At 37.6% G+C, this 57,671-nt stretch carries 45 protein-coding genes (2 of these 45 cut by a window edge); 25 read left to right on the top strand and 20 right to left on the bottom strand.

The annotated features are described in order from the left end of the window. A protein-coding gene (scpA, locus tag JKA74_RS07605) for a methylmalonyl-CoA mutase (RefSeq protein ID WP_201430562.1) crosses the window boundary here: on the top strand, nucleotides 1–1,454 show its 3' portion. Its footprint begins 685 nt before the window's first position; only the last 1,454 of its 2,139 coding nucleotides appear in the window; the start codon falls outside the window, past its left edge; the stop codon is at nucleotides 1,452–1,454. Between the two features lie 32 nt (nucleotides 1,455–1,486). Next, a complete protein-coding gene (locus tag JKA74_RS07600) occupies nucleotides 1,487–2,686 on the top strand; it encodes a PQQ-dependent sugar dehydrogenase (RefSeq protein WP_236587590.1) in 1,200 nt (399 codons plus the stop codon). Between the two features lie 187 nt (nucleotides 2,687–2,873). Here the strand turns inward: JKA74_RS07600 and JKA74_RS07595 are convergent, their stop codons facing one another. Continuing rightward, on the bottom strand, nucleotides 2,874–3,377 hold the full coding sequence (locus JKA74_RS07595) for a hypothetical protein (RefSeq protein WP_201430561.1): 504 nt from the start codon (nucleotides 3,375–3,377) through the stop codon (nucleotides 2,874–2,876). 341 nt (nucleotides 3,378–3,718) lie between these two features. Here JKA74_RS07595 and JKA74_RS07590 point away from each other — a divergent pair, with 341 nt between their 5' ends. Continuing rightward, nucleotides 3,719–4,432: an alpha/beta fold hydrolase gene (locus tag JKA74_RS07590; RefSeq protein ID WP_201430560.1), complete on the top strand. Its 714-nt coding sequence runs from the start codon at nucleotides 3,719–3,721 to the stop codon at nucleotides 4,430–4,432. A gap of 42 nt (nucleotides 4,433–4,474) precedes the next feature. Here JKA74_RS07590 and JKA74_RS07585 read toward each other — a convergent pair whose 3' ends face one another. Then, nucleotides 4,475–5,269 (bottom strand): hypothetical protein, encoded by a 795-nt coding sequence (locus JKA74_RS07585; RefSeq protein WP_201430559.1) that lies wholly within the window; start codon nucleotides 5,267–5,269, stop codon nucleotides 4,475–4,477. Nucleotides 5,270–5,612: 343 nt separating this feature from the next. Here JKA74_RS07585 and JKA74_RS07580 point away from each other — a divergent pair, with 343 nt between their 5' ends. Then, on the top strand, nucleotides 5,613–7,400 hold the full coding sequence (locus tag JKA74_RS07580; protein ID WP_201430558.1) for a DEAD/DEAH box helicase: 1,788 nt from the start codon (nucleotides 5,613–5,615) through the stop codon (nucleotides 7,398–7,400). Nucleotides 7,401–7,460: 60 nt separating this feature from the next. Here JKA74_RS07580 and JKA74_RS07575 read toward each other — a convergent pair whose 3' ends face one another. The 3 genes from JKA74_RS07575 to JKA74_RS07565 form a co-directional block, all read right to left on the bottom strand. Then, entirely contained in the window at nucleotides 7,461–7,787 is a 327-nt protein-coding gene (locus JKA74_RS07575; protein ID WP_201430557.1) for a DUF962 domain-containing protein, read from the bottom strand. Between the two features lie 133 nt (nucleotides 7,788–7,920). Beyond that, on the bottom strand, nucleotides 7,921–8,361 hold the full coding sequence (gene mscL / locus JKA74_RS07570) for a large-conductance mechanosensitive channel protein MscL (RefSeq protein WP_201430556.1): 441 nt from the start codon (nucleotides 8,359–8,361) through the stop codon (nucleotides 7,921–7,923). A gap of 195 nt (nucleotides 8,362–8,556) precedes the next feature. Continuing rightward, complete coding sequence (locus JKA74_RS07565; protein WP_201430555.1) at nucleotides 8,557–9,102, bottom strand: DUF2911 domain-containing protein; 546 nt, start codon at nucleotides 9,100–9,102, stop codon at nucleotides 8,557–8,559. 80 nt (nucleotides 9,103–9,182) lie between these two features. Between JKA74_RS07565 and JKA74_RS07560 the strand changes: the two genes are divergently transcribed. The 3 genes from JKA74_RS07560 to JKA74_RS07550 all read left to right on the top strand — a co-directional run bounded on the left by JKA74_RS07560 (nucleotide 9,183) and on the right by JKA74_RS07550 (nucleotide 10,930). Continuing rightward, nucleotides 9,183–9,665 (top strand): deoxycytidylate deaminase, encoded by a 483-nt coding sequence (locus JKA74_RS07560; protein ID WP_201430554.1) that lies wholly within the window; start codon nucleotides 9,183–9,185, stop codon nucleotides 9,663–9,665. 32 nt (nucleotides 9,666–9,697) lie between these two features. Then, nucleotides 9,698–10,225, top strand: a complete 528-nt coding sequence (locus JKA74_RS07555; RefSeq protein WP_201430553.1) for a lipocalin family protein — start codon at nucleotides 9,698–9,700, stop codon at nucleotides 10,223–10,225. A gap of 192 nt (nucleotides 10,226–10,417) precedes the next feature. Continuing rightward, nucleotides 10,418–10,930, top strand: coding sequence for a lipocalin family protein (locus JKA74_RS07550; protein WP_201430552.1), 513 nt, complete (start codon nucleotides 10,418–10,420; stop codon nucleotides 10,928–10,930). Here the strand turns inward: JKA74_RS07550 and murB are convergent. From murB to dnaG, 6 genes are all read right to left on the bottom strand, one after another. Next, nucleotides 10,923–11,948, bottom strand: coding sequence for a UDP-N-acetylmuramate dehydrogenase (gene murB / locus JKA74_RS07545; RefSeq protein ID WP_201430551.1), 1,026 nt, complete (start codon nucleotides 11,946–11,948; stop codon nucleotides 10,923–10,925). The genes JKA74_RS07550 and murB overlap by 8 nt on opposite strands. 82 nt (nucleotides 11,949–12,030) lie before the next feature. Beyond that, on the bottom strand, nucleotides 12,031–12,234 hold the full coding sequence (gene xseB / locus JKA74_RS07540; RefSeq protein ID WP_201430550.1) for an exodeoxyribonuclease VII small subunit: 204 nt from the start codon (nucleotides 12,232–12,234) through the stop codon (nucleotides 12,031–12,033). Between the two features lie 29 nt (nucleotides 12,235–12,263). Next, the gene (surE, locus tag JKA74_RS07535; RefSeq protein ID WP_201430549.1) at nucleotides 12,264–13,046 is read right to left on the bottom strand and encodes a 5'/3'-nucleotidase SurE; all 783 of its coding nucleotides are present in this window, start codon (nucleotides 13,044–13,046) and stop codon (nucleotides 12,264–12,266) included. Further along, a complete protein-coding gene (locus JKA74_RS07530; RefSeq protein WP_201430548.1) occupies nucleotides 13,046–13,672 on the bottom strand; it encodes a hypothetical protein in 627 nt (208 codons plus the stop codon). Before JKA74_RS07530 ends, surE begins: the two co-directional genes overlap by 1 nt. Nucleotide 13,673: 1 nt before the next feature. Further along, nucleotides 13,674–14,897, bottom strand: a complete 1,224-nt coding sequence (locus tag JKA74_RS07525; RefSeq protein ID WP_201430547.1) for a bifunctional 3,4-dihydroxy-2-butanone-4-phosphate synthase/GTP cyclohydrolase II — start codon at nucleotides 14,895–14,897, stop codon at nucleotides 13,674–13,676. A gap of 305 nt (nucleotides 14,898–15,202) precedes the next feature. Continuing rightward, a complete protein-coding gene (dnaG, locus tag JKA74_RS07520; RefSeq protein WP_201430546.1) occupies nucleotides 15,203–17,125 on the bottom strand; it encodes a DNA primase in 1,923 nt (640 codons plus the stop codon). A gap of 132 nt (nucleotides 17,126–17,257) precedes the next feature. Here dnaG and JKA74_RS07515 point away from each other — a divergent pair, with 132 nt between their 5' ends. The 6 genes from JKA74_RS07515 to JKA74_RS07490 all read left to right on the top strand — a co-directional run bounded on the left by JKA74_RS07515 (nucleotide 17,258) and on the right by JKA74_RS07490 (nucleotide 27,328). Beyond that, complete coding sequence (locus JKA74_RS07515) at nucleotides 17,258–18,352, top strand: Mrp/NBP35 family ATP-binding protein (protein WP_201430545.1); 1,095 nt, start codon at nucleotides 17,258–17,260, stop codon at nucleotides 18,350–18,352. Nucleotides 18,353–18,356: 4 nt separating this feature from the next. Beyond that, nucleotides 18,357–18,635, top strand: coding sequence for a NifU family protein (locus JKA74_RS07510; RefSeq protein WP_201430544.1), 279 nt, complete (start codon nucleotides 18,357–18,359; stop codon nucleotides 18,633–18,635). Between the two features lie 157 nt (nucleotides 18,636–18,792). Further along, nucleotides 18,793–21,750 (top strand): M43 family zinc metalloprotease, encoded by a 2,958-nt coding sequence (locus JKA74_RS07505; protein WP_201430543.1) that lies wholly within the window; start codon nucleotides 18,793–18,795, stop codon nucleotides 21,748–21,750. Between the two features lie 181 nt (nucleotides 21,751–21,931). Then, nucleotides 21,932–24,625, top strand: a complete 2,694-nt coding sequence (locus JKA74_RS07500) for a D-alanine--D-alanine ligase family protein (protein WP_201430542.1) — start codon at nucleotides 21,932–21,934, stop codon at nucleotides 24,623–24,625. Then, nucleotides 24,615–25,403, top strand: a complete 789-nt coding sequence (locus JKA74_RS07495) for a PASTA domain-containing protein (RefSeq protein WP_201430541.1) — start codon at nucleotides 24,615–24,617, stop codon at nucleotides 25,401–25,403. Before JKA74_RS07500 ends, JKA74_RS07495 begins: the two co-directional genes overlap by 11 nt. An 11-nt stretch (nucleotides 25,404–25,414) precedes the next feature. Beyond that, on the top strand, nucleotides 25,415–27,328 hold the full coding sequence (locus JKA74_RS07490; protein ID WP_201430540.1) for a T9SS type A sorting domain-containing protein: 1,914 nt from the start codon (nucleotides 25,415–25,417) through the stop codon (nucleotides 27,326–27,328). 194 nt (nucleotides 27,329–27,522) lie between these two features. Here JKA74_RS07490 and prfB read toward each other — a convergent pair. From prfB to JKA74_RS07465, 5 genes are all read right to left on the bottom strand, one after another. Further along, nucleotides 27,523–28,621, bottom strand: a protein-coding gene (prfB, locus tag JKA74_RS07485) for a peptide chain release factor 2 (RefSeq protein WP_201430539.1) whose coding sequence is annotated in 2 segments (ribosomal slippage) — nucleotides 27,523–28,560 and nucleotides 28,562–28,621 — 1,098 coding nt in all. Because the reading frame shifts where the segments join, the coding sequence is not laid out codon by codon here. 205 nt (nucleotides 28,622–28,826) lie between these two features. Continuing rightward, nucleotides 28,827–29,891: a branched-chain amino acid aminotransferase gene (locus tag JKA74_RS07480; protein ID WP_201430538.1), complete on the bottom strand. Its 1,065-nt coding sequence runs from the start codon at nucleotides 29,889–29,891 to the stop codon at nucleotides 28,827–28,829. Nucleotides 29,892–29,948: 57 nt separating this feature from the next. Next, nucleotides 29,949–30,497, bottom strand: a complete 549-nt coding sequence (locus tag JKA74_RS07475) for a cob(I)yrinic acid a,c-diamide adenosyltransferase (protein WP_201430537.1) — start codon at nucleotides 30,495–30,497, stop codon at nucleotides 29,949–29,951. A gap of 1,010 nt (nucleotides 30,498–31,507) precedes the next feature. Then, complete coding sequence (locus JKA74_RS07470) at nucleotides 31,508–39,091, bottom strand: DUF5689 domain-containing protein (RefSeq protein WP_201430536.1); 7,584 nt, start codon at nucleotides 39,089–39,091, stop codon at nucleotides 31,508–31,510. A 403-nt stretch (nucleotides 39,092–39,494) separates the two neighbouring features. Further along, entirely contained in the window at nucleotides 39,495–39,902 is a 408-nt protein-coding gene (locus tag JKA74_RS07465) for a hypothetical protein (protein WP_201430535.1), read from the bottom strand. A gap of 172 nt (nucleotides 39,903–40,074) precedes the next feature. On the opposite strand from JKA74_RS07465, the gene hppD reads away from it, so the two are divergent. The 4 genes from hppD (at nucleotide 40,075) to JKA74_RS07445 (ending at nucleotide 44,755) form a co-directional block, all read left to right on the top strand. Then, nucleotides 40,075–41,169 (top strand): 4-hydroxyphenylpyruvate dioxygenase, encoded by a 1,095-nt coding sequence (hppD, locus tag JKA74_RS07460; RefSeq protein WP_201430534.1) that lies wholly within the window; start codon nucleotides 40,075–40,077, stop codon nucleotides 41,167–41,169. Between the two features lie 299 nt (nucleotides 41,170–41,468). Next, nucleotides 41,469–43,190: a phospho-sugar mutase gene (locus JKA74_RS07455; RefSeq protein ID WP_201430533.1), complete on the top strand. Its 1,722-nt coding sequence runs from the start codon at nucleotides 41,469–41,471 to the stop codon at nucleotides 43,188–43,190. Nucleotides 43,191–43,398: 208 nt separating this feature from the next. Beyond that, a complete protein-coding gene (locus tag JKA74_RS07450) occupies nucleotides 43,399–43,905 on the top strand; it encodes a metallophosphoesterase family protein (RefSeq protein ID WP_201430532.1) in 507 nt (168 codons plus the stop codon). A 304-nt stretch (nucleotides 43,906–44,209) separates the two neighbouring features. After that, entirely contained in the window at nucleotides 44,210–44,755 is a 546-nt protein-coding gene (locus tag JKA74_RS07445; RefSeq protein WP_201430531.1) for an REP-associated tyrosine transposase, read from the top strand. Between the two features lie 173 nt (nucleotides 44,756–44,928). Here JKA74_RS07445 and JKA74_RS07440 read toward each other — a convergent pair whose 3' ends face one another. Beyond that, nucleotides 44,929–45,954, bottom strand: a complete 1,026-nt coding sequence (locus JKA74_RS07440) for an ABC transporter ATP-binding protein (RefSeq protein ID WP_201430530.1) — start codon at nucleotides 45,952–45,954, stop codon at nucleotides 44,929–44,931. 124 nt (nucleotides 45,955–46,078) lie between these two features. Continuing rightward, nucleotides 46,079–46,399 carry a hypothetical protein gene (locus tag JKA74_RS07435; RefSeq protein ID WP_201430666.1) on the bottom strand — a complete coding sequence of 107 codons (321 nt, stop codon included), beginning with the start codon at nucleotides 46,397–46,399 and terminating at the stop codon, nucleotides 46,079–46,081. Between the two features lie 144 nt (nucleotides 46,400–46,543). Here JKA74_RS07435 and hisS point away from each other — a divergent pair, with 144 nt between their 5' ends. The 6 genes from hisS to JKA74_RS07405 all read left to right on the top strand — a co-directional run bounded on the left by hisS (nucleotide 46,544) and on the right by JKA74_RS07405 (nucleotide 53,337). Next, nucleotides 46,544–47,923: a histidine--tRNA ligase gene (gene hisS / locus JKA74_RS07430; RefSeq protein WP_201430529.1), complete on the top strand. Its 1,380-nt coding sequence runs from the start codon at nucleotides 46,544–46,546 to the stop codon at nucleotides 47,921–47,923. 82 nt (nucleotides 47,924–48,005) lie between these two features. Further along, nucleotides 48,006–49,496 carry a histidine ammonia-lyase gene (hutH, locus tag JKA74_RS07425; RefSeq protein ID WP_201430528.1) on the top strand — a complete coding sequence of 497 codons (1,491 nt, stop codon included), beginning with the start codon at nucleotides 48,006–48,008 and terminating at the stop codon, nucleotides 49,494–49,496. Next, nucleotides 49,493–51,424: a T9SS type B sorting domain-containing protein gene (locus JKA74_RS07420; RefSeq protein ID WP_201430527.1), complete on the top strand. Its 1,932-nt coding sequence runs from the start codon at nucleotides 49,493–49,495 to the stop codon at nucleotides 51,422–51,424. Before hutH ends, JKA74_RS07420 begins: the two co-directional genes overlap by 4 nt. A 4-nt stretch (nucleotides 51,425–51,428) precedes the next feature. Further along, on the top strand, nucleotides 51,429–51,767 hold the full coding sequence (locus JKA74_RS07415) for a YbaB/EbfC family nucleoid-associated protein (protein ID WP_201430526.1): 339 nt from the start codon (nucleotides 51,429–51,431) through the stop codon (nucleotides 51,765–51,767). Continuing rightward, nucleotides 51,760–52,761 (top strand): glycosyltransferase family 2 protein, encoded by a 1,002-nt coding sequence (locus tag JKA74_RS07410; RefSeq protein ID WP_201430525.1) that lies wholly within the window; start codon nucleotides 51,760–51,762, stop codon nucleotides 52,759–52,761. The genes JKA74_RS07415 and JKA74_RS07410 overlap by 8 nt, the downstream gene beginning before the upstream one ends. A gap of 150 nt (nucleotides 52,762–52,911) precedes the next feature. Continuing rightward, nucleotides 52,912–53,337, top strand: coding sequence for a hypothetical protein (locus tag JKA74_RS07405; RefSeq protein ID WP_201430524.1), 426 nt, complete (start codon nucleotides 52,912–52,914; stop codon nucleotides 53,335–53,337). A gap of 7 nt (nucleotides 53,338–53,344) precedes the next feature. Here JKA74_RS07405 and JKA74_RS07400 read toward each other — a convergent pair whose 3' ends face one another. Both JKA74_RS07400 and JKA74_RS07395 read right to left on the bottom strand, forming a co-directional pair. Next, nucleotides 53,345–54,028, bottom strand: a complete 684-nt coding sequence (locus JKA74_RS07400) for a hypothetical protein (RefSeq protein WP_201430523.1) — start codon at nucleotides 54,026–54,028, stop codon at nucleotides 53,345–53,347. Nucleotides 54,029–54,081: 53 nt separating this feature from the next. Beyond that, nucleotides 54,082–55,437 carry an alkaline phosphatase PhoX gene (locus tag JKA74_RS07395; RefSeq protein WP_201430522.1) on the bottom strand — a complete coding sequence of 452 codons (1,356 nt, stop codon included), beginning with the start codon at nucleotides 55,435–55,437 and terminating at the stop codon, nucleotides 54,082–54,084. 281 nt (nucleotides 55,438–55,718) lie between these two features. Here JKA74_RS07395 and JKA74_RS07390 point away from each other — a divergent pair, with 281 nt between their 5' ends. Beyond that, complete coding sequence (locus JKA74_RS07390; RefSeq protein ID WP_201430521.1) at nucleotides 55,719–56,678, top strand: GDP-mannose 4,6-dehydratase; 960 nt, start codon at nucleotides 55,719–55,721, stop codon at nucleotides 56,676–56,678. A gap of 208 nt (nucleotides 56,679–56,886) precedes the next feature. Continuing rightward, a protein-coding gene (gene htpG, locus JKA74_RS07385; RefSeq protein WP_201430520.1) for a molecular chaperone HtpG crosses the window boundary here: on the top strand, nucleotides 56,887–57,671 show its beginning. 1,102 nt of this gene lie beyond the right edge of the window; the window shows 785 of its 1,887 coding nt (coding positions 1–785); its start codon is at nucleotides 56,887–56,889; its stop codon lies beyond the right edge, outside the window.

Raw genomic sequence — 57,671 nt, 5'->3', positions numbered from 1 at the left:
GTGGCTATCATATGCATGAAGCAGGTGCCACTGCTGATTTGGAATTGGCTTATACTTTAGCTGATGGATTGGAATACATCAGGGCAGGATTAAATGCAGGATTGAAAATTGATGAATTTGCACCCCGTCTCTCATTCTTTTGGGCCATCGGTATGAACCATTTTATGGAGATAGCCAAAATGAGAGCTGGAAGGCTATTATGGGCCAAAATTGTGAAGCAGTTTAATCCTGAAAACCCGAAATCGCTGGCCTTAAGAACCCATTGCCAGACATCCGGTTACAGCTTAACAGAGCAGGATCCGTATAATAATGTGACCCGTACCTGTGTGGAAGCCATGGCTGCTGCATTAGGTCATACGCAATCATTGCACACTAACGCACTGGATGAAGCCATTGCATTGCCCACAGATTTTTCTGCTAGAATTGCCAGAAACACACAGCTGTTCCTGCAGGAAGAAACAAAAATCACTAAAACAGTAGATCCCTGGGGAGGCTCCTATTATGTGGAATACCTCACCAATCAATTAGTGGAGATGGCTTCTAAGTTAATAGATGAAGTAGAAAAATTGGGTGGTATGGCGAAAGCCATAGAAACCGGTTTACCTAAAATGCGTATTGAAGAAGCTTCAGCCAGGAAACAAGCACGTATAGATGCGGGAAGGGATGTAATTGTTGGAGTTAACCGCTATCAAACCGATGAAGAAAGTGATATTGAATTGCTAGAAGTAGATAATACAGCTGTTTTAAAGTCACAGATCGCGCGTATCAAAAAGCTGAAAGCCGAAAGGAATGATGAAAAAACAATAGCTTCACTGGAGAAATTGGGCGAATCTGCTGCATCTGGAGAAGGAAATATATTGGAATTAGCCATTGAAGCAGCCCGAAACAGAGCTACATTAGGAGAAATATCAGATGCCATGGAAAAATCATTTGGAAGACATAAAGCTACTATCCGTTCTATTTCTGGAGTATATTCGGGTGAAGCAGGCAATAGTGATGAATTTAAGAAAGCCCAAAAATTGGCCAATGATTTTGCAAAATGGGATGGTCGAAGGCCTCGTATTTTAATTGCCAAAATGGGCCAGGACGGACATGACAGAGGAGCCAAAGTAATCGCTACCAGTTTTGCCGATTTAGGTTTTGATGTGGATATCGGGCCACTTTTCCAGACACCTGAAGAAGTAGCCATGCAGGCAGCTGAAAATGATGTACACATGATTGGTGCATCAAGTTTGGCTGCAGGTCATAAAACACTGGTTCCTAAGTTAATCAATGAATTGAAAAAACTTGGTCGTGAGGATATAATGGTAATAGCCGGTGGTGTAATTCCCCCAAAAGATTATCAGTTCCTTTATGATGCAGGAGTAGCGGCTATTTTTGGGCCTGGAACAGTAATCGCCAGGGCTGCAGCCGAGATATTAACAAAGCTGATGGACGAAACAGAAGAGGCTTAAATTTGTTATCTCTCAAAGTCCATTTAAAATAAATGAAACTAACTATGTACTACACCAACAGAATTCTCACAATTGCTCTAGTCATTATTTTATGGTCGTGCGGTGGTGAAAAGAAACAAGGCACAGAAAATGAAGCCCCTAAAGAAAGAATTACAGATCGGCTAAAAAACAAAGTAAAACAATACAGCGGAGATGAAAGATTGGCCAGTATCAATCTGCCTGAAAATTTCCATATCTCTGTCTTTGCTGAGGTGCCTAATGCCCGTTCTATGGCTTTATCTGAAAATGGAACTTTATTTGTAGGCAACAGAGGTGAAGATAAAGTGTATGCTGTAAAAGACACAGACAATGATGGAATTGCTGATGAAAAGTACGTGATTGCAGAAGGCTTGAGTTCTCCAAATGGGGTGGCCTTCAAAGATGGGGATTTATATGTGGCTGAAATCAGTAGAATTATCAAGTTTTCCGATATTGAAAATAATTTAGCCAATCCACCTGCTCATGAAGTTATTTATGATGAATTTCCTACAGATAAAAGTCATGGTTGGAAATACATCGCTTTTGGCCCTGATGGTAAATTATATGTTCCGGTGGGTGCTCCTTGTAACATTTGCAATCCTGAAAAGGATATTTATGCAAGCATTACCCGTATGAATGCTGACGGCACAGAAATGGAAATTTATGCGGAAGGCATTAGAAATACCGTGGGCTTTACATGGCATCCCGAAACCAGGGAATTGTATTTTACAGATAACGGACGTGATATGATGGGTGATAGCATTCCTCCTTGCGAATTAAATATAGCCACTCAAAAAGGCCAGCATTTTGGTTATCCATTCTGCCATGGAGGGAATATAGCCGATCCGGAGTTCGGCTCCTTGAGAGATTGTAATGAATTTAAAAAGCCCTACAGAAACTTAGGCCCTCATGTAGCCCCACTAGGATTAAAATTTTATACAGCTGATATGTTCCCAGCGGAATACAAAAACCAGATTTTTATTGCCGAACACGGCAGCTGGAACCGCTCTGAAAAAATCGGGTACAGAATCCAAATGGTTTCAGATACAAAGAAGGGGAAACCAAGCTATGAAACCTTTATTGATGGTTGGTTAAATGAATCGGAACAGGAAGCCTGGGGCAGACCTGTAGATGTTATTATTGATAAAGAGGGTGCTATGTTAATTAGTGATGATAAGGCTGGTCTGATTTATCGGGTTGTTTATAAAGGTTAAAAAATAGCTTTTCCTCTTTTATAGTCGCAGTCTTTAGTAATGATTGCTAAAATTTGGGATAGAATATTAAAATAGATTCAAATTTCAATGAGGATGGTAAAAATCTCTATTGAAACAAAAAATCCACATAATACGGCCGATCGTAGCCTTAGTATTATGTGGATAAAACTAAAAAAAACTATTTAACTTATCTTTTAACTAATACAGCCATTTGATTACTTCCTTTCTCGAAAGTAAAGCCACTGTACAATTGTCTTATATGACCGTTATAATCTAACATTTGCTTGCTACTGGCAACCGTTGCTTCTATTATCATATCTTCTGTTGATGGTGCCCCCATGTGAAGGTTCAATTCAATTTCAGCAAGCATTTCCCTTACTTGATACTTTGTCCACTTATTATTGGCAAAGATATAGAATCCAGGGTTCTCATCTGTTACATATACCATTTGGTTATAGCTGGCATCTGTCAAATCAGAAAGCTCACTTGCCTGAACTTTAGGAATTAACACATCAAAACCCTGCTTGTTCATTTGGATTTTCATGCTGTTGTTGATTTTATCAAAGTCATTCCCTAATACAGGGCTTTGTGCATGAAGTGAATTATTCATTCCAAAGAAAATAATTACTGCAAACAAAACAGTTAAGAAACTTTGAGTTGCAGTTTGGAAGTATTTTGAATAAGTTTTCATGACTTGATGATTTAATGTTATTCAAATATCACACAAATCTGATAAGTAACTATGAGGGCAATGCCGAAATTGCTTTTAGGTGATTTACCTATGAACCTAATTTGGATCCTTTTTTAAACCTTAAACTTTAAAGATTTGATGTTGGCTTATTGATGATGAAATTATCCCGATACTGGAGAAGAAAAACAGCCTAAATCAGATTGATTAATATTATAATATCCAATGTTAAGTTGAAAAAATGAAATGGCGGATTTTATAGATAATTTTGTAAAGATTTTATTTTTGATTAATAATTGTAGATGGTTGGAAGTATTACTTTACTTCTCAATAGTTCCCATTTTATGAAACAGTATGAGGATATGAAAAAAAATGGTGTATTACTTATTCATGGTGCAGGTCTGGGTAGTTTTATTTGGGATGAATTAATACCTCTCTTAAACTTACCTGCTCTGGCAGTAGATTTTCCAAACCGAAAAAAAGGAGATAAGGTCAATCTACAATTAAGTTTTAAACACTATTCAGATGCAGTCATTCAGCAGGTTGAACAATGGAATATTGAAAGTTTCGTTATAGTAGCACATTCCGTTGGCGGATGTGTAGGCTTAAAAGTAGCCGAACATTTTGGTAAAAGAGTAATAGGTTTTGTAGGGATCAGTTCTGTTATTCCCTCCGATGGAAATTCTTTTATCTCTTGCCTACCTTTTCCTCAAAAAGTGATTATGCCAGTCATACTAAAAATTGCTGGAACCAAACCGCCCAAAAAGGCCATTGAAATTGGTCTATGCCATGACCTCACTGATATGCAATGTCAGTCCATTATGGAAAATTTCACTCCGGAATCAAAGGCATTATTTAAAGAAAAATGTAAGGCTGAAATACCTAACGTAAAAAAATTATATATTAAACTACTGAACGACCAGGAATTCCCCACTTCAATGCAAGAAAAAATGGCTGAAAATATGAATACTCAAAATATCGCAACCATTGAGAGTGGTCATTTACCTATGCTCAGTCATACAAATGAGCTAGCTAAAATCTTAAATGATTTTTGTTGAGGAATATGCTGATTTTAGAAAAACTCATAATGGACAATACCATTAAAACTCGCCTCGCTTTAATTTCATTAGAGGGGCAGTAGTCCTGTTTTTATACCCATGGTATAGTGTTGCCACCAATAAAACTACTGTGGCCACAATAGCAGTAACAGCTATTCCTGTATTCACCGGGTACTGTTTTACTGCAATGGCTATGAGTGCCCATATGCCTACCACTGCAGATTCTCGCAAATTTCTGCTAAAGATCATGAACAGATAAATCCCCATTGCTACCAACACCATGAAAATAGTCCATATTTGAGAGGTTAAAGGAAAACCTTCCCAGCCTATAGACACTAAAAAAACTGCCACATTGGTAACCGAAGCAATAATTATCCAGCCGATATAAATGGCCAATGGCCACCATACAAAGAATATAATTCTTACGGGTTCATCTTTTTTCTCCAGATCGAGCCTAAATACTAATGTCAGTAAGCTGGCTAGAAGTATAAACATTACTATGACTGATAAACCAATATATTCATTGAGCCATAAAAATAACCAACCGATATTGACAAGATTGGCAATGGTGAAATATAAACCTGTTTTATCTATTATCCATTGATTGTTCTTCCTGAAATAAGTGACCCATTGATAAATAACAAAAGCTGTTAGCATCAAATAAATCAATCCCCAAATGGAAAAGGCATAAGCTGAAGGCGTAATTAATGTATCATAAGCCCGACTTACTTCACCCACAGATTTATTACCTATCTGTCCGGAACCCGCCAATCCATTGACAATAATAACCGCAATTAAGGTGATTGTATTTAAGAAAAGTAATAATAGACGTGACATATAGTAGATTTTAAAAAGGCATGAATTCAACAGTGTAATTAACACACATCGTTTCCATACCCTATTTCCTTACGATAATAACGGGAATATATTTAATAAGGATTCTATAGACAAAAATCATTTCCCGTCAACTCTGAACTTTATCTACGGCAAAAGCATTGTACACTCTGTAAAGGAAAATAAACCAGTCATTTATAAAATCTGAAAAATATTTTAGATATTTTTCAGATAAATTATAGATATTCTAAAAAATATTATTACCTTTGCATCATTATTGAAATCCGGGGCTAGTCGAAAGGTTCGAATATATGGCTTTGGGTTTAAATTTTCTTTAAACACACAAATGCTAACATTCGAAGAATTAGGCCTAAAGCCTGAAATTCTTAAAGCTATTTTAGAAATAGGCTTTGAGAACCCTACTCCTATACAGGAAAAAACAATACCACATTTATTAACTACCCAACAAGATTTAATTGCTTTGGCTCAAACAGGTTCAGGTAAAACTGCAGCTTTTGGTCTTCCGGTAATTAATCAAATTGACGCTGACTCTAAAAGAACACAAGCGATAATCTTGTGTCCTACTCGTGAATTGGCTATCCAAATTGCCAAAGATTTTGATGCTTTCACTAAATACACCAAAAAACTGGACGTATTGCCAGTATATGGTGGATCAAGTATCGAGGCACAAATCAAATCCTTGAATAAAGGAGCTCAGATTGTAGTGGGTACTCCCGGTAGAGTTGTGGATTTAATCAATCGTAAGAAATTAAAATTAGAAGATATCCAGTGGGTGGTATTGGATGAGGCTGATGAAATGCTTAATATGGGCTTTAAGGATGATTTGGATTTTATCTTATCCCATACACCTGAAAGCAGACAGACTTTACTTTTCTCGGCTACTATGTCCAGGGAAGTATTGCGAATCTCTAATGACTATATGAATTCGCCTGAAGAAATATCTTCCGGTAAAAGAAATCAGGGTGCAGAGAAAGTACAACATTTCTATTATGTTGTGAATGGTAGGGATAAATACCTGGCATTGAAGCGTATTGCTGACATGAACCCTAATATTTATGCTATCATTTTCTGTAGAACCAGAAGGGAAACACAGGAAATATCTGATGCTTTGGCTTCTGATGGTTACAATGCAGATTGTTTGCATGGTGATTTATCACAAGCGCAAAGAGATGCCGTAATGGGTCGTTACAGAAAAAGACATTTACAAATGTTGGTAGCTACTGATGTTGCCGCCAGAGGTTTGGATGTAACTGATATCACGCACGTAATCAACTATAACATTCCTGATGAATTGGAAACTTACGTTCACAGAAGCGGAAGAACTGGTAGAGCAGGAAAAGAAGGTATTTCAATTGCCATAGTTGGACCTAAAGATTCTGGTAAAATCCGTCAGTTAGAAAAAATTATCGGTAAGCCTTTTACTAAAAGTGAGGTTCCTGCTGGTGAAGCTGTTGTAGAAAAGCAATTGTTTTCTTTCATAGAAAACGTTAAAGCTACTGAAGTGGATGAAAAACAAATTCAGCCACTGATGGATAATATTCTGGTTCAATTTGAAGACTTAAGCAGAGAAGAATTAATTAAAAAATTCGTTTCTATGGAATTCAACAAATTCCTGGCTTACTATAAAAACTCCAATGATTTGAATACCAACGAACGTGGTGGTAGAGATAATGATAGAGGAGAAAGAGGCGAACGTGGTGGAAGAAAAAGCGGCAACTATGCTACTTTATTCTTAAACATAGGTGAAAAAGATAATTTAAATTCAGGTACCCTTTTAGGGTTCATGAACGGATTATCCTCTATCCCTAACGGAATTGAATTCGGTAAGATTGATATCCAAAGAAACTTTAGTTTCTTAGAAGTAGAGGCTAAACACGAAAAAACTGTAATGGATGCCTTAAATGGCAGTGAGTTTGACGGTCGTAAAGTATCAGCTGAGCAAAAATCAGGTGGCGGAGAAAGAAAAAGTGACAGAAGCGATAGAAGAAGAAGCGATAGCCCGAGATCTAAAAGCGGTAGCGGAAGTGGTTTCAAAGGAAGATTTGGTGACAACAAAAAACCTTCAGGAAGTCGACCTCGCGTAAAAGCAAGTTCAGGCGGAAGAAGGAAGTAAGAATATATTAATCAATTGAAAGCCGGTCAGCAGTGTCCGGCTTTTTTTTATGCCTAACTGCTAACTTCTCCCGGAGGGATTTAAAGACTGCTTTCCAAGAATAATATCGAAAAACAGCTTAAAATCAGAGGCCAGGCTCCACAATGGATATTGGAAGGTTGCGGGTTTATTCTTTTCAAAGAAAAAATGCCCTACCCATGCAAATCCATATCCCACTACAGGTATCAGCCATAATCCCAAGTAAGTTTGAGTAATTAATGCCCAAATTAGAATAAGTAACAATAAAGCTGTGCCAATAAAATGAAGCTTCCTTGAAGTCGGGTGCTGATGCTCTGTTAAATAGTAAGGATAAAATTCTTTAAAACTTTTATATTTTCTTTCTGCCATTTTACCTGATTTTAGATAATAGATTGAAGATAACAGATTTTTAATGTCTCAAAAAGTCCATTTGAATTATTTAATATCTTTTTCATTCAAGAATGGACAGATTCTTTTAAGGATGTATGTAAACACCTATCTATTATTTTTTGGGGCAACCACTTGAATTCTCTTTCAGCAAGTCCCTGATCTCTGCCAATAGTTCAATGTTTTTCGGTGTAGGTACAGTAGTATCCTCTTCATTGTTTGCTTTCCTTCTCAGGTGATTGAACAAACGAACAACAGCAAAGATAGCAATGGCAATTACCAGAAAGTCAATTCCAGCCTGGATAAAACTGCCGTATTTCAATGAAATCATCTCTTGAACTACATTTCCCTGGCCATCTTTCACTTCCTCGCGAATGATATAAGCCAAATTCTGAAAGTTGATTTTACCAACAAAAAGGCTTAACAAAGGCATTACAAGATCATTGACCAGAGAAGTAACAACTTTGCTAAATGCCGTGCCAATGATAATGCCTATGGCCATGTCAAAGACGTTCCCTTTAATGGCAAACTCCTTAAATTCTTTAAGTATGTTCATAAATATCCAATTAAAAATTAGACGCTTAAAAACCAGAAAAGCCTCAATGAGAGGCTTTCATGTTTTAGTAACATATTATATACATAGAGCCTATGAGGCAATTACACGAGAAGCAGCTGTGGTTTGTTGATTTTCAGCAACAAACAGCATTTTTCGTGAAATCCATTTTCAGACTTTATTCAAATGGCAGACAAACTAAAATTCAATTGGAATACTTACCAAAGTCTTGTCCCAAACCATCTGCATGCTTACATCTCCACTGGTTTGATCAAACATGATAGTAAATGGCTCATAAGTCTCTTTAGCTTCAGTAACAGGCACTTCGAAACGTATCAAATCCTTTTCCACATCATATTTATATGCTCCCCATTGTCCTAAATCTTTATTCAAAATGATAGTCCAGGTCTCTTTATTGGGAATAGTAAAGATTGAATAAGTTCCTGCCGGCACTTCATTGCCTGCCAATTTCACATCTTTTGTCAAAGTGATTTCAGTCGCTTCATTGGCACCTGTTCTCCAAATTTCTCCAAGTGGGGCCAAATCAGCATCTTCGCTAAAAGCTTCCCTGCCTCTTAAATGTGGACGGCTATAAGTTACTTTTATATAAGCATCTTCATACTTATAAGTAACTAATCCCAGAGGACTGGGTTTTTGCTTCAAAGCATCTTGCGCAACAGCTTCAAGGCCAGAAAGAGCACCTAACAAGCATATAAGAAGTGTAGTTCTTAATATTTTTTTCATGGTTAATATGATTTATTTAAATTTTAAAAGCAATTTACAATTTTTCATTTCTTCCTACTAAGTAAGCTTTATATTTGTTTATGCAAAAACCACAATTTGAAGATATTTTCATGGAATTGGCAGTAAATTTAGCCAAACGCTCACATTGTATAAAACGTCATGTTGGGGCTGTTCTTACAAAAGATACGAGAATCATTTCTATCGGTTATAATGGCCCTCCTGCCGGCACTCATAATTGTGACGAGGAATTTCCCGGTACCGGATGTGGAAGTGATTCCAAAGGCAGTTGTATGCTTGCCATTCATGCCGAGCAAAATGCCATTATGTATGCAGTAAAAAATAAAGCTTCGGTTGAAAATTCTACCTTATACGTAACTTTGTCTCCTTGTCTGTCCTGTGCACGTATTATCTTTAGTATGGGAATAAAAAAAGTAATCTACTTAAATTCTTATGCTGAATATAAGGGGTTGGATGCAGATGAAGGCTTGGATTTTCTTCAAAAATTTGGGGTTGAAGTTGAAAAATATGAAGGCAATTTAGAAAATGTAACACATATGATATGATTAAATTCTTTACTTTTACAAAAATCAATTTTATGAAAAACCTACAATCCATTCTTTTCCTGGCCCTAATGGCAACCGTACTGTTTTCATGTAACAAGGATAAAGACAGTGTGGAAGAAGTCTCGATTATTGGCGCCTGGACAGTCGAGGAAATGGACTATACTGCTACCCTTAATGGAATCGATATTATTGACTTGTATGTTATTAGTGGAGGATCGGAACAGGAAGCTTTTATTTTTGAGGCCACATTTGAGGCATTTCTTGAAGCCTTAGTGGTTAATTCAGTAGTGGAATTCAATGAAAATAATTCCTTTGAAGTTACCCAGCCAAACGGCACTCCTGAACCAGGTAACTGGGCCATTAATTCAGATGCATCAATGCTTACACTGATTTTTGAAGATGATACTGAAGTAGCTTTAGAAATTGCTTCCTTGGCTACCAATCAATTGGTTCTAAATGGCATATATACTTTACCTATAGAATCCTTGCCTATTGATATTGAATTGACAGGATCGAATGACAGAATAATAATTGATTTCGATTTAAAGCTCATTAGATAAAATTCACCTCAAAAGACAGACCTCCCTTTTCATTTAAATTCTTTAATACTCATATAGACCGTATAGACAAATTGAATTCATCGGGAAAGCAAGGCGTATTATCGAAATAAAGAAAAATACCTTTTAATGAGACTAATTGTAAAAAAAGAAACCCCTATTTTTATTAATTATATAAAATAACAAATCAAATACATGAAGAAATTTAGACTAATAACGATTTTAATGATTGGTACAGTACTATTCCAGTCTTGCAAGGATGATGAAACCACCAATCAAACTGATATTGTTGGCGTTTGGACATACAATGATCTTGAACTGGAAATACTTGTAAACAATCAGGATTTAGCTACTTATTATAGTAGTATTGGAATCCCTTCAGCTCAAGCAGATATTTATTATGAAATTTTTGAAGCTCTATATAAGCCTGATTTAGAAGGGTATAAAATTGAATTTAAAGCTGATAATACCTACCAAACTACAACTCCTGCGGGAGATAGTGATGAATCCGGGACTTATGAAGTAAATGCAGATCTAACAGAGTTAACTACTATAGATCAGGATCAAGTTGAATATATTTACGAAATCAAATCAATCAGTAATTCCTCATTGACTATAGTTTCTTCCGATTCCCAAGAAACAGATATTAATTTTGATGGCACAGATGAAACTTTTATGGCCAACGTTACCCTATTCTTAACTAAATAAAATTCACTTCAGGGTTCAGTGCCACTCCAAATTGATCAAGCACTGAATCCTGAATTTTTTTTGCCAGTATTTCAATAGCCTTTCCACTCCCCTCTCCATGATTAACCAATACAAGAGCCTGTTTTTCATGAACCCCAACACCATTCTCTTTATACCCTTTCCACCCAGCCTTTTCAATTAGCCAGCCTGCTGCTAATTTCACCGTATCAGCATCAAGTACATATCCCGGTATTTCAGGATATTCAGCTTTCAATTGCTCATATTTTTCTTTCGACACAGTAGGGTTCTTAAAGAAACTACCCGAGTTCCCTATTTTCCCGGGATCCGGTAATTTAGATTGGCGGATACTGATTACGGCATCGCTTACATCCTTAATCCGGGGAGAAATAATATTTTTCTCTTCCAGCACTTGTCTTATCACTCCATATTCCAGCGACAACCTGTGTTTCTCAGCTGGTACCAATTTGAATGTTACAGAAGTAATCAGATATTGATCCTTTAATTCAGCCTTGAATACGCTATCTCTATAGCCAAACTGACATGCATGTGTATCAAAAATCTCCAGCTCACCAGTATTTAAATTAACGGCCTCCAATGAATGAAAAGTCTCTTTTATCTCTACGCCATACGCTCCAATATTTTGCATGGGGGCAGCTCCTACCGTGCCCGGTATCAACGAAAGATTCTCAAGACCTCCCAGATTTTGTTCAATGCTGAACAACACAAATTCATGCCAGTTCATCCCTGCCCCAGCTTTTACAAGAACAAAGTCCTCCTGTTTTTCAATTATTTCAAGCCCCTGCATACGATTTATCACAACCAGGCCCTCGAAATGATGACGAAGTAAGATATTACTCCCCCCCCCTATGATTAAATGAGGCTGGTCTTTCCATTGCCAGGTAGAACGCAATTCCAGAAAGTCTGCTACAGAACGAAGCTCTACCAGATATTTGGCAGATAAATCAAATCCAAATGTGTTGAAAGGTTTTAATGACTGTGCTTTTTTTATGTCCACCATAAATAGTTGTTGAAATTACAGACAAATTTTTCAATTTCCTGTAAAGTAAAAGGTGAGTATTGCTTTAAAGCAAGCTGAACTATTATTTATCCAGTTCCTGAAAGGCATGCTCAATTTTCCCTTCTGCTCCTCGAAGTTTAGCTTTGCATATCTTCAGTAGCTCCATTGACTCATCTACCATTTTAGATAATTCATCAATAGGGATATCCTTGTTTTCTATATCGTCCAGCAATGACTCAAGTGACTTCAATGCCTCTTCATAACCAATTTCTTTCTTTTTAGCCATACTGATTAGGTTATTTATTAATAAAAAATCTATTCTATTTCGATTTCCCACTCATCATTCAGGATACTGATAGTGTGGTGAGCCGTTAAATCAAATTGGCATGGTACTACAGAAACATAATTATTAGCTATAGCCCACTCATCATTGTCCTCCCCTTTGTCGAAATTCACAAAATTCCCAGCCAACCAAAAATACCTTCTGCCATTGGGGTCGAAGCGCTGATCAAATTCTTCCTGCCATCTGGCATGAGCCTGCCTACAAATTTTTACACCTTTCAGTGGTTCATTTCTCTTTGGCGGGAAGTTTACGTTAAGTGTGGTGTGTTTGGGTAAACCTGTTTTCAATACCTGTGCAGCAATTGCTTTCACATAATGTAAAGTATGTGAAAAATCTGCATCATGGCCATAATCACACAAAGAAAAACCAATAGAGGGAGTGCCTTCAATAGCCCCCTCAATGGCCGCTGACATAGTACCAGAATATAATACACTGATAGATGTATTACTTCCATGATTAATGCCACTCACAATCAAATCCGGCTTATTGTCCTTTAGTATGTGGTGTTTGGCCAATTTGACACAATCTGCCGGGGTACCGGAACATTTATAAGCTTTTACCTCCGGCCCGTATATATCTGTTTGATCCAATCGTAAGGTGTTTCCGATGGTAATAGCATGCCCCATACCAGATTGTGGACTATCAGGAGCCACTACTATCACTTCTCCAAGCTGTTTCATGGTTTCTACCAAATGACGAATCCCTAAACTGGTTATTCCGTCATCATTACTGACAAGTATTAGTGGTTTTTTCATTAATTGGATTGTACTAAATCGTTGTAATAATTTATAATCTTCACCAGATCCTGTTGTCTGTCAACTTTAAGTCTCTGCTTTTTGATATACCTTACCATCGCATCCTCGTATCTACCAAAATAAGGTAGTAAATCTTTCTTCTTCTCAAGATATAAATTGAGGTCTCCGCTATCGGTCAGAAAATAGTAATCATAAGTCAAAATCTCTCTGGAACCTACTGACCCCATTGGCCGGTACATTGGATTGCCGTACCGGTTCATGTTTTCAATCACCACATATTCACGTGCCATCAAAGTAAGCCTTCCCTCTGCCAGAATTTCAAAAAAGACAGGCACATTCATAGATCCCTTTAACCTGTATGGAATGGAATAGAAATATCTAAACCGTTTAAAAAATTGACAATGGAAGCTGAGAAAAAGCACTTGTTGTGACGAAAAAGTCTTGATTTTGTTATCAACTGCCAGCTGAACCAAATTTGTTTTGAAATCATATTGGATTTGTCCACTCAAAGTATCGCCTTCATCAAGCACAATTTTCCCTGGATGCCACAATTCATTGGGCAAGTTCTGGGCATTTATTACCAGGGCAACATTCATTAACAATATGCAGAAAACAATCTTTATCAAATTAGCTTTTCTTAAGTATGGTATGACCCATTTTATCCCGCTTGGTACGTAAGTAATTTTCATTGTGTTTGTTAGGGGGTATCTCCAATGCCACATTTCCTACAATTTCCAAGCCATATCCTAATAATCCAGCTCTTTTGGTCGGATTATTAGAAATTAATTTTATTTTCCTGACACCCAACTTTCTTAATATTTGAGCACCTACACCATAATCGCGCTCGTCCATTTTAAAGCCAAGGTGTATATTGGCCTCCACAGTATCCATTCCCTGCTCCTGAAGTTTATAGGCTTTCAGTTTGTTCATCAAGCCAATTCCCCTGCCTTCCTGATTCATATAGACAACCACTCCTTTGCCTTCTTTTTCTATCATCTCCATAGCCTGGTGCAATTGAGGACCACAATCACATCTACATGAACCAAATATATCTCCTGTAATACAAGATGAATGAACACGTACCATCACAGGCTCATCTTCTTCCCATTCTCCCTTTACCAGGGCCAAATGATTTTCATGCGTGGTAGTTTGCTCAAATGCCACCAATTTAAAATCTCCAAAATCAGTAGGCATGTTCACATCAATTTTTTCTTCTACCAAAGATTCATTCTCCATACGGTAGGTAATCAAATCCTTGATAGTCACCAACTTCAATTGATGTTGATCTGCCACTTTTCTTAAATCAGGTAAGCGTGCCATGGTACCATCTTCATTCATGATTTCTACCAAAACACCACCAGGAGCCAGTCCTGCCAATCTGGAAAAATCAACAGCAGCTTCAGTATGCCCTGTTCTGCGAAGCACCCCGCCCTGTTTAGCTTTTAAGGGAAATATGTGTCCCGGTTTACCCAACTCCTCAGGTTTGGTGTTAGGATTTACCAAAGCTTGAATAGTTTTGGAGCGATCACTGGCAGAAATGCCGGTAGTAGTTCCATGACCAATTAAATCAACTGAAACTGTAAATGGAGTCTCAAATTGTGCAGTGTTTTTTCCTACCATCAATTCCAGGCCCAACTCTTCACAACGACTTTCTGTAATAGAAGCACATATAAGTCCACGTCCGTATTTAGACATAAAATTGATGATTTCAGGAGTTACTTTCTCAGCAGCGCATATAAAATCACCTTCGTTTTCACGATCTTCATCATCAACTACAATAATTATCTCGCCATTTTTTATTGCCTCAATGGCTTCTTCAATACTATCTAATTTTGTTTTTTCTGATATCATATAATTCAAAAAACTAATAAAAAACAAAGGTACTATAAATTTTTAGCACCTGACTTATTTCCGGGAAAATGCTTGGAATGCAAGCTTAAGAATTTAAAGATAGATTCCATACAAATAATGGTTTTTTGGTGTATTAATTTACAGTAAGAGATCGTAATCCTTGCTAACTTAAAGCATGTCACTGACCGCACACTTACAAGGACAGGTTATTAATTAAAAAGGATTTTATACCATCCAAATGACACTTCTGCTTGCCATAAAGTTCCATTATAAAAACACCAACCATCTGGCAATCAAGGAAAAGACTACTTCACAACTACCATCCCCAACAAGTTACCAATTTCCAGTTTGGCCTGGTTCAACTGCATTTGATACTGCAATAGCTTACCTTCTTCTATAGTAGAGTCTGCGGTTTTTAGTTTCTGCATATTTTGATCCAACAAATGCAGAATAGAACGATGCTTAAGCCTTAGCACATGAATGTAAACAGAATCATTTAGGATATGTTTTTCATGCACTGTGAAAATCTGAAATTTGTTTTCCCAGTTCTCACTTAAAGTATACCTATCTGTAAATAGGGAGAAAATTTCCTTCCTTACTTCCTCTGATCCATTTTTTATAAAGTAGGCCTCATTCAATATTTTTCTCTTCTCCAGATTGTGCCTGAATTCCTGAAGAATCTCCGCATATACGGGATGCACAAATTCCGCATCGCTTAATTCTTCAAGCAGGTAATCCATCACAAGAGTATTTCCTTCTATTGGTAAATCACCATAACTTAATAGCAAGCGTATACTTTCTTTCTCCTGGATGGCAGCAACATCAAAAGGAGAATATTTTTTCTGAACCTGCTCAGGTGCCTGGCTGAAGCTTTCGTTTAATTGGTTGACCTGTCTTTGGGTAATGTCGCCTTTTGCCTGCTTTTCCCTTAGGAGTATTTTATTTTGTTCCGTAATAAGCAATGCTTCATCAATTTCCAGTATGTTACTGCATTCTTTGATGTAAATAGCACGTTTTACCGGATTAGGAATTTTAGCAATAGATCTTACAATATCCTGGATAGTTTCAGCCTTTTTGATAGGATCCTTTTTGGTTTCCTCCAATAGCAAATCAGATTTGAACCTGATGAAATCCGTGGCATTGTTTTTTAGGTATGAAGAGAATTCCTCATCTCCCATTTTGCGGGAATAGCTGTCAGGATCTTCCCCATCCGGGAAAAGCACCACCTTTACATTAAGCCCACCTTCCAAAATTAAATCTATCCCCCTTAAAGATGCCTTAATTCCGGCTGCATCACCATCAAAAAGCACAGTAATATTCTCAGAATACCTGCTAATGAGCCTGATTTGATTAGTGGTAAGCGAAGTTCCTGAAGAAGCCACTACATTTTTCACTCCACTCTGGTGCAAAGAAATCACATCGGTATAACCCTCCACCAAATAACAATTCTCCAGGGTTCTTATATGTTGCTTGGCTTGTGCAATACCATATAGCACATCACTTTTATGGTATACTTCAGTTTCAGGGGAATTAATGTACTTGGGTTGCTTTTTATCATTGATTAATATCCGTGCCCCAAAAGCGATGGGTTTGCCAGCTACTGAATGAATAGGGAAAATGACCCTGTTACGAAAACGGTCATAAGTTTTGTCTTCCTTTTTGATGATTAAACCTGCTTTTTCCAGTAACTCTTCTGAATGGCCAGCCTTTTTTGCAGCTTTTAAAAAGCCATCCCATTCATTAAGAGAATAGCCTAAATCAAATTCCTCAATCGTATTATTGGAAAAGCCCCGTTCTTTAAAATAGCTTAGGCCTATGGATTTTCCTTCTTCATGCTCATGAAGCAAGCCTTTGAAATATTGAGCAGCAAAATTAAGAATGATGAATAAACTTTCACGCTCATTATATTTTACCTGATCCTCAGGAAGCATTTCATCTTCTTCAATCTCAATGCCGTATTTTTCAGCCAGTTGTTTGATGGCTTCAGGAAAGCTGAGCCCTTCCAAATCCATAATAAATTGAATGGCATCCCCGGCTTTTCCACATCCGAAACACTTGTAAATCCCTTTATTGGGAGATACAGAGAAAGAAGGTGATTTTTCCTGATGAAACGGGCAACAGGCCCAGAGATTCTGGCCTTTCTTTTTAAGTGGAACAAAGTCTGAAACTACTTCCTCAATATCAGCCCTTTCCTGTACATCTTGAATGGTTTTTTGACTTAAATTCACGTATTTTTGATATTTTTCAGGGTTTAAACTAAGCTTCTCACAACTAATTCCCGTCTAACATTGTTAGCTAATTCGAATAAGTTTAACTTGCATTGCGAATAGCAAAAGTAAGTTTTTTTAAGCATATAATTTATGGCCATTACACAAGATAATATAATTAAGGCATTGAGTAAAGTACAGGATCCTGATCTCAAAAAGGATTTGGTTACTTTAAACATGATTGAAGACATTAGCATTGATGGGAATGCCATTTATTTCACTGTAGTACTCACTACTCCGGCTTGTCCATTAAAGGAATTAATCAAAAATGATTGTATTGATGCTATTCATAAATATGTAGATGCTGATTTGCAGGTTTTTCCTAATATGACCTCCAATGTAACTTCTACAAGAAGTACAGCTCCGCTATTACCTAATGTGAGAAATATTATTGCCATAGCTTCCGGCAAAGGTGGCGTGGGTAAATCAACTGTTTCTGCCAACCTTGCTGTATCATTGGCTCAATCAGGTGCCAAGGTAGGTTTAATCGATGCGGATATTTTTGGACCTTCCATTCCTACTATGTTTAATTGTGAGCATGAACAACCGGAAGTAAAGGAAGTAAATGGTAAAAATATTATTATACCAATTGAACAATACGGAATAAAATTGATTTCAATTGGTTTTTTAACTCCTCCTGACAATGCAGTGGTTTGGCGTGGCCCGATGGCCAGTTCTGCCTTAAAACAATTTATTGGCGACACGGACTGGGGCGAACTTGATTATTTATTGATAGATTTACCTCCCGGAACCAGCGATATACACCTTACAATGGTACAAACTATCCCTGTAACCGGAGCGTTAATTGTTACTACACCACAAAAAGTAGCTTTGGCGGATGCACAAAAAGCAGTGGGTATGTTTAAACAACCACAAATAAATGTACCAATTCTAGGACTGGTAGAAAACATGGCATATTTCACTCCTGAAGAATTACCAGATAATAAGTATTTTATATTTGGTGAAGGTGGTGGTTACAAACTCAGTGAAAAATATAACATTCCTTTCTTAGGACAAATACCATTGGTGCAATCAATACGTGAAAGTGGGGATAACGGCTACCCTGCCTCTATGAAAGAAGGGGTAACCGCAGATGCATTTAAGGATATTTCAGAGAAATTAGCAAGACAAGTAGCCATAAGAAATGCAAATATGGCCGGAACAACTAAAGTGGAAATGATTAATTAATGTTATGGAAATATTAGATAGAGTTGAGAAAGCATTGGATTCCATCAGGCCTTACTTAAAAGCAGATGGCGGGGATGTGAGAGTGTTGGACGTTAATGATGATGGCTTGTTAAGGTTAGAGTTATTGGGTGCTTGTGGCAGTTGTCCCATGTCAACCATGACCTTGAAAGCCGGAGTAGAAGAAGCTATCAAGAGGGCTGTACCGGAAATCACCTCAGTAGAAGCTATAAATATCACCTCTGCTGATGACCCAAACGCAAAGCTGCCGGAAACCATGCGATAAATATTTTCACTCCTGAAATTTACATTGATCAAAAATGATGTAGATCAACCTATGAATAATAGGATAATTTTTATTAAATTTCAGTTGGTATGGTTAGTGCAAATCTTGATCATATTTAAAGTTTAAACATTTTTCCAAGGATAATTGTATTTTCATCATGTACAAATGCACACTCGAATGTTTATTGAAATGGATTGTATCGAGTGTGATTATTTGCCTCTATTTATCAAGCCCGCTTTTAGGGCAAAGGTGTCCTGTACCTGAATTAGTTGAGGAAAGAGACAAGAAAAATCCTACCCTCAATTCTCATCAGTTTGAAAAATGGATACAGGAAAAAATTCAGCTAAGGAAATTGGAAGAGCCGACTCAAATGAGAGCGTCCGCACGAAGCCAAATAGTACAAATCCCGGTAGTATTTCATATTGTCCATAAAGGAGAGCCTGTAGGTGTTGGCACCAACCTCTCTCAGGAAAGAATAGATCGACAATTAGCCATACTCAATGAAGACTTCAAAAGATTAAATAGTGACACAACTGAAACGCTGTCACAATTTAAAAACCTTGCCGCTGATATAGAAATTGAGTTTATTTATGCTCAACAGAATCCTGATGGATTTGAAACAAATGGTGTTGTTCGAGTATTAGGAAGTCAAAGTACCTACAGCTATCAAAACAGGGAAATTTTAAGTGCACAAAGTTATTGGCCTGCTGAGGACTATCTTAACATTTGGGTAGGAGATCTATCAGGCACAAGCCTGGGATGGGCGGAGTTTCCGGTTTCCAATCTCCCGGGTCTGACAGAAGCAAGCAATAACAGGTTAATAGATGGCGTGAGCCTGGATTATGTATATTTTGGAGAAAACCCCTCCAGCCCAAGTTTTGAAAGTAAAGGAAGAACAGCCACACACGAGATGGGGCATTTCTTTGGGTTACGCCATATTTGGGGAGATGGAGGTTGTTCCGTTGACGACTTTTGTGCTGACACTCCGGAATCCAATTCAAGTAGCACCGGATGTAACTTATCCAAAACAACTTGTGGTTCGTTGGACATGGTACAAAATTTCATGGACTACACCAATGATGAGTGTATGAACCTATTTACCATGGATCAAAAAGCAAGAATCAGGACTGTGTTAGACAATAGCCCCAGACGAGCCAGCCTAACCACCTCCTCAGGATTGGAGCCTCCTGAAATTTTTGATAACGATCTGGCTTTATTTCCCGCCAATGAGCTTTTTAATAGCGCATGTTCCAATTTTTTCAGCCCAAAAGTAATTGTCAAGAATGTTGGACTTCTTTCTGCCAATAATTATGAGATTCAATTGATAGTTGATGAGAATGTAGAGGAAAGTATTGTTTCTACAAAGGAATTAGCTCCGGGGGAATCAGTAGAAATCACATTTGCCCCATTAAGCTTTGATGAATATGGAGATTATGAAATCACCTATGAAGTAGAAACTGAAACTGGCCAGATAGATGAAAGGCTTCATAATAACGCGATTAATGAATATGTACAAACCCTTGAGCAAAGAACAGTTCCCTACCAAAGGACATTCAATAACGGTTTTGCGGATTGGCAAATAAGAAATGAAGACGGGGAAGAAACCTGGATGCAATTAAATGGGTATGCGGGTATACCCTTTTATGATAATAAGCACAACATAGGAGAACGGGAACAATTAATTTCTCCCATTTTTGATTTTACTCAAATAGATGTTCCTGAATTATCATTTGTATTTTCTCAATCGGCTGATACCCTGCCGCACAGATTTAATATTTATGCCTCCTATGACTGCGGAGAAACTTTTAATGATTTGATTTTTTCATCAACCAATCAACCTTTATTGACGTCATATTCAGTGGATTCTGCCTTTGTGCCAATGCACAGATTAGATTGGGATACTATCAATATTGATCTAAGTCGTTTGAAAAATGAACCCTCTGTATCTTTTAATATTCTAGTGGAAAACAGAAATGCCAACAATTTATATATTAGTAGCTTCTCTATTCAGGAATCCTCCAAGCCTGACAAGAGAATTAGCCCTGTGAGATGGGTAAATACTAACCCTCTGTTTTGTGAAGAATCTATACAGGCTGATTTGGAAATTGAAAATACAGGAAGATCATTGGTCAACTCATTTGATTTGCAAATTCTGAATGAAAATACTGTAGTATATACAACAACAGTGAATGAAATGCTAACTGTCGGAGAACGTAAAACAATTTCGCTCCCTAACCTCCATCCAAATGATGATGAAGGGGAATTCCGTATAATAACCTCAGTAACAAGTGATGAACAGCTAATTGAACAAAGCTTATACTTGCCCTATAAACAGGACTGTGAAGAAGAACTCCCTCCTCTACGACTGTCATTAGAAGACAAGGCTAAAGACAATTGGTATACCTTCAATCCGAATGACAATGGTGGCTGGGGTTATAATGCTTCCCTTGATGTAGTAAGTAGTGAATCTGCAGAGGTTAATATAAAAAAGCAGGAAGATTGGTTGATAAGCCCGTTGCTTGATGTTAGTAAAGTACAGTATTTAGGTTTAATTTTTGATATCGCCTATCAAAAGCCATACAGACAAAGTGAATCATTTAAGATATTGGTATCAGATGAAAGAGGAGAAGTTTTTAACTCCCTGATTTATGACAGGGAGGGCGACTCACTGGCCACATCTTTTGGCAATAGTGAATCTGAAGAATTGGTTTGGCGTAATGAGTTCCTGGATTTGTCTCCATTTGTATATCGTGAAAAAATCAGATTGGCTTTTAAGGCCACTCATGACAATGGACAAAACATCTATCTAAAAAATATTTCATTTTTTATCGGGCGAAATGCGCCTCCCGCTTTCCCTCTCACAAAGGAGTCGTTCGTAGTCTATCCGAATCCAGCAACAGATAAAATCAACCTTCACCTAAACCTTGATAATGCCACTGAGGGATTTTTTCAAATTACAGACCTGCAGGGAAAGGTGATAGTTGAATTCGAGGAACCCAAGCTACTTAACCAATTTATTACTTTTGATATTTCCCGATTGGCCCATGGAATGTACTTATTGCATTTGCGCACTGACACCATGCGTAAAAGTGCCAGGTTTATAGTGGCCAGATAAAGTATTGACCATTGTCTGAATTAAAAGAACAATAATTGGATTACATCTCTGTGAATACAATGATAATTTCTGAATAACCTTTACTTTTGTGTAGTTTGTTTATTATTGAACACTCAAAATCCATAGTATTAAAGTAATTTAGTTTTTCGAACGCTATTTTTACGACAACAACAAAAATTAAATGAGAATAGGTATATTTTTTGGTGGCCAATCAAGAGAGCGGGAAATTTCCTTTGCAGGTGGCAGAACGGTTTATGATAACCTAAATAAATCCATTTTTGAGGCGGTTCCTATCTTTATAGATAGTGTTGGCCATTTTATTCTGCTCGATTGGCAATTTATATATAAAGGCACCATTAGGGATTTCTACCCTCCGGTAGATTATATGCCATCCTCAAAGTATCCCATTCAGGTTTATGCAGAATCTTTATCACAGCTTAATGAGACCGATTGGGAAAATCTAATTTCACAAGTCGGTAAAAAAATCAGTCCGGATCAGTTATCTAAATACATCGACTTCGCTTTTCTGGCCTTACATGGGCCATATGGGGAAGATGGTAACATTCAAGGAATTCTGGAATGGTATGGAATCCCCTATAGTGGAGCAGGTATTTTACCATCTGCCATTGGGATCAATAAAATTGCCCAAAAGCAACTGATCAGCCAGTCAGGTTTTGCAGTACCTAAAAGTCGTACTCTCAGCAGGAATGAATGGGATAACTATAAAAAAGAAGAAATTTACACTACTTTAAAATCACATATTGGACTCCCAATGGTCATTAAATCCCCTCATCAGGGTTCGTCCATAGGAGTCAGTATCCTTAATGATGATGATGATGTTGAACAATTCCATCAATTAATACAAAAAAGTTTCTTTATTCAGGAAATTGTTTCTGAAGAATGGCAGGCGTTGAATGAAAATGATAAAATTAAATTCATCGCCCGATTGGTAGATATAAGGGAAGGCGTTGGCTTACCGGTTCAGGTAGGCAAGGAGCTGATCTACACTCCTGATGCACTCATAGAATTTTTGGATAGAAACACATCCAACCATCAAGGGAAAATCCAGCTGCAGTCTTTGCAAACAGAAAATGAATTGTTAATTGAATCATTTATAGAAGGAAAGGAATTTTCCTGTATTGTCATTCAGGATGAAGACGGCAACCCCATAGCCTTGCCTCCAACAGAAATAAGAAAAGGTAAGGATGTATTTGATTACCGATCAAAATATCTTCCGGGTATCAGCAGAAAAATCACCCCTATCAATGAAGATTTAGATGTAATAGAAGATATCAGGAAATCATGTTCCAGGCTTTTTAAGGCATTGCAAATCAATGTATATGCCAGAATTGATGGATTCATTGGAAAAGATGGTGAGATTTACCTCAATGATCCCAATACTACTTCAGGCATGTTGCCTTCTTCTTTCTTTTTTCACCAGGCCGCAGAAATAGGGCTTAATCCATCCCAATTTTTAAGTTACATTATCCGTACTTCGCTGGCTGAAAGATTAAAAACAGGGAAGAATCATATTGCCATCCAAAAGATGATTAATCGATTGGATGATGGGCTATCAGCTCTGAAAACACAGGAGAAGAAAAAAATCAATGTGGGAATTATTATGGGAGGCTTTTCAACGGAAAGACATATTTCTGTTGAAAGCGGACGAAATATATTCGAAAAACTTTCCTCTTCAGAAAAATATTTTCCTATTCCTATCTTCCTAACAGGTGATGAAACAAAACATGAGCTTTATGTTTTACCTATTAATATTATGTTGAAGGACAATGCCGATGATATTAAAGAGAAACTGAGTAATTACCACTCACACCCTATCATAGAGCAAATAAAATTTGAATGTCAAAACATTACTGAAAAATATGTAGCTCATTCCATTACCTCCTTCCAAAAAATAGCCTATCATAATTTAACTGATTTAATTGATGTGGCATTTATTGCCCTTCATGGACGGCCTGGGGAAGATGGTGCTGTGCAACAGGAACTGGAAAAATTAAATATCCCTTATAATGGTTCAGGTGTTGAAAGTTCTCAGGTAACTATCAATAAATTTGATACTAATAAAAAACTACGGGACCATGGAATTTTAGTGGCTGACCACCGCCTGGTATATGAAGAAGAATGGATAAAAGAAAAAGATTCAACATTAGAAAGTATTGAAAAGCAGTTAAAATATCCACTGATAGCCAAACCTGCCGATGATGGATGTAGTTCCGCTGTTAAGAAAATCAAAAACAGAAAGGAACTCGAAGCTTTTGCAGGAATGATGTTCAGGCCGGAACCACAATTTATTGAAGACTTAGCCAATGTACTTCAACTGAAACGCAATGAAGAATTCCCTCAAAAATCATTTTTCCTTTTAGAGGAATTAATTGAAAAGAAAGGAGCTCAGTACTTTCTTGAAATCACAGGAGGTTTGCTGACACACTATGATCAGTCAGGAAACATTAATTATGAAATATTTGAGCCCTCCGAAGCGTTGGCTAGTGGGGAAGTGTTAAGCCTGGAAGAAAAATTCCTGGCCGGGGAAGGACAAAATATTACTCCCGCCAGGTATACAAAAAATACTTCTGAGTACAAGCAGATAGCGGAACAAGTGAAAGCAAGTTTAAGGAAGACAGCAGAAATTCTTTCCATTGAAGGGTATGCAAGAATAGACGCTTTTGTAAGAATTTATAATGATTTAAAAGTGGAAACCATTATTATTGAGGTAAATTCCCTGCCAGGAATGACTCCGGCCACCTGTATATTTCATCAGACAGCCATTAATGGGTATAAACCCTATGATTTTATTAACGAAATATTAGAGTTTGGTATGGAAAGGACCAAAAAATTATCTGTAAAACATGAAGATTAAAAATAACTCACTTAAAAGTTTATTAATTCATATCGGAATTATTATAGGCTTAGGCATCATTCTTATTACCACTTTTTTTTATATCTATCTGCCTGTTAAAACCAACCATGGAGAAAGCATTACTGTACCTGATTTAACAGGATTACAGTTAGAAGAGCTGAATGAATTTCTCTTGAAAAGAGACCTCCGGTATGAAGTAACACCAGATTCAGGATTTTCTGCCCAGTACCCGGCATTTACTGTGTTATCGCAAACACCTAAACCCGGGGATAAGGTAAAAGAAAACCGTAAAATTTATATTTCTATCAACGCCAAAAATCCTCCTAAGATTAAAATGCCAAAATTAGTAGATGGCTCTTTAAAAAATGCACAAATGGTGCTGGAAAGCTACGATTTAAAATTAGGAGAGATTATATATGAACCCCATGAATTCCAAAATGCGGTATTAAAACAACAAATAGATGGCAAAATAATTGAAGCCGGCACCGAAATTCCTAAAGGTTCAGTAATAGATTTAGTGATTGGGAATGGCTTGGGAAGACCATTTTCAATGCCTGACTTAAGTGAAAGCATGCAGGAAGAAGCTGAATTTATTATTAAAGGAAATGGCTTAAGGTTAGGCACGGTAAATAAAAAACAAGTAGAAGATAAAGCCGCAGGCCTTGTGATCCAGCAATATCCTGAAGCGGGAGAATCAGTGCGCACAGGAGGAAGAGTAGATATTTGGGTGGTAGCATCCAAAACAGAAGATGATTTAATAGTACCGGAAGAACAATAAGAAAGCAATACATGGCCCATAAAATATTTTTTTTTACCATTCTTTTACTTTGGCAAACAGGGGCATTAGTAGCACAGATTAGTGAACATCCAATAGGGCATTTGCAACAAGTAGATAAATCTACTCAAAGAAAATCTGTTGTTACTGATACACTGAACCTCCCCTTCTGGGATGATTTCTCAAGCAGTGTAAACACAGTGGACACTTCCTTGTGGCAATATGGATTGGATATCTTTGTTAATAATACCCAGGCTTACTTACCTCCCTCTTTCAATGTGGCCACTTTTGATGGGTACGATGGCAATGGAACCGCTTACTCCACTAATTCACAGGCAAGGGGAATAGGCGATAGTTTAATATCAATGCCTATTGACTTATCCTCCTATAGTGAAACCAGTAATGTTTACTTAAGTTTTTTCTGGCAAGAAAAACATGGGGAACAAGCCCCCGACTCTCAGGATTCGCTTTTATTAAGTTTCAGAAACTCTGACAATCAATGGGAAAGAGTATTTAAACAAGGAGGACAAGGGCTTTCCTCTCCCACTTTATTTCAGCAAGTTTTTGTAGCTGTGAATGAAGAACGGTTTTTACATAGTGGCTTTCAGTTTAAGTTTGAACTACTAAGTAATCTGGCTGGAGACTTTGATGTATTCAATGTAGATTATATCTACTTGAATGAAGGAAATACTCCTGTAAATACACAAAACCATGCCTATGACTCATACGAGGACAGAACATTTGCCAAAGCACCCCAAAGTATATTGGGCGATTATTATGCCATTCCCCTAAGCCATTTAAATGAGGACTGGCTTCTTGACAACCTTCAGGAAACCAATTTTATCTATAATAACCTTTGGGCAGGAAATGCAAATAACCCACTATTCGGTACTGAAATTTTTGGTACTTTAACTGATAGTTTAAAACCTGTTTTCATTATTGATTCACTCCAAATCAACGGTAATTTTCTGACACAAAACCAGGACACTGCACTTTTTACCGCTCAAAGCAGACAACCACAAAAATTAATTGATCACCTATTACAAGAAGCAGAAACTGAAGATTCGGTTTATTTGAAATTAAGTTTAAACCTGGGAACCAATGACAGCTTGTTTTTTGAAACCATTAATGGCGTTAAGGAATACTACCCAAACCTAAGCTTTAGGGCCAATGATACCATTTCCATTGTTTACCCTTTGCACAACTTTTATGCGCAAGATGATGGAACTGCTGAATCCAGTATTCGATTAAACTCCAAAAATTATCAACTAGCCCAGGAGTTTAACATCTTAGGAGAGCATTACATGACAGCGATTGATATGTACATTCCCAATTCTGCACAGAATGTTGGCACCAGAAACATAACATTATTGGTGTGGACCCAGCTGACAAATGATCCCAACGATATAAAGCTAGCACAAAATGTATTGGTAAATGAAGCACAGGGAATCAACAATTTTCAGCGATTTGAATTTGAGCAACCTTTGTTTATAGGAGGTCAAATATACATTGGCTATAGAGAGGAGAATGATGATGTTATTTCAGTGGGGTTTGACAAAAACTCTAACAGTGCAACCGATTTATTTTATAACCAGAGCGGTTCATGGGAACCCAACACCCTGTTGGAAGGCAGTATAATGATCCGGCCTGTCTTTGATGATATAAGTGATGTGGTTTCCAATAAAAAGCCTACCGAATTCCCCATTGCCCGCATTTACCCCAACCCTAACCGGGGACAATTATTTGTAGACCAGGCATTCGATCAGTTAACTATCTTTGGTTCAGATGGGAGAATTCATCTGGATATATTATCAAAAAACAACAGAAATGAACCTATTGATATAAGTAATTTAAAGAATGGATTATACCTGGTTCGTATTTTAAATAATGGCAATGTCCAGACTTCAAAACTGTTGTTAAGAAAATAGGCTGTTGATTTAAATCTTAAACTTTCCGAATTTGATATTTGCTTATTTACGATGAAATGCGCCAACATTCGAATGGCCCAATCCCTTGAAATTTGGAAATTTTTGCCAATCCCTTTGAAAAAGTGTTTTGCTTTTATTGAGTTAGTGCCTTAATTAAATAACAAAAAAGGGCACCGAAGCACCCTTTCTAAAATTTAATCTTCCTGTTTATTTACTTGCTTGCCCATTAGGAATGCTTTGATGAAATCATTCAGATCACCATCCAGTACATTCTGAACATCGGTACGTTCCACCCCAGTACGGGCATCCTTTATCAGCTTATAAGGATGAAGCACATAATTACGGATTTGAGATCCAAAGTCGATTTTCATCTTTCCTGCCTCTACTACATCACGCTCTTCATTTCTCTTAGCTACTTCACGTTGATAAAGTTGGGATTTTAGCATTTTCATAGCCTCTTCTCTATTACCCAGTTGAGTTCTCCCTGCCTGACACACTACCACTATACCTGTTGGCTTGTGAGTCAACTGCACCTTAGTTTCCACCTTGTTCACATTCTGTCCACCGGCACCACCAGAACGCGAAGTGTGCAGTTCTATTTCCGATGGATGAATATTGATCTCAATTGTATCATCCACTACAGGATATACATAAACAGAGGCAAAGGAAGTATGTCTTCTTCCTCCGCTATCGAAAGGAGAAATACGTACCAGGCGATGAACCCCATTTTCAGATTTCAGGAAACCATAAGCCTGAGGCCCGTCAAATTCCAGAGTTACTGATTTTACCCCGGCCACATCTCCTTCCTGGAAATCAACCTCTCTTACTTTATAACCATTGGACTCACCCCACATGATGTACATACGCATCAAAATACCTGCCCAATCGTTACTTTCAGTCCCTCCTGCTCCAGGATTGATTTGAAGCATGGCAGAAAATTGATCTTCTTCCGAAGAAAGCATTTTCTTCAATTCCAGGTCTTCCACTTTGTCCATGGCTTTTTCATAAGCCTTAATAACCTCAGCTTCAGTCGCCTCCTCCATCTCGTAAAATTCGTATAGAGTTTCAACATCACCATACAAATCGCTAAGGGTCTCGAACTGTTTAGTCCACTCCCGAATAGCCCGGATTTTCTTCATCGTCTCCTCAGCCTCATCGGAATCATTCCAGAAGTCCGGCTGGGCTGTGAGCATTTCTAATTCTTTAATATCTTCTACTTTGGTATCGTAGTCAAAGATACCCCCTCAAGGCATTAACACGAGCCTTTAAATCTTTCAGTTGGTCAGAAGTCATAATGACACAGATTTATATTAATTGTGAAAAAAAATTGAAAATTATTGTTACAATGTCTTTTAGTTAAGCTTCTATTAATACCTCAATCTTCCATCCTTCTAAGGGGAGAAGAGTACTGTCTTCACTAAACGACATTGATTATTATTGTATAAAAAAGCCGTATAGAGCTATGTCTATACGGCAAAATTTAATAAGATATAGTTTTTTAAACCATATGCAACCAGCCGAATTTATCTTCGGATTCACCTGATTTTATGGCATCCAGTGCTTTTAATACTTTGTTCGAGAATTTACGTTCTTCAATAGCCGGTAAAGTATAATCAACTCCCTCGTGACCAATTAGCTTTATATGAGCAATTGTAGCGGCTGTTCCCGCCCCAAATGCTTCTTGCAAGGTACCATCTTTAGCTGCCTGAATGATTTCATCAACAGAAACCTTTCTTTCTTCTACTTGCATACCCCAGTCACGTGCTAAGGTAACAACAGAATTTCTTGTTATTCCATTTAAAATAGTAGAGCCTATTTCAGGCGTAATTAAGGTGTCATTGATAACAAACATGATATTCATTGTACCGGATTCTTCAATGTACTTATGCTGTTTCGCATCAGTCCATAGTAATTGATGATATCCTTGTTTCTGAGCTAAACGAGCAGGATATAAAGCTCCTGCATAATTACCTGCTGCCTTGGCAAAGCCTGTACCTCCTTTTGCTGCACGCGTGTAAACAGATTCAATTTTTACTTTTACCGGCTCACTGTAATAAGAACCAACAGGACAGGTAATAATCATAAATCGATAAGTATCAGATGGCTTTATGCCTATATAATCATCCATTGCAAAAATAAAAGGCCTGATGTATAAAGAATTGCCATTCTGGTTAGGAATCCAAGCGCTATCTATTTTTAATAACTTTTCCAGGGCCTGCATAAACAACTCCTCAGGTACTTCAGGAATACACATACGCTCTGCAGACTTATTTAATCTGCTGGCATTAGCCATTGGCCTGAAAATAGTAGTTTGCCCGCTCTTGGTTTTATAAGCTTTTAACCCTTCAAAGACAGATTGCCCGTAATGTATGACACTTGATGCCGGAGCCAAAGAAAGATTCTCGTAAGGCTGAATTCTCAAATCTGTCCATTCACCATCTTTGTAATCGGCAATGAACATATGATCAGAATAAATTCTTCCGAAAGGGATATTGTTGAAATCTACTTCCTCAATTCTGGATTTTTCAACCTTTTTAACGGATATTTCTAAAGTATCTAGCATTGTCATGGGATAAATTTAAAAGTACAAAAATAGTGAAAATAGGGGGGATTTCCAAGACTATTTTTTAGGAACCCAGGGCACTTCAGTAGCATTCAACTCCTTTGTGACCATTCTTGAAAGCACAAATAAGTAGTCTGAAAGCCTGTTAAGATAGATAACAATCACTTCCTCAACAGGTTCTGAATCACCCAGGGCAACTACTCCCCTTTCCGCTCTTCTACAAACCGTTCGTGCTATATGTGTATATGAGACAGAAGCATGACCTCCCGGCAATATAAAGCTTTTCATAGAAGGCAGCTTCTCATTCATCTCATCAATAGCTTTCTCCAAACGTTCAATGTCTGTATGAGTGATTTCCGGAATGGCAAATTTCCTTTCCCCTCCCTCATTGGCCAAATGCGAACCAATTGTAAACAATCGATCCTGAATTTCAATCAGCAACAACAACCTGTTTCCATTTACCGGCTGATCCCTCAACAGTCCAATCCAAGAGTTTAATTCATCTACATTTCCATAGGCATCAATCCTTCTGTCAGCTTTGGAAACCCGTGAGCCGCCTAACAACGAGGTTTTACCTTTATCTCCTGTTTTGGTATATATCTTCATTCTGAATACTATTAATTTGAAAACACGATGTTAAGCATTTAACCCCCTTTTGCAAAGTAAAGTTTTATCTTTTAACAAGCAGACATAAGTTTAAAAGTAGAATCCGGATTAGGTTTCTCATGAAAAATGATTTTGTAATATTTTTTGCCTTGCATATATTCATACATGAAGCCTGTGGCTTGCATTCTGGTCAGGTACGGCTATAAGCCGTCAGATCGTTAGTTTTAATTATTTACTAAAACCGTTGGTTGATAGTTTCTTTACTTCTAGCTTATAATTGAGGCTTGAAGCAAAGCTCGGTACCTGCCTGAACGATTTCAATGCGATTTTGAGAAAACACTACTATGATTTACTGTTTATTTCACTCCTACGGAGTTTTTGTTCAGGCTGCTGGTTTTTCTATTAGGATTTTACCCCATGGGGCAAATCAGCCTGATTGACTGGTATGATTTGTCTTACTATTTGATAGATTGACTTGCACACTTTAAGAAGATTAAACCTATAATTTTGACTTTTCCTGCTCGCTTGTGAGACACAAGTCAAGGGCTAGCAGAGTATGTTGGCCATCTGGTCAGTATGGAATCAAGTGACTTTGCCTCGCATATACTCTCGGCCGTGGTTCGTGTCTCACGAAACACTTGAATTTCCACTTAGAATCGTAAAATTTTTCGCACCTGCGTTTCCACAAATGCTTTGGAATAATAGGTAATTATGTATTTGAAGCGTATTTCTTGATGAGCTATTCAAAAGCCCGAGTCAAAGACTCTCTATTATTGAAAATCCGTAGAGCCCTGCGGAACTCTACGGATAGGTGAGTCACCAAAGTTTGTGTCCTCACAAACTTCTGCTAATCGAGGTATATGTCGGCAAACCAGGTTCAAGCTCGTTTGTAGGGACACTCATCTAGGGCAGACATGGTAGGGCTTTTGTTGGCAATATAAAAAAAGCCATCCCAAATAATGGAATGGCTTTCAAATGAATCATGCAGTGAATTGCTGTATTGATTGAATTTAATTCTTCACAATTCTAGTACGGTAAGCTTTATCATCCTGGGATACTTCGAGCAAGAAGACTCCACCTGATAATTCTGACACATCCACGGTTTTTTGACCTGTACCTTTTCCTGATTTTAAAACTGATCCCTGTAAACTGATCACTTTATAGGTATAGGTTTTGTTATTGCCAAGCTCTATGAATAACTGTGATTTAGTAGGATTAGGATATACAATAACATCCTTTAGCAAAGCCTTGTTATTAGCCGTCACTAATTCTTCTTCTCCTGTTACATTCACTATCTCCGACAAACTACCTGAAGTATGATTAACAGAAGCATTAAGAGAGCCACCCACTGCAGCTGTTGGTGCAAAACGCACAAATACCGTAGTTACCGGCACTTCTCCGGCTTGATCCATAGCTAAAGTGATGCTCTGTTCAAATGCTGAGTTTTCACTGAAACTTACCTGATAATTGGCATCAGCAGTAATTACAATATCAGCTTCAAGATTCTCTCCTGACACTGTATAGGACTCTGAATCAGAGAAATCGCCTGTTGCTACTGTTCCAAAATCAAAACCATTGTCGGCACCCGAAATAGTAATTGTCGGAACAACTGCAATTTCCGTACCTGTCAAAGCTACTGACTCAGATAAGTCTGCACTTGTTATGCTAACTGAACCTGGTACCACTTCACCGGTATTTGCTCTTGGGGCAAAACGAACATAAATAGTTGAACTCTCAACATTCCCCTCTTCATCAATTTCCAGAGTCAAAGCTGAAGTATAATCAGAAGATTCAATAAAGCTCAATTCATATCCCTCTGTTACTGTAATGGAAATATCCTCAGTCAACAATTCACCGGAAACAGTAAACGATTCAGGATCAGAATTAACTCCTGATTCAACAGATCCGAAATTAAAGCCTCCTGCCGGAGCTGTTACCGAAATAAGAGGATCAGTATTGATGATGATTTCTACATCTTCTGCTGTTTCAGAAAAAAGTTGATAATCCTCATTAAACTGACCAATTATAGCTGTAATATTAACATATTCAGTAGGGATATCTGCTCCTACTAATGGATGACCAGAAGACCCAATTCTAAATATAACATTATCACCTGCATCATTTGTAACATTATAGTTACCAGATGCAAAAACACCGGTTTCTACAAATTTTACATTTTGTACAAGTACTAATTCCGACTCAACTGTTTCGTCAACCTCGTTAATTGTTACTACTTGCGGACTTGGTAAAGCTTTTCCCTGAGCAATTATAGAAATATCAGTTGTCGGAGCAATTTGCAATAAGCCATTATACTCATCCAAATCGCCTTCTACCACAACGCTATCACCTACTACCAAATCACCGGAATTTAAACCTCTCACTACTATACCAGCAGTTCCATCATAAATCACTCTATTAGAACCACTATGGTTTGGTCCTCCGATAACTATACCTGTTACCTGAACCGAAGATTCAATTGCCATAGCACGTGCATCCTCTATTAATATTATAGCTCCTTCAACGCCCTCTTCACCACTTACTTCAAGCGTAACAGTGTTTGCATCTGTACTTGTCATTGAAATATCTCCACTATAGCTAATCAATTCTTCAGTTGGTTGGAATCTTACATAGATTGTGCTATCTGTAATATTACCGTCAACATCTCCTGTGATTAACAATGGAGATCCAGAGGTACCTACATTGCCAGAAAAATCTGCATTAACACTTACTTCAAAATTTGCAGGAGGTGTTATGCTCAATTCAGCTGTTAAATTTTGGGCTGTCACAGCATACGATCTAACTTCTGAGTACTCATTAATAGCTACCTTGCCAAAGTTCCCGTCAAACCCGGTATCGTCTGCTGAAATAAATGTAGCATCTGTAGAAATATCGCCTCTTAATCTTACATTATCAACTCTCCATTCCGGAGCATCAGTTTCATCAGATACATATTTAAAAGCAATATAGAAATCACCACCTACATGAGCTGTAAGATCTACATAGCCAGAGAATGTCCAGCTTGAAGAACCTGCAAATTGCGCAGTTTCAACCAATGTCCAATCGGCTGCATCGATACTTCCTTCTCCTGCATAAGCAGTGGAAACATATAATTCCAAATCTTCTCCACTGAATCCTTTGTAAGAGTAAAAATCCAGATAAGCAGAAGTAAAGCTTGCTCCATCCAACACTGGGCTTACCAACCAGTCTTCATTAATTTGTGCACCACTTTCAAAACCACTCATTCGAGCTGCTGAACCATCAAATCCGGTAGTAGTACATGCCCACACCTGATCTCCAGTTACACTTATAGCTTCAAAGGTATTTAAGGCATCACAATTTGTAAAGTTTTGAACAAGGCCTGATTCCCAGTTTTCACCTGAAGCCATTCCTGAAACTGTAATGGTTTTGTCATCAGCATTGGTACTACTAGCTACGATATCACCACTAACTTCTCCTATGGCTGTAGGGGCAAATCTCACATATACTGAGGCTGCATCTACATTTTGTCCATCGGCTGTCAGTACCACAGAGTTGCTAAAAGTTGTATTATCAGCAGACACCTCAAAGTTTGCCGGGGCAGTTACTGTTATATTATCTTCCAATAGAATACCGCTTACCAATAGTTCACTTGAAGGAGAAGTAGTATTCGCAGCTGTTTCTCCAAAATTACTTTCAAAGGCACTGGCATCCAAAGTAATGGTAGGCTCAGTAGCACTAAAAGTTGTCCAGGTTACGTTGTCAATATTTACCTGACCGGCACCCTCCGGGTTTCTGAAACTCAAAACAAAATCACCCGGCACTTCCACTACTATGTCTCCCGAATTTTTAACAGCACCTGTTTCCCCATCAGAAGTAACGGTTGCAACAAGATTGTCATTTACATAAACCTCCAAGCCAACATTTGTAGAGAAAGCCTGGCTATAATCAAAACTTAGGTTTCCTATACCGTTGGAAATAGTTCCTGAAGTAACCTCTGCAGCCGGAGTTCTATTTCGTCCTAGCATAGGAGAAGGTCCATCCATATTTACATCCCCTCTTGCCTGAACATAAGACCATGTAGATCCATCCTGACCGAGGAATGTACCATCAACATAAGAACTACCTACATTATCATAGTTATCAAAATTCTCCACAAGTTCTGAAGGTTGTTCAGAAATTGCAATGTCAGTTGTACCATCTATTGTACCATCTGTGGCAGTTAAAGTCAGTGCACCAACTACATCGTAGCTTAAAGCTGTAAAATTGGCTGTACCATCTGTCAAATCCAATTCAGTAGTACCACTTAATGTACCGCTTCCGGAAGCACTAATTGTAACTGTTCTGTCAGCTACATCTACATTTCCGTTGGCATCTTCTGCGGAAACAGAAACATCAAAGTTATTTCCAACAATGGCTGCGGAAGAAGTTGACACAACCAAAGTAGTTGCCTCTACTGCTATAATATGTTTTGCTGATGAAGCACCGCTTACACTGGCAGAAAAGAGTGATCCATCACCCGAAGCATTGAAATTATGGGTGGCAGGAATTTCAAATGCCAAAGTATCGCCATCTGTTACGCTTTCAGCTAACCAAATTGATAAAGTCACTGTAGAATCTGCACCATCATTTACAGTTAAAAGATTGTCTGTTAAATCAAATGTGATGGAGTTCTCTGTAATGGTAGCATTTGTAGCAGTAAAAGTTTCTGCTGACAATGAGGCTCCTGCTACTACTTCTGACCAATTGGCCATATTGCTTGCAGCAGCTGAAATGGAAACACTGTTTACGATAGTTGGCTCCCCGTCAGCTGTACCGGCATCAACAATTTTAAAGTTGAATACATTGACTGCATCGGCCTCAGCATTTGCCACAGATGAAACTGTAGTTATTCCGATTGGACTATCCGCTGTTGTGATATCAGAATCAGCATCATTATCAGATGTGGTTGTAGCATTAGCAACTACTGGTTCATCTAGTAAATAACAATTTTCAGCTGTATTATAAGTATAAGCAGCAAAATGATAGGCTGTTCCTTGTGACAAGGCTGTAACCTGAGTGCTTGCATCTGCACCGGCATACACCACATAATTTCCTGTACCTATTTCGGTACCGCTTGCAAAAGCTGCATCGGCCGTATAAGCTGTAAGAAGTTCAGGATCAGCATTCACTGCGCCATTTGCCCTTGCCAAAATAATTGTGGCATCGCCATCACCCGCTGTCCAGTCCAAATCAATGGTATTGTTGTCAACCACTGTGGCATTTAATGCGGTTGCTTGAGTAGTTGGAATTGAGCAAAGTGCCACATAAGAAGTCCATGTAACATTATCGATGTTTACCTGACCACCAGTTGGATTTTTAAAACTCAATGTAAAATCTCCTTCTACTTCAATAATAATCTCTCCTGAGTTTTTAATCACGCCTTGTTCGGTATCTGAAGTAACAGTAGTGATGGAATCTCCATTCACATAAACACTTAATAATACATTAGAAGAAAATGCCTGGCTATAGTCAAAAGATAAAGTTCCTATTCCCCCAGAGATTGTTCCTGAAGTCATTTCAGCCTCAGGCGTTCTACCTTTTCCCAACATTGGAGTTGCTCCATCAATGGTTTGATCTCCCCTTGATTGAAAATAAGTCCATGTAGAACCATCAATCCCTGTAAAACTACCATCATTATAAGCCGAGCCTGTTTCCGGGTAATTCTCGAAAGTCTCTACATTAGTATTACTCACATCAATAGTGACACTATTAGTAGTAATACCGCCATCAGTAACCGCTAAAGTAATTGCTTCTTCAACATCATATTGCAGGTCGGACCATGTGTAAACTCCATCAACCATAGCTTTGGTTGCTAATCCACCAACAGCGGTTAAACTACCTGTTCCTGATTGAAGGTCAATGCTTACATTTCTGGCAGCAGTATCTGTATTTCCATTTTCATCCTTTGCGGTGGCCGTTACCTCAAAATCGGTAGCGGTTTTAGTACCTGCAGGTGCGTCAATGGCAAATTCAGTTGCAGAAACTTCAATTGTATGTGTGTTGGAAGTTACTGCTGCATCCAGGGTAGTTTTAATTACTGATCCGGCTGCATCAGAAACAACAGAATGTGTAGCTGGAATTTCAAAAACCAAAGCTTCACCATCTGTCACTGAAGTATTCAGCCATACACTTAGTGTGAAAGTTTTAGTGGAATTATCACCTACCGTATAGTTCACTGCTTCAAAAGTAATGGCATTATCTGTAATACTGGAAGCAGTTTCAACAGTAGTACCATCTGTAATTTGAGCACCTGCCAAAACAGATGACCATAAAGCCTCATTTGCTGTTCCGGGCTCTATCACGATTTCAGTAACAATGGTGGCAACGCCATCAGTAGTTCCTGCATCTGTAATATCAAAAGCAAAAACTTCCACTGCTTCGGCATCCGTATCTTCCAATGATGAAATATTAGCTGCTGTAATTTGTGTGCCTGTTATTATATCCGAGTCATCATCGTTTATTATTTCATCAGTCGTTTCTGAAACTGTAGTAACACTGGTTTGTTCATTAGGTGTTCCTTCATCATCAACGGCCACTATATGTACATAATATACAGTATTATCAGTCAAGCCTGAAAGGCTAATAGTGCCATCGGCAGTTGGATCAGTATAAGCTACTGTTTCTGCACTTGCTAAAACTGTAGCCACATCAGGTGTGGAATTAGTAGTTTCGTCTACTAAATAATAAACTGTCCCTTCTTCATCCAATCTGAAAGTCACATCAAAAGCTGAAGTAGTAGGTGTTCCGGCCGTTGGTCCTGTAGTAAATTCCGGAGCATAATTATCTTCAATATCAGCAAAAGTCCTGGAAGTAATTTTTGCAGTACCACTAGCTTCTCTGGCTATACCGATCACATCAAATCTGCCAAAAGGAATTACTTCAGTATTATAATCTATATTCGTAAAATCAAAATTTCCATTATCGGCATCAAACATCAAAGTGTTAGTACCATCAGATAAATTTGATTCTACTACATCTGCGAAAGTATTGGTTCCGTTGGCAGATTCAAAAGTAACCTCTGAAAGTTGGATTAACCTGCTTTCATAAGTGTCAATGTCTCCTGTGAAATCAGTAATACTTACAACTATTGGAGTAATAGTGTTAGCTGTAGAATTAATACCGGGATAAGCAGTTGGCACAGCTTGTAAAACACCACTAAAAGTAGTTAAATCTGCTTCAAAATTAATAATTCCATCACCAATTTCTGCTACCGGGTCAAATGTGGCAGCATTATCATCTACCAATAACCCTCCGGTAGCATCTTGAACGAAAAATTGGTTTCTGCCATTTCCCGTTACATATGAAACATATACTTCTCCGGAAATTTTAATAGCGTCACCGGTACCTATTAGCCTGGCAGCAGCAATATCTGCCACTAAGTTGGAAGTTGTATTATTAGTGACAACCTCATCTGTAAATGATGCTACAACCGCTGCTTCATCATCAACCAGGTCGCCAGCCACATCATCATAAGAAATTAAGATAGCACCTGAATTTTTGGCAATTTCTTCAGCCAAAGTTAAAGTCCATTCGGAAGTTCCATTACCTGTGAGACTATTGATAGTAGCTCCTGCTCCATCAATAGTAACAGAAATACCAGTTTCATCAGTACCTGTAACATTCTCAGAAAAAGTCAATATGATATCATTAGTTGTACCCGCAGTTGCAGTTGCTACACTATTGAGTACTGGCAATGCATTACCTGTTGTTGTCTCTGAAGTAGTCCCAGCCGGAGTTAAATAACAATCGTCCGCAGTGTTAAATTCATAAATGGCAAAATGGTAAGTGGTACCAATAGCTAAACCTGTAACAGTTGCTGAAGTACCTGTACCATTATACACTACAAAATTTCCGGTTCCAATTTCTTCGCCATCTCCAAAATTTAAATCAGCCGTATTATAAGGTGTTCCACTTTCAGGATCTGCATCTACAGCTGATCCTTCTTTAGCCAAAATCAAAACATTATCACCGTCACCTCTGGTCCAATTTAAGGTAAGGTCATTGTCATTAATAGCGGTTGTGGTACCAATTGTAGCTTGAGTAGTTGGCGGGGTGCATGGAATGAATCCAGTCCATGTAATATCGTCAATAATAATTTGAGAAGATGTAATATTTCTAATTTCAATAATTATATCACCTCCAATATTAATGTTATTTACCTCAAATATTTGTTCATCAAAGTTATCAAAAGCAGTTGAAGTACCTTGAGAAACACCATTAACAAATAATTCAACTTGCCTATTTCCACCTCCAGTAAATCCTTTATAAAGTTTTACTGAGAAATTACCAATTCCACCTGCTATTGTACTAGAAGTAATTTTAGAATCATCTGCAACTCTTCTCAACATTAAGGCAGGTAAATCAATGCCTGAACCATTGGTGTCGTTATTTCCATCTCTTGATGCAACATATGTCCAATCTATTCCATCATTGCCTGTAAAGGTGTTTCCACCATAGCTACTGGTAGCATTGCTATTTGTAAAATCCTCTAATCCCTGCCCCCACAAATTTCCCACTGTGAAGCAGAGCAAGGTCGTAAGACTGAGCACTAAAAATTTTCGGTAAAGTTGTTTCATAAGTATATAATTGTTTTAAGTTGTCTCATGGAATTCGCAAAATTGATATTCATCCTCGGTTGGTGTTTCTCAATCATGCTCATTTCATGTGTTTTTTTAAATAATTGATAAATTAGGAATACTCCCAACAGAGATAGATTTGCGGGTAAAAATCCGGAACGTTGGGCATAAAGCATTGATTACTAATGTAATATTTAACGTAAAAATGAGAATTTATCCCAAAAGTAGAAAGAAATTCCTGGCTTTTCATTCTACTTTATTGAAGTTTCTGTTAACAAATTATTAAGAAGTGACTTCAGGTATGGAAGTTTAAACACAAATCTTGGTCTGATCGCTTTAAACGATAAAAGGCTAACGAATTTCTTCATTAGCCTTTGTTGTATCATGCAAAAATCTTTATTAGTTATTTAGCCAACCACACCACTTCTTTGTGATCGTTTCCGGCTTGCAATACAATTCTTGTAGGGTTTGGGGCTAAAGCCAAAGTAACTTTAGCACTTGCAAAATCATCTGCTTCTACTAACACACCTTGTCCGGGAGCCACATCAATGGTGTCATCTTTTACAATGTATTCATCAGCCAGGTAGGCAATTGGCAACAGGACATCATTATCCGGGCAGAACTCATCGTGTACGTGAGCCAAAGCTTCTTCTAAATATTCGCCAAAATTTTCTACAAAATCATCTTCAAGGTCATGAAGCTCCTCCTCGATTTGATCATAGTCTTTGTCTGCATAATTCAGCTTACTTAAAGCAATTTTTTTCTTCACGAGAGCGGTTAAATCCGTGTCTAATTTCTTAATATCTACCATTATTTAATTGGGCTAAAATTTATAAATGCAAAATTCCTTAGATTGAAGTGAACTTCCAAACAAAGTCTGCACTAATTCTTAATAATTGTGGTTTTATTTCTATTATAGATTAAAAAAATTAATTTTGATTCGTAATAATTTTACAACCTACTAAAACTATTAAAAAAATACTATGGAACAGGATTTTTTACCCATAAAAGGGACTGATTATATCGAATTTTATGTAGGCAACGCCAAACAGTCTGCCATGTACTACCAAACTGCTTTGGGGTTTGAGATGAAAGCTTATGCCGGACCTGAAACAGGAATCAAGGACAGATCGTCCTATATGTTGCAACAAGGGAAAATACGACTGGTTTTAACTTCTTCATTAGTGCCAGATTCCGAAATATCAGAACATGTAAAAACACATGGTGATGGTGTAAAGGTATTGGCTCTATGGGTAGATGATGCCGAGCTTTCGTGGAAAGAAACCACTTCCCGTGGGGCCAAATCACACAGCGAACCAAAAACCATTAAAGATGAGAATGGTGAAGTAGTTCTTTCCAGTATTCATACTTATGGCGAAACGCTTCACACTTTTGTTGACAGATCAAATTATGATGGTCCTTTTTTGCCGGGCTACATCAAAAAAACAAGCACTTTGCCTGCCAGTCCTATAGGATTGAAATATGTTGATCATTGTGTAGGAAATGTTGGATGGGGTGAAATGAACAAATGGGTGGAATTCTATGAAAAAGTAATGGGATTCAGCTTATTAATTACTTTTGATGACAAAGATATCTCCACAGAATACACTGCCTTAATGTCCAAAGTGGTTTCCAATGGTAATGGATTTATTAAATTCCCTATTAACGAACCCGCTGAAGGAAAGAAAAAATCTCAGATTGAAGAATATATCGATTTCTATAAAGGGCCGGGTGTACAGCATATAGCCATTGCTACTGATGATATCATCCATACAGTTTCAGAGATGAGAAAAAGAGGAGTGGAATTTCTTAATGTACCGGATACCTATTATAAAGATTTGTCGGATAGAGTAGGAACCATTGAAGAAGACATGAAGCCTATCCAGGATCTGAATATTTTAGTAGACAGAGACAATGAAGGTTATTTGTTACAAATTTTCACCAAACCTATCCAGGACAGACCCACTGTGTTCTTTGAAATCATCCAAAGAAAAGGTGCCAAATCTTTCGGTAAAGGAAATTTCAAAGCTTTATTTGAGGCTATAGAAAGGGAGCAGGAATTGAGAGGGAATTTGTAAAAGAAATCAAGTGTTGAGAATTGAGCATTAGGGAATTACAATTTAGAAGGTAACTTCAGTGGTAATCAAACTAAAGTCTCAGCAGCAATCTATATAATTGAAAAGCCTCGGAAAAATCTGAGGCTTTTATACTTTATAAAAAAACCGCCTTTTGTTATAGTTTTTTTTGACCAAAACAAATAAAAAAAGTTATCTTGATTGACAAATAATAACAATCATCCGTATGATGCAGTGTGTATAGATGATAACTCAATCATCCAATATTGAAATTTCATTAAACCAATTTAAAAGCAAATCTAATGACAACCGAAGAAAGAGCTCAAAACTGGCTTAATAGCCAATCAGTTGATGACAAAACCAAAGATAGCATTCGTGAAATGCAAGCAGACAGGCCGGAAGAATTTAAGGAATCTTTTTATCAGGACCTTGAATTTGGAACCGGTGGATTGCGGGGTATCATGGGAGTTGGAACCAACCGGATTAACCGCTATACTTTGGGGATGGCCACACAAGGGCTTTCCAACTATCTCAACAAAACTTTCACTGAAGGCGGAGTTTCGGTTGCCATTGCGCATGATTGCAGAAACAATAGTGACACCTTTGCCAAAACCGTAGCTGATGTTTTTACTGCCAACGGAATAAAGGTTTATTTCTTTGACGGATTAAGACCCACCCCGGAACTGTCATTTGCTATCAGGCATTTTGGTTGTAAAAGTGGGGTGGTTCTTACAGCTTCTCATAATCCAAAAGAATATAATGGCTACAAAGCCTATTGGACAGATGGCGCCCAACTTATTGAGCCTCATGATGTGAATGTGATGAAAGAAGTACAGGCAATCAAATCGATAGACGATGTCAATTTCTCCGGCACTAAAGAACTGATTGAATACATAGGTGATGACGTTGATAAAGCTTATTTGAAAAAGGTGCAAAATCTCACTCTTTTCCCGGCAGCAACCAAAGAGGAGAAATCAATAAAAATTGTTTTTTCCCCAATACATGGAACCGGTATAACGCTTGTGCCAAAAGCATTGCAAAACTATGGGTTCAATAATGTACACCTTGTGGAAGCGCAATCCACGCCTGACGGTAACTTCCCTACGGTAGTTTATCCTAATCCGGAAGAAAAGGAAGCGATGAAAATGTCGTTGGCTATGGCTGAATCTATAGATGCAGACATAGTAATGGCCACCGATCCGGATGCGGACAGAATTGGTATTGCTATTAAAAATGATAAAAATGACTTCGAATTGCTTAATGGAAACCAAACAGGTTCCATGCTTATTTACTACCTGCTAAGTCGCTGGAAAGATCTCGGTAAATTCACCGGTAAGGAATTCATTGTGAAAACCATTGTGACCACAGAGCTCATGACAGCAATAGCCGATGGTTTTCATGTGAAAAGTTATGACACTTTGACTGGCTTTAAGCACATAGCCGGATTAATCAGGGATTTGGAAGGCAAGGAACGATTCATTGGTGGCGGAGAAGAAAGTTATGGTTATATGATCAGTGATTTCGTTCGCGACAAAGATGCGATAGCTGCTGCTGTAATGATAGCAGAAATGACAGCTTATGTCAAATCAAAAGGGATGACCTTATATGATTACATGATAGAAATGTACCTCAAATTTGGTCTTTACAGAGAAGATTTGATTTCCATTACTAAAAAAGGAATTTCCGGTAGTGAAGAAATCCAAAAAATGATGACTCGATTCAGGGAGAACACACCTCCGCGCATTAATGGTGTGAAGGTAATCAAGATGAGGGATTACAAAACAGGTACTGAAAAGGATATAGAAAGTGGTGACAAATCCCAACTCAATTTCCCTTCTTCCAATGTATTGCAGTTTTTCCTTGAAGATGGTAGCAAAATTTCGGCCAGACCTTCAGGTACAGAGCCCAAGATAAAATTCTACGTGAGTGTGAATTCAAAGCTTTTAAATAAAGAATCGTTTGAAAAAGAATTTAAAGCGCTGGGTGATAAGATAAAAGGCTTATTAGATGATATGGATATCTAGGTGATTAAGTTTTGAAGTGTTGATGTGTTGAAGTGCAAGATCTATTCGGTAAAGAGTATATAATTAATAACATCATAATCCTAAGATGTAAACAACCTCATTGCCAAGATCTGTACATCACAGGCCTTTTCACCCTTATACCCAAGGCCTGTGACCCACAGGCCTCACATAAATACGCATTCCTTAAAATTCATATTAAAGTTAACAAATGAAAATAGGTTTAATTTCTGACACCCATGGCTACTATGATGAAACTATACCTGATTATTTTGGGAATTGTGATGAAATATGGCATGCAGGGGATATAGGTGAAGGGCAGATTATAGAAAAGCTCAACCTCATAGCTCCTACCCTGGCTGTGTATGGAAATATTGACACACCTGAATTTCAGAAACTCTATCCCGAAGATTTACATTTCGAAAGAGAAGGTTTAAAAATATTTATGAGCCATATCGGTGGAAAGCCGCCTCATTATAATCCACGTATCAAAAAAATCATTAAAGAAGTACAACCAGATATATTTGTGTGTGGTCATTCCCATATACTCAGGGTAATTACCGACCCCAAACATAACAAGTTATTGTACCTTAACCCTGGTGCTGCCGGAAAGCAGGGTTTTCATCAAATGAGAACGCTTTTACGCTTTGAAATAGATAATAAAAAAATCAGTAAAATGGAAGTGATTGAATTGGGCAAACGTGGAGTGATAGGCTGATTAGTTCCAGTGGTACGAGCTACAAGCTCGCACCAACTTTAGATCAATTCCAATGCCTGTAACAATTAGCTGGCGCAAGCTCAGCTCGTGTACTTATCTCTTAAACTATCAAACCCAATCATATCATTTTGATAATAAATTCATAAAGCTAATTTGTTACTGAAATTCAATATTTTAAATCTGATACTTAGCTGGAATGGTTGACGAAAACTTGAGTTGGCGCGAGCTTTCAGCTCGTGTCCGCAATCAATAATTATTTCAAATACTTTTATTAATTTAGTAAGGTCATTGAAAAATTCATTTCATGAGTCGTAAATATAAGTTCCGCAACAAGGAAGGTTTGTATTTTGTAAGCTTTGCAACAGTATATTGGATCGATGTTTTTGTAAGAGACTTATATTGTTGGGAAATCTTAAAGAGCTTAGATTTTTGCCGCAAAAACAAAGGAATGGAAATATTCTCCTGGTGCTTAATGCCCAGCCATACCCATTTTATATTCCGTGCAAAAGAAAATAATCCAGGAGACTTAATGCGGGATTTTAAAACTTTTACATCAAAGAAAATTCAATTCTTAATTGCAAACAACCCACAGGAAAGCAGAAAAGAATGGATTCTATGGATGTTTGAAAGAGCAGGAATGAAAAACAGCAATGTAAAGAATAGCCAATTTTGGCAACAGAATAACCAGCCAATTGAATTGTGGAGCCCTGAAATAATAGACCAGAAAGTTAATTATATTCACAATAATCCAGTTGAGGCAGGTTTTGTTTCAGTGCCTCATTTCTGGAAATACAGCAGCGCAATTGACTATAGTGGAGGGAAAGGGCTGTTGGATATTGATTTTATATAAAAAGGAACAATGGAGGTACGAGCTGAAAGCTCGCACCAACACTGATTTTTTCTTAGCCATAATGTCCGGTTCTTTTATTTCAGACGACAGTAAAATATTTAGCTGGCTTGAGCCTTTAGCTCGTGTACTTACCCCTTAGCTGGCGCGAGCTTTCAGCTGCTCGTGTCCTTCTCTCAACTATCAAACACAATCAAATCTTCATTATTAATGCCAAAAGCTACTTCATCTCCTGATTTACCAGAAAATTGGGCCTGATTGGCATGAAATATAAAGCCAGTGGAAGTTTCCACTTTTAAGAGAAAAAAAGCACCCATGAAATTAACAGACTTTACAACTCCTTTCAATGAGTAGTCCATTTCTTCAGTTCCAGTTAACATGATGAGTTTGTCCGGCCAAACACCATACTGCTCAGTTTCCATCAGCAAAGTCGCATTCTCCCTATTCTCATTTATTTCATTAATTGGGATTTGGTTAAACAAGCCTATCAAGTTAGCCACCCTGGCATTACCGGGTCGTTGATAAATTTGTTGTGGGGTACCAGTTTGCATAATCTGTCGATCTTCCAGGATATGGATATAATCCGCGAGATAAAAAGCTTCATTTACATCATGGGTCACAAATATAATAGCAGTTGCCAATTCTGCTCTGATTTCCTTCAAAGCATCCATTAGGAGTTGCCTGGTAGATTTATCCAGTTGTGTAAATGGCTCATCCAGCAATAACACTTCAGGCTGTGTAGCCATGGCCCTTGCTATAGCCAATCGTTGTTTTTCTCCTCCTGACAATAACTCAATTCGCTTGTCCTTAAGAGGTTCCAATCTCATCAGCTTTAATAACAAGGTTTTTTGCTCTTCAGCAAAATTATCATTATAAGCCAGCAAAGCATCTTTCAGGTTTTCCTCTACTGACCTGTTTTTTAGCAAGCGGAAATCCTGAGCCATATAAGCCAATTCTTCATGACCAGGAATCAAGGCTTCATCAGGATTTTCAAGAGGAATATTTTGATATAATACTGTTCCACTATCAGCAGCAATTAAACCAGCCAATATTTTTAATAAAGTGGTTTTTCCTACCCCACTCCTCCCCATGATGGCATGGATCTCTGCTTTCTTCACAGATAAATCAATCGAGTGCAATACTTCAAATTCATCAAACTGCTTGCAAATATTCCGGACAGAAAGAAGAGCGGTATTATTCATAGTTGGAAAAGCTTCTCAAGAAATAAGTAAGATAGGGATTTAAACACTAGACTTCCCAAAACAGTATAAACAGAAAAAGCGAACCCTGGGGTTCGCTTTCAAAAATATATGTGTAAATATTCTATTATTTATCTTCTTTTTTGTCTTCTGCTTTCTTTGCTTTTGGAGCATCATCAGATTTTTTAGTAGCTGCCTTTTTCTTAGGAGCTTCTTTTTTAGCTGTTGGAGCATCTTCAGTTTTAGCTTCCGCTACAGTTCCTTTAGGAGTTTCTTCAGCTTTCTTTGGTGTAGGTTTTTTACCTGCTTTATCAAATTCAGCTTTTATTTCCTCAACATCAACATTTTTGATGACCGGTTTTTGCTGTAAACGTTTAATATTATCAACTCTCTTCTTAGCTACTACTCTATTTTTTCTAGCTTTTCTTTTAAGACTTGTTCCTGCCATGGTTACTTCTTTATCAAATTGGAGTGCAAAGATATAAATTTTAGCTAAACATGCATAACCTTATTAAAATATTTTAAAGGGAATTGAGGAATAATTGATGCTTGAATCACAATTTTTGTAGTTTTGCACGTAAATAAAAATGCAATGAGTAAACAAAAACCCTCTTTACCTAAAGGAACACGTGATTTCGGGCCTGCCGTAATGACCAAACGCTATTTTATTCTGGATACCATCAAAAAAGTATACCAAAAATATGGCTATGCACCCATTGAAACGCCTGCCATGGAAAATTTAAGTGTACTTCAGGGTAAATATGGTGATGAGGGTGATCAGTTATTGTTTAAAATATTGAATTCCGGTGATTTCTTATCTAAATCAACTGAACAAGGTCTAAAATCCTCCAAAGAATTATTGCCGGCAATTTCAGAAAAAGGTCTCCGATACGACCTCACAGTTCCTTTTGCCCGTTTTGTGGTCATGCATCAGCATGAGCTGACTTTTCCTTTCAAGCGCTATCAGATTCAGCCTGTATGGAGAGCAGACAGACCACAGAAAGGCCGCTACAGAGAATTTTACCAGTGCGATGCCGATGCCATTGGCACCAACTCCTTATTATGTGAAGCAGAAATCGTACTGATGATACAGGAGGTATTTCAAAACCTGCAACAAACAAAACCGGATACTTTAGATTACGCTATTAAAATCAACAACAGAAAAGTTTTAAGTGGCATTGTAGAAGTAATTGGCGCAAGTGGTAAAGAAACCGATTTTGCAGTGGCTATAGATAAACTGGATAAAATTGGTGAGGAAAAAGTAAAAGAAGAATTAGCCGAAAGAGGTTTTTCAGCAGCCTCTTTAGAAAAAATAACACCACTTTTTTCCTTAAAAGGTGACAATTTCGAACAGATTACTCATTTAAAAGCATTCTTGAAAGACTCTGAAATAGGTAGCAAAGGAATAGCTGAATTGGAAGAAGTTTTCTCCATCCTACAAGGACTGGGGGCAGATGTACCTCAACTGGAATTAGATGTGACATTGGCCAGAGGCCTCTCCTACTATACAGGAGCTATATTTGAAGTAAAACCTAAAAATGTGGAAATGGGAAGCATTTCAGGTGGTGGCAGATATGATGGTTTAACGGATAACTTTGGACTGCCTGATGTAAGTGGAGTAGGTATTTCATTTGGTGTAGACCGAATCTATGATGTATTGGAAGAGTTGGATTTATTTCCTGATGCCCACCAGGAAAGTACACAGGTTTTAATTGTAGCCTTTGATCAGGAGAGCTGGAATTACAGTTTAAGAGTATTGAATTCCCTACGTGTAAACAATATCAAATCAGAATTATACCCTGAGCCTGTAAAACTCAAAAAGCAAATGAAATACGGAAATGATAAAAATATTCCTTTCGTAATTGTAGTGGGCTCAGAAGAAACGAAAAGTGGCCTATTAACTTTTAAAGATATGGCTGAGGGAAGCCAGGATAACCTCAGCATTTCAGAAATATTAAATAGACTTAAATAAACACTTAATTGAAATTATTAGCCCCTTTTGGCAATCATACAACAAAACTTTTAGCTGACAACAACTAGCAAAATTCTTAATTATGAGTAACTTTTACAGCATAAGCCATAACGCACCCACCCTATCTGACATCAGACGCATCATAGATAACAAGCTAAAAATTGAGCTTTCTGAAGAAGCCAGGCAAGCCATTACAACTTGCAGGACTTTTTTAGATCAGCATATCCAATCTTCTGAAGCACCGGTTTATGGAATCAATACGGGATTTGGTTCATTATACAGTAAGAATATTTCCAAAGATGATCTGGAGAAGTTGCAGTCAAATCTGGTAATGTCGCATGCCTGCGGCACAGGCCCTGAAATATCCCAAAGCATTGTAAAATTGATGTTGCTATTGAAAATCCAGTCACTGGCATATGGCTATAGCGGAATTCACCTAAATACTGTAGAAAGAATGGTTTCTTTTTACAATGAAGATATTTTGCCGGTGATTTATGAAAGTGGCTCTTTGGGAGCCTCCGGAGATTTGGCACCATTGGCCCATTTATCCCTGCCGTTGTTGGGCAAAGGAGAAGTATATTTCAAAGGAGAGAAAATCAGTGGTGAAACCTTATTGGCCAAAATGCAGTGGGAACCTATTCATTTAAAAGCCAAAGAAGGACTCGCCTTATTAAACGGCACACAGTTTATGGGGGCTTTTGCAGTTCATGCTGTTTGTAAAGGACAGGATTTGCTAAAATGGGCCAACACTATCAGTGCCATTTCTTTAGATGCGTTTGATGGACGTATTGAACCTTTTGACCACAAAATCCATCAAATAAGAAACCAGCAGGGGCAAATGACAGTGGCTGCTGATATTCGACACTTACTAAATGGTAGTGAGATTATTAAGCAGGAAAAAAAGCATGTACAGGATCCATACAGTTTCCGTTGCATACCACAGGTGCATGGCGCTACTTTAGATACCCTGACTTTTGCTCAAAATATTGTGGAGCGTGAATTAGCAGGAGTGACTGACAATCCAAATATTTTTCCTGAAGAAGGAGAAATTATCTCAGGAGGAAATTTCCATGGACAACCATTAGCGCTCATATTGGATTACCTGGCCATTGCTCTCTCTGAACTGGGCAATATTTCAGAAAGAAGAACTTATCAGCTGGTATCCGGTAGTCGCGGTCTGCCTGACTTCCTGGTAATAAATCCCGGTTTGAATTCAGGTTTGATGATACCACAATACAGTGCGGCAAGCCTGGTGAGTCAAAACAAGCAACTATGTACACCTGCCTCCGTAGATTCTATTGTTTCGTCTAACGGACAGGAAGACCATGTAAGTATGGGTGCCAATGCCGGTACAAAACTTTTCAAAGTATTGGAAAATGTCACTCAAATTCTTGCAATTGAGATGATTAATGCCTCACAAGCCATCGATTTCAGAAAACCCTTAAAAACCAGCCCTGTTTTAGAAGAATTAATTCGTAATTTTAGACAAGAAATTCCGTTAATAGTAGATGACCGCATTTTACATAATGATATCGTAAATGCAGTTAAGTTTATAAAGAGACATACTGCTTGAAAAATATATACTTGTTCATATTAGCATCATCTATCTCCTTTTTAGGTTGGGGTCAGGGAAGTTATTCCAGTGCTAATGGCTTGTTCGAAGTGGATTACCTGAAAGGTTGCGAGGGAACCACTATCACCCTAACACCTACAGGACCCTCAGGAACTTATTTCCCCTGCTTTGATGCCGACCTCTCTGACCTGCTTTCTACTGAAAATCAAACCTGCTTTGAAAATCAGGCCAGTGAGGTCAATAAGTATGAATTTACCTATACCGAAGCAGGTGTGTATGATATTTTATTGCTCATTCAACTTTCCAATAGTCAGTTATTTGATAGCCTTACCATTGAAATAATGGATCCTGAATTGCCTGCTGTGGCACTTTCCAATTGTAATGGTGAAGTACGAATTGGCCTTGATCCCGAACTGGAAAATTTTGACTTTTACAATATTACCTTTGGTGATGGGAGCCCTCCTCAGGATTTTTCCATTAATGAATTTCCTATCACTCATAATTACGCGGATAACTCCCAAAGCTATACCATTCAGGCCACGGGTAGTTTTGACAATTCAGGTTTCAACAATTGTGGAAATGACACTTTTACAAAAAACTTTATCCCTGAAGAATTAGAAGAAAGTGCTGCGGAAATCACCTCAATTGATCTTATTTCATCAACTTCATTTGAAATAGATTATACAACCAACGAAAATCAAATCTACAAGCTTCAGATAAAACAAAATAACAATGGAAGCTTTCAAGATGTAGCAATCATCACCTCTGAAACTGGAGGAACCTATTTGTTCCAGGATTTAGACCTGAATGCCAATTTTTATTGTATTAGAATCATTTCAGAAAGCCTTTGTAACGGTCAAAGCCTGAACTCCGATGAAATCTGCACCATTCGATTCAGTGGGGATGCGGGTGCGGATGGTAATTTGCTGGATTGGAATAGTAGTAGCTTTGAAAATACGCTACTCTATAAAAATGGAGTGGAAATTTATAATGGCGATGCTCCTTTTCTTGATATAAATGTACTGTGTGGGCAAAGTGATACTTATCAACTAGTTGGAATAAATGCTTCAGGAATAGAAACTCGTTCTTTACCAATAGATTTAGTAGCTGAATCCGGCACTCCCCAAATACCCATTTCCCAAATCGCCACCAGGGTGCTTTCTTCATCGGAAGTTGAAATTTCATGGGAAGTACCGCCTGGACTTCAACCGAATGATTACATTATTTATAAGAAAAGAAACGCTGGTGAAAATTATTTTAGCATAGGAACAACAAGTTCCACTAACTTTACTGATATAGCCGTTAGTACGCAAAATAAAATCCATTACTATTCCATTGTCTATACCAATAGCTGCGGAGGTAGTTCAGAGCCATTGATTGTAGCACCCAACATCTTACTAAAAGCCAACCAAACCGAAAACACCCTTACTTTCTCATGGAATAACTACACGGGTTACGACACGCTTTTGAAAGAATATATTGTTAAAAAATATGATGGCGACAAAAATCTTCTTGAGGAATGGAACCAGGGTCTTGAAACTTCCTTAAACGATGATGTAGCCAATGCTGAAGAGCAAAAATACAGCTATCAAGTAGAGGCCATTTCCGAAAATGGCCAGGTTTCATATTCCAATGAAGTGGAATATAAAATACCCTCAACCTTTTTTGTTCCTTCCGGTTTTACTCCTAATGGGGATAGTAGAAATGAGGAAATTAAAGTGGTTGGCAAATTTATTGATCAGGTGGAATTTAGCATTTATAACCGATGGGGTACACTGATTTTCAAAAGCAATGAACTTGAAAAAGGCTGGGATGGTTTTCTTCAAGACAGAGAAGCCCCTGAAGGCACCTATACTTATACAATAAAAGTAAAAGATGAGTATGGTGAAGAATATTTTAAAAGTGGAGTATTTAATTTAATAAGATAAGAATATGTTTGATATGATGAAAATGATGGGCCAGATTAAAGAAGTACAGGGCAAAGTAAAGCAGGCTCAGGAAAATCTGGTTCATATCACTGCTGAAGGCGAAGCCGGGGCAGGAATGGTAAAGGCGGTTGTCAACGGTAAAAAGCAAGTGATCAGCATTGATATTGACGATTCAATGATCAATGATAAAGACAAGGAAATGATCCAGGATTTGACTGTGGCAGCCATAAACAAAGCCATTGAAGAGGTTGAGGTAAAAGCACGAGAGGAAATGAAGAAAGCTACTGATGGTGTATTGCCCAATATTCCGGGGATGGATTTAGGTGGAATGTTCAATGCCTGATCAGGTAGCCGTAGTAATATTAAATTATAATGGGAGAAACTACCTGGAGCAGTTTCTCCCATCTGTCATAAAGCACAGTAAACCTCATCAGGTAATTGTAGCAGATAATGCCTCTACTGATGATTCCATTTCTTTTCTGGAAACACATTACCCTGAATTGCGGCTGATTAGGTTAGAAGAAAACACTGGTTATGCGGGAGGTTACAATAAAGCATTGGCACAAGTTGAAGCTGATTATTTTATCCTGCTCAATTCTGATGTAGAAGTTACTCCCGACTGGATTGATCCCGTGATCCGGTTAATGCAACAAAATCCAAAAATTGTAGCCTGCCAGCCAAAAATTAAATCATTTCATCAAAAATCCCATTTTGAATATGCCGGTGCTGCCGGTGGTTTTATTGATTATTTGGGCTACCCATTTTGTCGCGGACGCATATTATCAAGCTTAGAAGAAGATAATGGTCAATTTGATGATGATAAAGAAGTTTTCTGGGCCACAGGTGCCTGCTTATTTGTAAAGTCTAAAGATTTTTTTGAATTAGGAGGTTTGGATGATCAATTTTTCGCCCATATGGAAGAGATTGATTTTTGCTGGCGTGCCAAAAACGCAGGATATCAGATTTATTATAGCTCAGAAAGTACTATTTACCATGTGGGTGGTGGAACTTTGCAAAGTGAGAGTCCCTATAAAACATACCTTAATTTCCGTAACAATCTTTTGATGCTTTACAAAAACCTAAATAAAATGGAATTTGATAGCATCTACAAGCAAAGGAAATGGTTGAACTACCTTGCTGCTTTGCAATTCTTTTTAAAAGGTAAAACCACAAATGCACAAGCCGTTTTAAAAGCGGACAAAGATTTCCATAAAATGAAAGTGAATTACCAGCCGTTTCAAGGCTCAGGTTTGGTACATCTTCAAATTTATATGCAGTCTATTATTAAAGCCTACTTCTTAAAAGGAAAGAAATTTTTTAAGCATCTGAATTTTTAGGAATAGCCCTCCCTTTCCAAACCTGAAATTGTATAGCTATCGGTGTTATCATTAATCTTTTGGATTTCGACTCAACTTATGTTTAAACACCTAGTAAAAAACAACTTATTTTTTTATATTTAGAACAAGTAAAAAGACAATTTAGATACTATGGAGACATTAAAGATTACAGAGTCAAGCCTGGTAAATGAGGAGAACATCTTAACTCGATATAGTTTTGCAACCACCTACTTTGACAGTACTTTAAAAATTGTTGGGGTAGTTTGGCATGGCACCTTTAAAACTGAGGATTATATTCAGCTATTTGATAAAATATTTGAAGACATTCAAGGGAAAAATCCTATTGGTTTTTATTCTGACATCAGAAAGCAAGGAGTTGTACCAGTAGAAGCAAGAAAATATTTTGAAAATGTTTGTTCTCCCAAGGGAACAGCAATGGGTATGAATAAAACGGGAGTAGTAACCGATGCATCACCTTTTAAAAAATACTACTTAAATACAGTCATAAAAATGACAAAAAGACCAGTGAAACTCACTTCAAATCCTGTTGAGGCATTGGAATTTATTTTGTCTTAGTAAAAGATCACTGAGGGGAAATTTTCCAGGCGTTATACAACTCTGCAATTTCAACCGGATCTTTGATAAGCTTTTCTTGTATTTTTTTAACTAATAAAGGGTAATCATTAAAAAAATGAACCAATTGCTTTTGCTTTAATCCTAATACACCCTGCGTCACACGTACCATTTCTGACTGTCCTGTTTTCTTATATAAAGGAATGTAATCATAATAGCCGCTGTCTGCATCCCTAAATTCCAACTGATAATAATCTACTTCTCCGGAAACTATCATTTTAACAAATACTTTTCCACCTTCTCCATATCGACTTGAATAGCTTGTAGTTAAAAATACATTTTCTTCCAGTAGCCAAATGCTTCTGTAAACATCATTTCCTATTTTGTACATGCTGATTTCTTTAGGTGAAAACCTTTTAGCAAAAAATAAATTTCTTTTTAGTCTTACCTGCTTATAAAGCTTCCCAAAAGGTTCAGAGGAACGGTCTTTTAGTTCTCCATAGATAGTATCCTTATCTATAGTTACTACATAACCACTTTGATACCCATTTTGGGCAATCACTTGATGTGAAAATATGATGAAAGAAATAATTAAAAGTGATAGAAAAAAAGACCTCATACATATCAATTTAACATTTAATTTAATCAAGCCAATACCAACCAATTCTGTACCTATCCAATTCCACTTAAACATTTCAGGTATTTAAGAAAACACAAAAGCGAATAATTCCAATCCAGTTTTTCGCATTACAACTTCCTTAGCCTTTCCCAGGGGCCGGTAATGGCAAAAGTTAAACCCTGTTCCTGCACATTCACAAACATCGTTTTTCCGGAAGGGGAAAAGCAAATACCGGCAAGTTCAGAATTTGACCCTATATTTCTACCAATATTATAAATTTGCCCATCGGGCCTAATGCCTCTAATATGTGCATTTTTCCTATCTTCTACTAAAATAACATCTCCCCAGGGCGATACAGTTAAATTATCACAGGATTTTAATATTCTTGAATCATTCGGTTCTGCAAAAAGAATCAGCTTGCCCGGATCAAGCTTCTCCCTTTCAAGGCCTTCCTTTGAACTGGGTACATATTTAAAAACCTGGCCAGATTGACTTTTTCCGCCATTGGTACATGCAAAGTACACCTCATTATTTCCGTACCACATCCCTTCCCCTCTGGCAAATACTGCTGCACCATTCATTTTACCTCTTTTTCTTAAATCATCCTCTTGTGAATCCACACGGCTGAGGGTAATCCATTCCACTTCCAATTCCTGATTCACCTTCAAATCCTGACTCTTCCAATTGCGTGTATCAAACTGTTTATGGCATTTAATAGCTAAAGCCTGAAGCGTCCCTCCTTTGTGCAATTTTTCTTTTTCATTGGGAATAAACCGATAAATCAATCCATCATGCTGATCTTCTGTTTGAAATACAATCCCACTTGACGGATCAACACATACTGCTTCATGGTTAAACCTTCCCATAGCTTTTAAGGGAACAGGGGCAACCAACCCTTTGTGAGCCACAGGAACCTCAAAATTATATCCATGGGATACTTCTGAATACTTACCCTGTGGTGTGGTATCTTCTTCACAAGAAATCCAGCTATTCCAGGGAGTGGAGCCTCCGTCACAATTTCTGTAAGTTCCTGCCAGGCTTAAATATTGCTGTTCAACTTTTTGAGTATTCTCGTTAAATATTAAGGTGGTAGTGCCTCCCAAACCCGGGGTTTTCCCATAACCAAAGTCAAACAAATCACTTTTAGATACCTTATTCAGCAGTTCGTTATTTTTTCCAAATGCACTAAACCCAAATGGAGAAGGATTATTTTCATGATTTCTGATGATGGCCACTTTCCCATTTAAATTAAAAGTAGCCATTCCATCGGGCCGGCCGGGCACTAAAAATCCATCCGACATTTTTTGCCCCCATTCTGAAATGATACTGGCAGTAAATCCTTGAGGCAACTCCAACCATGATTTAGCTACTACATAATCAATGCTTTTTGCCAATGAAGTTCGCGACAAATATTGATTTAACCCTATAAATCCTAACGAAACAAGGCTTGCCTGCTTTAAGAAATCTCTTCTGGAAGCTTTCATAATTTACAATCTCTTTTTTTTTAGAAATCACACTTGACATACGCTGCTGGCAAAGTACATTTCAAACTGTTTATTTACATTAAATTCCTGTAAACTTTTAGTTATTGTTTTTTAACATAATTGTTTAGTTACAATTTACATATTTGTATCCTTGTTTCATATCCGACAAAATAAGATTCCTCTTTCAGATGGACAATTAACCATCTGATACAAGAAAGGTCAAAATAACTATACATTTAAATATCAGTTTATATCTTTGCAATTCAATTATCTAAAATCACATGTCAAAGAAAAAATTAATCATTACAGGTGGAGCAGGATTTATAGGATCCAATTTGGTGAAAAAATATCTGAATGATGATAGAATAGAAAAAGTGAGGGTGATAGATGACCTATCCAATGGTTATTATAGCAATATCAAGCCTTTTGAAGATCACCCGAAATTCGAATTCTTTGAAGCCAACATATGTGATTATGATAAAATGCTGGAACTGACCAAAGATTTTGACCTCATCACTCACCAGGCAGCATTGGGTTCTGTACCCCGTTCCATTAAAAATCCCATGCAAAGCACCAAAGTAAATATTGACGGTACAGTGAACATTTTACATGTAGCAGTAGCCAATAAAATAGATCGAGTAGTTTTGGCCTGTTCGTCAAGCACCTATGGAGACAGCCCAAGCCTGCCGAAAGTGGAAAATGTTATTGGCAGCCCGCTGAGTCCTTATGCGGTGACTAAATTAGCCGTAGAATTGTTTGCTGAAGTATTTCACAAAACTTATGGCCTTAATTATGTTGGCTTACGCTATTTCAACATTTTTGGCCCTAATCAAAACCCGGACAATCCTTATGCAGCAGTAATTCCAATATTCTGCAAAGCTTTTATTGAGGATAAAGCACCTACTATTAATGGTGATGGTGAAACCAGCAGGGATTTTACTTTTGTAGAAAATGCTTTACATGCCAATGACCTCGCACTCTTCACCAACAATCCGGAGGCATTGAATCAAGTATATAATGTAGCTTGTGGAGACCAGGTGAGTTTAAATGAAATGATTTCGATGCTTAACGAAATCAGCGGAAAAAATATTAAAGCCAATTATGGACCTGAGAGGGCTGGTGATGTAAAACATTCCAAAGCTGACATTTCAAAAATTACACAAACGCTGGGCTATCAGCCAAAAGTACGATTCCGGGAAGGTCTGGAAAAAGTCTACCAATGGTACAAAGAGACCGTTTAGAGATTACCTTAAAGATTATATATTGGGAAGTGTGAAATGGTTTCCGTTGAAATAATGAGCTTCTATCCTTCTGTCAAATCGGAAAAATTAACATCTCATATAAGACTTATCAATTAAAATCTGCCATGCTGGCAGTTAATTACGCTGTTTTTCGTAATGGAATAACAATTGATAATGCCAATGCGGAAAACAAAACTGAAAATATATTATGCAAGAAAAAGGGACTATTTCAATTCATTCGGAAAACATATTTCCTATCATCAAAAAATTTCTTTATTCCGACCATGAGGTTTTTCTAAGGGAATTGGTTTCCAATGCGGTGGATGCCACACAAAAAATCAAGAGTTTATCGGCATTAGGAGAATATACAGGTGAATTGGGTGACACTTCTATTGAGATCAAAATCAACAAAAAGAAAAAAACTTTGCATGTGATCGACCGGGGAATCGGTATGACAGGTGAAGAAATCAAAAAATACATCAACCAGATTGCTTTTTCAGGTGCGACAGAGTTTGTTGAAAAATACAAAGAAAAAGGTGAGGGTGCCGGTATAATCGGTCATTTTGGTTTAGGTTTTTACTCAGCTTTTATGGTGGCCGAAAAAGTAGAAATTAAATCACTTTCAAGAGAAGAAGGTGCAAAGCCTGCCCATTGGGTATGTGATGGAAGCACGGAATTTGAACTGACAGAAGGCGACAAAAAAGAAAGAGGCAGTGAAGTAATCCTTCATATCAACGAAGATTCAAAAGAATTTTTGGAAGAACATAGAGTGAGGGAAGTATTGAATAAATACTGCAAATTCCTTCCTGTACCTATCATTTTTGGCGAGAAGGAAGAAACCATTAAAGAAGGTGAAGGAGAAGATGCCAAAGAGAAAAAAATCACCAAACCTGTTGTAATCAATAATCCTGAACCACTTTGGACTAAATCGCCTGCCGATTTAAAAGATGAAGATTATATCAATTTCTATAAAGAATTGTATCCTTTCAGTGA

This window comes from Marivirga aurantiaca (assembly GCF_016679925.1).
GTDB lineage: Bacteria > Bacteroidota > Bacteroidia > Cytophagales > Cyclobacteriaceae > Marivirga > Marivirga aurantiaca.
The sequence above is the reverse complement of the archived record's forward strand: the minus strand, read 5'-3'. Positions and strand labels throughout refer to the sequence as shown.

Excerpts from the sequence above, each read along its gene's own strand:
- xseB (WP_201430550.1), bottom strand. The coding sequence starts at position 12,234 with ATGGCTAAAAAGAAAGAAATTGGTTATGAAGAGGCATTGAAGTCACTT.
- JKA74_RS07505 (WP_201430543.1), top strand. The coding sequence starts at position 18,793 with ATGTACAAATGCACACTCGAATGTTTATTGAAATGGATTGTATCGAGT.
- JKA74_RS07475 (WP_201430537.1), bottom strand. The coding sequence starts at position 30,497 with ATGAAGATATATACCAAAACAGGAGATAAAGGTAAAACCTCGTTGTTA.
- JKA74_RS07455 (WP_201430533.1), top strand. The coding sequence starts at position 41,469 with ATGACAACCGAAGAAAGAGCTCAAAACTGGCTTAATAGCCAATCAGTT.
- JKA74_RS07410 (WP_201430525.1), top strand. The coding sequence starts at position 51,760 with ATGCCTGATCAGGTAGCCGTAGTAATATTAAATTATAATGGGAGAAAC.
- JKA74_RS07510 (WP_201430544.1), top strand. The coding sequence starts at position 18,357 with ATGGAAATATTAGATAGAGTTGAGAAAGCATTGGATTCCATCAGGCCT.
- JKA74_RS07500 (WP_201430542.1), top strand. The coding sequence starts at position 21,932 with ATGAGAATAGGTATATTTTTTGGTGGCCAATCAAGAGAGCGGGAAATT.
- hisS (WP_201430529.1), top strand. The coding sequence starts at position 46,544 with ATGAGTAAACAAAAACCCTCTTTACCTAAAGGAACACGTGATTTCGGG.
- JKA74_RS07465 (WP_201430535.1), bottom strand. The coding sequence starts at position 39,902 with ATGGTAGATATTAAGAAATTAGACACGGATTTAACCGCTCTCGTGAAG.
- JKA74_RS07435 (WP_201430666.1), bottom strand. The coding sequence starts at position 46,399 with ATGGCAGGAACAAGTCTTAAAAGAAAAGCTAGAAAAAATAGAGTAGTA.
- JKA74_RS07470 (WP_201430536.1), bottom strand. The coding sequence starts at position 39,091 with ATGAAACAACTTTACCGAAAATTTTTAGTGCTCAGTCTTACGACCTTG.
- hutH (WP_201430528.1), top strand. The coding sequence starts at position 48,006 with ATGAGTAACTTTTACAGCATAAGCCATAACGCACCCACCCTATCTGAC.
- JKA74_RS07390 (WP_201430521.1), top strand. The coding sequence starts at position 55,719 with ATGTCAAAGAAAAAATTAATCATTACAGGTGGAGCAGGATTTATAGGA.
- JKA74_RS07450 (WP_201430532.1), top strand. The coding sequence starts at position 43,399 with ATGAAAATAGGTTTAATTTCTGACACCCATGGCTACTATGATGAAACT.
- JKA74_RS07415 (WP_201430526.1), top strand. The coding sequence starts at position 51,429 with ATGTTTGATATGATGAAAATGATGGGCCAGATTAAAGAAGTACAGGGC.
- JKA74_RS07560 (WP_201430554.1), top strand. The coding sequence starts at position 9,183 with ATGCAAAAACCACAATTTGAAGATATTTTCATGGAATTGGCAGTAAAT.
- JKA74_RS07595 (WP_201430561.1), bottom strand. The coding sequence starts at position 3,377 with ATGAAAACTTATTCAAAATACTTCCAAACTGCAACTCAAAGTTTCTTA.
- JKA74_RS07445 (WP_201430531.1), top strand. The coding sequence starts at position 44,210 with ATGAGTCGTAAATATAAGTTCCGCAACAAGGAAGGTTTGTATTTTGTA.
- JKA74_RS07515 (WP_201430545.1), top strand. The coding sequence starts at position 17,258 with ATGGCCATTACACAAGATAATATAATTAAGGCATTGAGTAAAGTACAG.
- JKA74_RS07495 (WP_201430541.1), top strand. The coding sequence starts at position 24,615 with ATGAAGATTAAAAATAACTCACTTAAAAGTTTATTAATTCATATCGGA.
- JKA74_RS07405 (WP_201430524.1), top strand. The coding sequence starts at position 52,912 with ATGGAGACATTAAAGATTACAGAGTCAAGCCTGGTAAATGAGGAGAAC.
- JKA74_RS07565 (WP_201430555.1), bottom strand. The coding sequence starts at position 9,102 with ATGAAAAAAATATTAAGAACTACACTTCTTATATGCTTGTTAGGTGCT.
- surE (WP_201430549.1), bottom strand. The coding sequence starts at position 13,046 with ATGAAAAAACCACTAATACTTGTCAGTAATGATGACGGAATAACCAGT.
- hppD (WP_201430534.1), top strand. The coding sequence starts at position 40,075 with ATGGAACAGGATTTTTTACCCATAAAAGGGACTGATTATATCGAATTT.
- mscL (WP_201430556.1), bottom strand. The coding sequence starts at position 8,361 with ATGAACATACTTAAAGAATTTAAGGAGTTTGCCATTAAAGGGAACGTC.
- murB (WP_201430551.1), bottom strand. The coding sequence starts at position 11,948 with ATGGTGGACATAAAAAAAGCACAGTCATTAAAACCTTTCAACACATTT.
- JKA74_RS07480 (WP_201430538.1), bottom strand. The coding sequence starts at position 29,891 with ATGCTAGATACTTTAGAAATATCCGTTAAAAAGGTTGAAAAATCCAGA.
- JKA74_RS07395 (WP_201430522.1), bottom strand. The coding sequence starts at position 55,437 with ATGAAAGCTTCCAGAAGAGATTTCTTAAAGCAGGCAAGCCTTGTTTCG.
- JKA74_RS07440 (WP_201430530.1), bottom strand. The coding sequence starts at position 45,954 with ATGAATAATACCGCTCTTCTTTCTGTCCGGAATATTTGCAAGCAGTTT.
- JKA74_RS07490 (WP_201430540.1), top strand. The coding sequence starts at position 25,415 with ATGGCCCATAAAATATTTTTTTTTACCATTCTTTTACTTTGGCAAACA.
- JKA74_RS07555 (WP_201430553.1), top strand. The coding sequence starts at position 9,698 with ATGAAAAACCTACAATCCATTCTTTTCCTGGCCCTAATGGCAACCGTA.
- JKA74_RS07590 (WP_201430560.1), top strand. The coding sequence starts at position 3,719 with ATGAAACAGTATGAGGATATGAAAAAAAATGGTGTATTACTTATTCAT.
- JKA74_RS07525 (WP_201430547.1), bottom strand. The coding sequence starts at position 14,897 with ATGATATCAGAAAAAACAAAATTAGATAGTATTGAAGAAGCCATTGAG.
- JKA74_RS07400 (WP_201430523.1), bottom strand. The coding sequence starts at position 54,028 with ATGTTTAAGTGGAATTGGATAGGTACAGAATTGGTTGGTATTGGCTTG.
- JKA74_RS07600 (WP_236587590.1), top strand. The coding sequence starts at position 1,487 with ATGAAACTAACTATGTACTACACCAACAGAATTCTCACAATTGCTCTA.
- JKA74_RS07585 (WP_201430559.1), bottom strand. The coding sequence starts at position 5,269 with ATGTCACGTCTATTATTACTTTTCTTAAATACAATCACCTTAATTGCG.
- JKA74_RS07575 (WP_201430557.1), bottom strand. The coding sequence starts at position 7,787 with ATGGCAGAAAGAAAATATAAAAGTTTTAAAGAATTTTATCCTTACTAT.
- JKA74_RS07580 (WP_201430558.1), top strand. The coding sequence starts at position 5,613 with ATGCTAACATTCGAAGAATTAGGCCTAAAGCCTGAAATTCTTAAAGCT.
- JKA74_RS07550 (WP_201430552.1), top strand. The coding sequence starts at position 10,418 with ATGAAGAAATTTAGACTAATAACGATTTTAATGATTGGTACAGTACTA.